The sequence below is a fragment of the Anaerobium acetethylicum genome, assembly GCF_900096945.1.
GTDB classification, from domain to species: domain Bacteria; phylum Bacillota; class Clostridia; order Lachnospirales; family Lachnospiraceae; genus Anaerobium; species Anaerobium acetethylicum.
The window spans coordinates 634,387-677,714 of the sequence record NZ_FMKA01000001.1; the positions used below are offsets into that span (position 1 = coordinate 634,387).

Genomic DNA, 43,328 nt, shown 5'->3' on the forward strand with positions numbered 1-43,328 from the left:
TTAAATGCTGTTTTCTTAATCGTCTCGCAGAGCACTTCGAAATTTTCCCCTCTTACTTTTTCAAGGGCTGTCTTGACGACGCCAGGACCGCTTACGCCGATGTTAAGGATGCATTCTGCTTCCGTCACGCCATGGAAAGCTCCCGCCATGAAAGGATTGTCGTCAGGCGCATTGCAGAATACGACCAGCTTTGCACATCCAAGAGAGTCTCTTTCTTTTGTCATCTCAGCCGTTTCAAGGACGATTTCACCAAGAAGCTTCACTGCATCCATATTGATTCCGCATTTTGTGGATCCTACATTTACCGAACTGCAGACTCTTTCTGTCGTTGCCAGCGCCTGTGGGATTGATTTGATCAGAAGCAGGTCGCTTTCCGTCATTCCTTTTGAAACCAATGCAGAATAGCCTCCGATGAAGTTTACTCCCACTTCTTTTGCCGCTTTGTCAAGGGTTTTCGCTATCGTCACATAATCCTCAGATGTTTTGCAGGCTGCGGCACCTACCAGTGCTATCGGGGTTATGGAAATCCTCTTATTGACGATTGGAATACCATACTCCATTTCTATCTCAGCGCCTGTCGACACAAGGTTCTTTGCCAGACGTGTAATTTTCTCATAAATTTTCCTGTTTACTTCCGAAAGATCCGAATCTGCACAGTCCAGAAGGCTGATGCCCATTGTGATTGTCCTGACATCCAGATTTTCCTGCTCTATCATTTTATTCGTCTCATTGACTTCAAACATATTTATCATAATATTCTGTTCTCCCTGATTATATTCTGTGCATCTTGTTGAATATATCTTCATGCTGGCATTTTATTTTAACACCGATTTCTTCACCAATCTGATCCAGTTCTTTTGAAACTTCGCCAAAAGGCTTAGGGGATTCGTTCATATCAACGATCATCATCATATTGAAGTAATCCTGTACGATAGTCTGAGAAATATCAAGAATATTGATATTGTTTTCCGCAAGATATGTACATACCTTTGCTATAATTCCAACTGTATCTTTACCTATAACCGTTATTATTGTTTTCTTCATACTTTTGTCTCCTCTTCTAAACTGCAATTAATTCTGATGCACAATCTCTTTTTGCCACTCTGATTGGAAAATCGCCCGGTTTATAAGGCGTGTTGCCCATTGTAATTTCCAGTCTCACTGTTTCATAAGCAAGTTCTTCATAATTATTTTCCCTGCTCAAATGCCCCAGCAGAATTGATTTCAGGTTATCATGCAGCAACTCGCATAACAGCCGTCCTGACAATTCGTTGGACAGATGGCCCCTGTCGCCCAATATCCTCTGCTTCAGATAATAAGGGTAACTGCCCACCTGCAGCATATTCACATCATGATTGGCTTCTAACAATAATACATCCAAACCTTTTAGTTTGTCTATAGTATAATCTGTATATTTTCCAAGGTCTGTCGCTACTCCCACTGATTTTGTCCCATGAGATACCCTGTATGCAACAGGTTCCGCCGCATCATGGGAAATTGTAAATGGGCTGATTACAAGATCATCTATACAGAAATCTACATCCGCCTCTATTTCCCTGAACAAGTCTTCAGGCACCTCTCCGACGGATTTTGAGGCTGCAATGCCTGCCAGCGTCCCTCTTGTTCCGTATATTGGAATTCCGTGTCTTCTGGCCAGAACTCCGATTCCGCTTATATGGTCCGAATGCTCATGGGTGACCAGGATGCCTTTCATCTCTGAAGTCTTAAGCCCTATTGAATTCAGACCGTTTTCTATCCTTTTTCCGCTGATGCCGGCATCTATAAGAATGTGGGTATTGTCGGATCCTGCATATATACAGTTCCCGCTGCTTCCGCTGGTTATACTACATAAATTCATTTTTATTTCCTTCTACTTTCATTTTTCTGCTGAGTTTCATCATTATCAAAAAACATGTTTCGATTCCGCTACCGCCTGCACTTCTCGTCAATCTGCCTGTAAGTCTCCTCGACAGTCCCGCTGTTATCAATTACAACCTGGCAGTGCTGTCTGAACATCTCCTCGCTGCACTGGTTCAGGAAAATATTGCTGATCTTTTCTTCGCTGTATCCCCGTGAAGCCTTCAGCCTGGCCCTTCTCGTTTCTTCATCGCTGTAGATATACCAGAGTTCATCACACAGAACTTCATAATGTTCCTCAATCAGCAGCGCAGCCTCGATGATCACCATCCTGTCCTTGCCGGATGCTCTTTCGCTCCTTATTTCTTCTGCGATGAATTCCTTAACCAGAGGATGCATGATTCCATTCAGTCTGTCAAGCTTCCCCTTATCTCCAAATACAATTTTCCCCAATTTTTCCCGGTTAATGGTCATGTCGTTATTCAGGATGCCGCTTCCAAAAAATTCAACAATTTCATAATACCCCCGTGTTCCCGGCTCCATCAGCTTATGGGACACCTGATCGGCAATGATTACTTTTGCACCGTATTTCTGCTGGAAATAATCCAGTATCAGGCTTTTTCCTGATCCGACTCCGCCTGTGATTCCTATTATTTTCATATACACTCAACCACCATTTTCAAGTATTTATTTGCAGCCATCCAGTCCTGTTCCCTGTTTCTGACATTACTAAAACGGCATCTTATTTTGCCTCATACCAGCTGTCACCCGTATGCATATCAATTTCCAGAGGCACCGCAAGGTCTGCCGCTCCGGACATTTCAGAAAGAAGGATTTCCCTGACCTGATCGACCTCGTCCTTATGGGCCTCCACAAGCAGTTCATCATGTACCTGAAGGATCAGCCTTGACTTCAGCTTCCGTTCCTTGATTTTTTTATTGACATTTACCATGGCAATCTTTATTATATCTGCCGCCGCTCCCTGTATCGGGGAATTCATGGCCACTCTTTCACCAAAAGAACGCTGTACGAAATTGCTGGATTTCAGTTCGGGAACAGGTCTCCTCCTGCCGAATATGGTTGTTACATATCCGGTTTCCTTGGCATTCTCAACTGCCTCATCGAGAAATTTCTTGACTCCCGGATAGGTCTCAAAGTACTGGTTGATATACTCGCCAGCTTCCTTCCTTGAAATGCTGAGGCCCTGGCTTAACCCAAAGGAGCTGATTCCATAAACGATTCCAAAATTAACTGCTTTCGCATTGCTTCTCTGCAGAGGCGTAACCTCATCAAGAGGAGTATGGAACACCTGGGAGGCCGTGATTCTGTGAATGTCCTTCGCATCACTGTAAGCTTTTATAAGCCTTTCATCATTTGACAGATGCGCCAGCACTCTGAGCTCGATCTGAGAATAATCTGCATCCACCATGACATAATCCTGTTCAGGAATGAACACCTTTCTGATAAGCCTTCCCAGCTCCATCTTTATAGGTATGTTCTGCAGGTTAGGTTCCGTGCTGCTGATCCTTCCCGTTGCAGTAATTGTCTGGTTGAATTTTCCGTGTATCCTTCCATCTTCGCTGATATAATTGGCAAGTCCGTCTGCATAGGTGGATTTGAGTTTCGTAATCTGCCTGTATTCCAGAATCATGGGGACTATGCTGTGCTCTGAAGCCAGCTTCTCAAGCACATCAGCAGCAGTCGAATAACCTGTTTTTGTCTTTTTTGCATGCGGCAGCTTCAGACGTTCAAAAAGGATTTCCCCCAGCTGCTTCGGAGAATTGATATTGAACTGTTCTCCTGCTGCTTCATAGATTTCCTTCTCGAGCTCCTCGATTCTGACCTGAAGCGCATCTCCATACTCCTTAAGCTGTTCCTTATCAACCCGGATTCCTGCTGTTTCCATATCGTAAATTGCCTGGACAAGAGGCATCTCTACAGTTCTGAACAGGGACTCCATTCCTGTCTCCTTCAGTTTTTCCTCCAGAATTCCAGCTGCGGCATAGGCGACATAGGCCATATAACATACACAGTTCAGGAATGCTTCCGGTTTTTCCTCCTCCGCCTTCTCATATGACAGCTTTCCAAGCATATCCTGTCTTGACGGAATCAGAAGCGAAAGGTATTCCTTGGCTAAATCTTCATATTCATAACTGTTTTTCAAAGGGTTAAGAAGATATGCGGCGATTCCCGCATCAAAAAGCGTCCCTTCATTAGCAGGACTGATATAAATCAAAGCTTCTTTCAGATTTATAAATGAAGCCCTTTTAACCGTATCAAGAATCTTCTGTATTTTATCTATAATATATTCTTTTGTCACAAATCCCTGTGCCTGTACAAAGCAGATATCTTTATCGCCGAAAGCAATGGCAGCACCAAAGAGTTCCCCCTGTTCAACAAACTGGAATCCTGCTGTTTCTGCCTCTAAAGCCTTTGCAAACAGCTCTTCTACTTCATTAAATCCTGTGATTTTATGGAAGTATCCTTCTACCCTGTTTGCCGGAATCTCCACCTCAAATCTGCTCATGAAATTTTTAAAGTCAAGTCTTTTGAACTGCCTGTAGGCTTCCTCCGTAAACAGGTTTCCGATTTCAGCCTCCTGGAAATCGTAGTCAATTTCACAGTCTGTCTTGATCGTGGCAAGCTTCTTGCTCATCTGTGCCATGTCATAATGGTTCTGAAGGGATTCCCTCGCTTTGTTTGGTTTTATATCTGCCACATTCCCAAAAGCATTCTCTATGCTTCCGTACTCGGCAATTATCCTTGTGGCTGTCTTTTCACCAATTCCCGGTACGCCCGGAATATTATCCGACTGGTCCCCCATAAGCGCTTTCAGTTCAATAATCTGTACAGGAGATACCTGATAAGCCTCCAGAACATCTTTTGCATAGTAATCCTCCACTTCCGTTCTGCCTTTTTTTGTTTTGGGAATTCTTATTTTGACTTTGTCCGTCGCCAGCTGCAGGAGATCCCTGTCGCCTGAAACGACGGATACTTGATACCCTTCTTCTTCGGCCCGCTTTGCCATGGTTCCAATCAGGTCATCTGCCTCGTAGCCGGCCTTTTCTATTACAGGCACGTTCATGGATTTCAGCACTTCCTTCATCACGGGAACCTGTTCTTTCAGCTCTTCAGGCATTTCTTTCCTTGTTCCTTTGTAATCCCCGAACATTTCATGACGGAAGGTCGGCTCCTTCCTGTCAAAGGCCACCGTAAGATGGTCTGCATGTTCCTCATCAAGCACCTTGAAAAGAATGCTGAGAAAACCGAACACTGCATTCGTATGGAGCCCCTCTGAATTTGTCAGATCCGGAAGACCGTAGAACGCCCTGTTCAATATGCTGTTTCCATCTATCAACACTATTTTTTTATCATTCATTCTTATCTCCACCTTCGATGTTATTCATGTCAGCAAACTCAAACAGAATATTTCTGCCGGATTCCAGGATTCCGTCCTCCGTCCACGCTGCTGCCTGAGCAAACAGCGTAAATGCAATAGCTGCTGCTGCCGTTATTTTTACAATACGTGATAATACATTTATTTTCCTGAGTCTTTTTATTCTTTTTTCAGTCAGCCGGAGCCTTTCAAGAAACATGTTTTTGATATCATAGCTGGCATTGGGATTATTGTCTAATTCCCATACTGCTGCAAAAAGCGTAAAATTGATTTCCAGTTCTTCATAGCAGGCACTGCAGGTTTTTATATGGTTCATGAATTCTTCCAGTTTTCTGCCGCTCAATTCATTATTAATATATGGTATAACCAGCTTTTCCGATTCTGTGCAGATCATCCAAATGCCTCCATCATCTTTTCATATGCTTCTCTTGTAATTCCAGAATTCCGTTCTGTCAGTAACTTATCATAGTAATACAAATGACGGCTGCACCGTCGCTTGTTTTTCTGCTGATAAGTTACATCTTACACTAATTCGGGGGATATTTAAACCTTTTTGAGGGGATAGGTACAAAAAACATTGGCAGCTGCCTCGTATCATAGTCCGGAAGAGGCTGAAGGCTGATTGAAGTAATAGGATACAAGCAGCTCCACCATTCTGTCATAGCTTGCAATTCCGTCAGCCTGGGAGTTTGCCTTCAAATAGCCGTCATTCATTTTCTCCGAGACTTCAGCCACAGTCCCTTCATATCTGTTCCAGAACAGGCTGTTTGCCTCAAGATCTGCTATGGCTGCCTCTTCAAGCAAACCATACACCTCGTCATATGCCGCAGGATCCGCTTTTTTGAGCTGGTTGCTGCTGTAAATCCAGGCCAAAAGCGCACCGCTATATTGGAACTCTGGATGATCTGCGGAGGTGCATGCAAGATATGCGATAAAATTAGCCTCATCCTCGCGCATAAAGCCCTTTGCATGGCTCAGCTCATGGCAGATCGTAAAAGGAATGTTGTAAGGCACCATATCAGCATTATAATTTGCCTCTATTGTAAACGGCGAAAAAATGCCGCTGACCTGCTGATAGGAAAGGACTTCAGAAAGCAGAAGACCTTTTGGCCTTGGGCAATAGCCTGCCAGTGCCGCATATTTCTCTCCGGCCGTATGCATTGCTTCAACTGCAGCCGTTTCGATATCGCAAGTGACTTCGCACACCCCCAGGCTGTCTCTGGCAACCTTACCCGACCAATGGTTTACGTCTTCAGCCAGTTCCCGGCACAGCAGCTCCAATTCTTCCGCTGTATACGCAGCTGCTGCTATTCCAGTCTCTTCCGATAATGTGTTCCGATTATAGTTAATGCCGCAATTAAGGATAAAAAGAAGGAACAGTACCGCTGCCGCCCGCAGCAGATTCAAACCTGCCTTAAAAATTCCCCGTCGCTTTTTCCCGCCAGGCTCTGTCCATCTTCCGCGACCGCGGCCTCCTCTTCTGATTGCTGCCAAAAGAGGCTGCCCGGCCAATCGGAATAAGGCATATCCCGTCACTCCCAAAATCAAAACCTCAATTGCCGAAAATGGGAAAAGCGAAAAAATCCGGCCTGTCGTATTGAGCCACAAAGGATATACCCTGTCCGTATACCATGGGGCAAATCCTTCTATATGCCTTGAAGCAAGGAGCAGCATTACCCCTGCGGCCAGGCATGATACAATGAATACCGCCTCCATCTTCAGGTTTTCATTCTGAAATTGAGTGCTGTTTGTGTTTCTTCTCGTATGTCTGTTTTTCATGTTTTTTCTGCTATCCAATTCTATTGTCCCGTCCTGTCATTCAAACTTTTTCACGATACTGTGAAACTCCGGCGAATAAGCAAAACCATCAAGAATCTCAGCCCTGCTTGTTCCGTCCTCCATCCTTTTCATATGGAAGTCCAGACCCGGCTGATCGAACTCCCTGTCCATAAATGCCCTGTACAATATTTTCACATACTCTGTATCTGGCACTTTTCTATTTTCGAATTCAGGCGAAAAGATGAAGTTTTTTGATGCCTCTACCAGAGTCATCCTTTTTGCGAGGATTTCTCCTGCATAATAATTAAGCCCTTCCTTCTCAGCATCTCTGCCCAAAATCTCCCGATACAAACTGCAGATAAACATTGTCAGTTCTGCATTCTGGTTTCCGGGCTCTGTAAGAATGATGTATCCTCTTACAATTCCACTGGCGCTGCATAAGGCCTCATATTCCTCCGATTCAACGGATTTTTTAAACACATATTCCCTGGAGACTCCATTATCCAGAAGGCCCGTCCAATATTCAATTCCTTCCATATCCGGCTGCCTGTTCAGAAAAGTCTCATAAAGCATGCCGACATAGCCGGCATTGTTCAGATTCCTGTTCCTGCATTCCGAACTGAAGACGAAGCCCCATCCGACCTCTGCACCAGTTCTGCTCCCATCCTTCAGCGTACTCCAGTAATAGGCAGTCTCATCACGTCCAGGTATTCGTTCCAGAACCTTCTCATACAGCCTCTCCACGAAACTTATGATCCTGTCATTCACAGATACTTCGCAGGCAGCTGTAAATCCGCCATCAACCGTGGTCACAGTGATTGTCGTCTTTCCATTTGCAGCCGCTGTAACCTTGCCCGTGTCATCAACCACCACAATTTCCAAATCTCCCGATGACCAGACAAGACGCCTGTCAGTAGCATCTGCCGGTGATATGGCAGCCGTCAGCTGTACTGATGTACCAATAGTCCCAATTGTCGTGCTTGTGATATCGAGCCCCACCCCGGTTGTCCTGACCGGAACAATCTGGAACTCCGCGCTTTTGGTTCCCATATAGCCTCTGATGCCTGTAAGGACTGCGGTTGCTGTTCCAACAGCAGTGTTGTTGCTATAAGAGATTGTATAATCGACATCTTTTATCAGCATATTTTTCCCATATCTTACCGTCACCTCTGGAGTAATCTGACTGCCGGTATAAAACCGGCTGCCAATAGGATCGACGGTTGCACCTGCAATATCGATTTTATCCGCAATCGCTGTAAATGCCTTTAGCCGGATGTTCGCTTTTCCGCCTGCACTTAAATCAGTCCATACCAATCCGCCATTGCTGCTGTAAAAGCTCTGGCCTTTCTCTGAATATGCATTGTAGTCGATCCACAGGTTTGTGCTGTTATCATAATCATAACAGAACGAGACTGTTCCTCCTGTCTTTTTCAATTCAATCACAACAGCAAATCTGTCGCCATAGCCAAGAATGACCGGCTTATGGAGCTTCACAGTATGGTAGCCCGCATACAGGGCAGTTCCAGTTTGCGGAATATCCAGCATCTTTGTTCCGCTCGCCGGGTTTGCCTCATCCATCGGGTTTTTATAAATCTGTATCCTGTATTCAGTATTGACGGACTTCAGCAGAAATGATACTGCCTGCAGACTCTCATCATTTCCACTGCTTCCATGCACGGAAAAGACATTTGAAATCATACATGTATCCGTAAACTCCATGTACGCAGTGCTCACTCCTCCGTCATACTGGTAATTGCAGTCATAATTATCCGCTTTCTCCGATTCAAATGAAAAAGCAGTTGAAGTCTTCATCACCGAATCCTCATAGGAAATCCAGAAAAAGCCCTGATCGCCGAAACTGCTGCCCCAGCTGTTCTTAATTAGCCAGGCTCCATTGCTTGCAGGCTGTACCGTAAAATTTGTCCTCGGATAGTTATCATCCCATCCCACAATCACAACCCCGTGGTTCGCATAGCCTATTGGGTCGAAACAATAATAGGAATTTGCTGCGCTGTTCAGATACTTATAATTGTGATAATAGGATACTGCGACCGCCCCTCTTGTCATAATCATCTGCTTTATAATATCTTTATCTTCCATCGATATCCAATAGGCATTCTGCATGTGTGCGGCATCTCTGTATGCAATCCCATTGTCAGGCTTCTGCGGCGTGCCTGCTGCATCTGGATATCTGGATATGGATTCCTCTGCAAATCCGATCCATTTTGCCAGGGTATAGGTCGCCGAAAAGTAATCCCCCCCTTTTGTGAGATACGGATACTTGTCAGCGCTCAGGAGAAGAACAAAATCCCCCGCAGTGCCGCCCAATGAATCTGTAACGGTGTTATAGTGGAAATAGGACAGATGATACTCTGACAGATCTATACTGCTGTCTTTCAGGCCTGTCTTGACCAGATTCGATTCTGCCGCTGCGATGACAGCAAAAGCCCAGCAAGTCCCATAAATGCCCTGGTCCTTCACCGGCGTCACATAACTGGCTCCGGCGGAATTCCTCAGGTCATAACCTGACGGCGTCGAAGAACGCAGCAGCCCATTGTTCTCCTCTACCCTGTCAATACGCAATCCATTATCTATATAGCCATAATTCTGTCCCGAACCAGATGCTTCCGCTGCATCTGGTTCTGTATGGTTTTCTGTCCCGCTGTCAGTAATAATGATATTGCCGGTTTCCTCATATCCAATACCGTTCCAAACATTTCCTGAGAACATCCGGATCATAGACACCATCAACAATACGCCTGTTATCAACGCCGTTTGAATTAGATGAGCTGATTTTTTCACATTCATGCACCTCCCGAAGGATTTCCTATGAAACATAAAAAAAGGACCCTGGAATTTTACGCCTGCTGAACTCTTGTTTTCATGCAAAACCAGCATAAAATATCTCGCAGGACAGGGATTCTAAATCGATATCTTTATAATCAGATTATACGCTTTCTCACTAATTAGTCAACAAACGCTTTCTGCGTCTTTAATCAGATAATTTGTATTTGCAAATATTGTTTTGAAAAAAAATGCCGGCAGCCTCTGTTGTTTACAGAAGCCGTCAGCATAAGTACAGTTTACTGTCCCGGGTAGGTGCTTAAAAACAGTTCCAGCTTGTCCATTGCCACTTTCAATTCATCGACTCTCGGCAGGTATACAATGCGGAAATGATCAGGCTGCTTCCAGTTGAATCCGCCGCCATGAACCATCAGGACGTGCTGCTCTTTGAGAAAATCCAGAACAAATTTCTCATCATTATGGATCCTGTATTTCTTGATATCAATTTTCGGAAAAATATAGAATGCCGCTTTAGGTTTCACCACGGAAATTCCCGGAATGCTGTTTAAACGTTCTGTAATAAATTCCCGCTGTTCGTATATCCTTCCTCCCGGAAGCAGCAGCTCATCTGAACTCTGATATCCTCCCAACGCAGTCTGAATAATATATTGTGCAGGCACATTCGAACAAAGGCGCATTGAGGATAACATGTTCAGCCCTTCGATGTACCCTTTGGCTTTTGACTTGTCTCCGCTCAGGCACATCCATCCAGCCCTGAATCCTGCGATTCTATGGGATTTCGACAGTCCATTAAAGGAAACTACGAACAGATCTGGCGCCAGAGAAGCGATAGCCGTATGTTCTGCGCCATCCATTACCAGGCGGTCATAAATCTCATCTGCAAAAATAATCAGGTCTTTTTCACGAGCCAGGTCTACTATCTGCTCCAGTATTTCTTTTGGATATAATGCACCGGTCGGATTATTCGGATTAATCACGACGATTCCTTTGGTGCGGCTGGTAATCTTCTTTCGCATATCTTCGATATCCGGATTCCATTCTGACTGCTCATCGCAGATGTAATGTACCGCCTTGCCTCCTGAAAGGGTCGCAGCAGCTGTCCATAGTGGATAATCCGGGGACGGAATCAGAATCTCATCTCCGTTGTTCAATAACCCCTGCATTGCCATAACAATCAATTCGCTGACGCCGTTCCCAGTATAAATATCGTTGATTCCTACATTTGGTATCTTTTTCAGCTGACAGTATTGCATAATTGCTTTTCTTGCAGCAAAAATACCTTTTGAGTCAGAATAGCCCTGTGCATTCCGTAAATTCGCTATCATATCATCTATGATTTCTGCCGGTGCATCAAATCCGAACGGAGCCGGATTGCCGATATTCAGCTTCAGGATATCCATTCCCTGTCCAATCATCCTGTCTGCTTCGTCAACGACAGGTCCCCTGACATCGTAGCATACATTCTCCAGTTTACTTGATTTTTCAAAAGTCCTCATATTCATTCTCCTGTTCTTTCACTTCATTTCTCATATAATATATCGATACAAATGGCTTCGCTTGCGAAACTCTCGCATGACGCGCAGTCGCTTCTGCGGCATATTCTTATTGCGCGTCATGCGCCTCCTCCCGGAGCGTTTTCAATTCACAGGAAATTCGTGGAATTTCTTATAAATTAAAAAACGCCCTAAACTAACTATGTTAGTTTAGGGCGAATGATTCATCCGTGTTACCACCTAAATTCAGAGAGAACTCTGCGCTCATTCAGTACGAAAATATGCCGATTCACATATCGTTTTATACTGTACCCGGGATAACGGTCGGATATCCGATGAAGTCTACTTGCCATACAATATATGACGTTCGGTCCATAGCTCGGAAGCTGCTTCCATACTTTTTTCACCAGGATTCACACCAGCCATCCCGTCTCTTTGCTTTCAAAAATATGTACTCCTCTTCTTCATTGCCTGTTAAATATGAGAATAACTTAAATGCGCACATTTGTCAAGAATCAAATAGTTTGAAGCACTTGCCATAAAAAAAATTAATTCTTTGCTTTTGTGTTTTGTAGATTCATTCCAGTGTTTATCTGCTCTTTTAGCAGCAAAAACATAAAAAGCAAGATATCTAATAAACCAAGCAACAATAGAATTGAAACACATCGGGCTGTAAAATATAATTGGAAATACGATTGAAAATATTATAAGCAGAAAGGAAATTGAAACAATGTCAAAAATTGGCGGCCGGCTTACTTTACCTACTGATATAGATATGATTGACGAAACACTGCGCCTCAAGGAACTTCTTGATGCGGATGCACTCCGCGACTGTGACGGCACAAATATGCCCGAAGAATTACTTGAATGTGACGGTAAGATCTACGCAACATACTATACTACAAGAAAAGACAATGAATGGGCAGAAAAAAATCCTGAGGAAATCCAGCAGGAATATGTAATGAGCGAACGGGTTACTGCGAAAGACACTGCTCTCCGAATCAAACCTATGAAAGGGTTCTATACCGAACAGCTGAAGATCAACTTACTCGACGATCCAAAACGCTGGTGGGAAGTTATGGACAGAACTACCGGCGAAATAGTTCCCACAGATAAATGGGAAGTGGATGCAGAAACCGAGGAAGTTGTCATCCAGTCCGTGAAATACCATGAATACACTGTATCCTTTTTAGCGTTCATCATCTGGGACCCTGTTCATATGTACAACTTCATCACTAACGACTGGACGGACGTACCTCATCAGCTTACATTTGATGTTCGTCAGCCTAAGACCCAGGTTTATGTAAAAGAAAAACTGAAACGCTGGTGTGAAGAGAATCCTAAAGTAAACGTAGTTCGTTTTACAACTTTCTTCCATCAGTTTACTCTTACCTTCGATGAACAGAAACGTGAAAAATACGTGGAATGGTTCGGTTACAGCGCAAGTGTAAGTCCATATATCCTTGAACAGTTCGAAAAATGGGCTGGATACAAATTCCGTCCTGAATTCATCGTTGACCAGGGATACCACAACTCTATCTTCCGTGTTCCTTCAAAAGAATTCAGGGATTTCATTGAATTCCAGCAGATCGAAGTATCCAAACTCGCAAAAGATCTGGTTGATATCGTACACAGCTACGGAAAAGAAGCAATGATGTTCCTTGGAGACCACTGGATTGGAACAGAACCCTTCGGAAAATACTTTGCAAATATCGGTCTTGATGCAGTGGTTGGATCAGTTGGTGACGGCGTTACCCTTCGTATGATCTCCGATATCAAAGGTGTTAAATATACTGAAGGACGTCTACTTCCATACTTCTTCCCGGATGTATTTACTGAAGGCGGAGACCCGATCGGTGAGGCTCAGGATAACTGGATGAAAGCAAGAAGGGCAATCTTAAGATCCCCTCTTGACCGTATCGGATATGGCGGATACTTAAGCCTTGCAACAAAATGGCCTGGTTTCATCGACCAGATCCAGAAGGTAGTTGGCGAATTCAGACAGATCCATGAAGAAGTCAATGGAACAAAATGCCACACTGCTCCTTTCAAAGTTGGAATCCTGAACTGCTGGGGCAACTTAAGAAGATGGATGGCAAACCAGGTCCACCACGCTATCTGGCACCGTGAAATCTACTCCTATGTCGGTGTTATCGAATGTCTCAGCGGTATGCCGATCGATGTTGAATTTATCGACTTCGACGAGGTAAGAAATGGTATCGATCCTGATATCAAAGTCATCATCAATGCAGGCGATGCAATGACTTCCTGGACCGGACATGAAAACTGGCTGGATGAAACTGTTGTAACAAAACTTCGTGAATTCGTAGACAACGGTGGCGGCTTTATCGGTGTAGGCGAACCTTCCGCAATCCAGCACCAGGGCAAGTTCTTCCAGTTAAGCGACATTCTTGGGGTTGACAGGGAATTAGGGTTTTCACTTATTACCGATAAGTACAACACCTTAGATCCGGAACACTTCATTCTGGAAGATATCGAAAATGAGATTGATTTCGGTGAAGGCAAGAGCAGCATCTATGCGCAGGGCGAAAACTATCAGGTTCTCAACATGGATCAGAAATACTGCCGCCTGGTTACAAATACATACGGAAAAGGGCGCAGCGTTTACTTTGCAGGCCTTCCCTATTCTCCTCAGAACTGCAGAATCCTTCTCAGGGCAATCTACTATGCAGCAGGCATGGAAGATGAAATGAAAAAATATTATGTGACCAACGTAGATACAGAAGTCGGTGCATTTGAAGACGCCGGCAAAGTTGTTGTAATCAACAATTCCAAAGACCCTCAGAAAACGGACCTTTATATCAAAGGCGAGTTAAAAGTAAGCCTCGATATGGAGCCAATGGAAATGCGCTGGGTCGAAATCTGATTTTATTATACAAAAAGACTTTATTTCCCATCGAGCAGGCAATGCGCCTGTTAACAACCACCTTTCAAAACAAGCCGGCAATCCCTTTCTGGGAATATGCCGGCTTTCTTCTTACACTTCTATAAAACGAACCCTGCAAAAGGAACGGTTATTTTACAACTGTCCTTTTGCAGGGTTCGTTCTTTGATCATTTCTGGGAAAAATAATTTATTCTAAACCGAATTCGCTCATTATGTCTTCAAATTCCGGCGAATAAGCAAATCCCAAAAGAATATCCTCCCGGCTGACGCCTTTCTCCATCCTGTCTACATGGTAGTTCAATCCTGCCTCATCATATTCTCTTCCCATAAAAGTCTGATAGAGGACTTTTACATACTGAGAATCGTCAAGCTTTTTGTCCTTGAATTCCTGAGAAAAGATGAAATTCTGTGCAGCCTGGACTGGTGTTACCCTGTCTTCGCTGATTTCCCGTGCATAGTATTCAAGTCCGCCTTCCTCCGGCGTCCTTCCCAGGGCCTTTGCATACAGCCTGTTCACAAACATGGTGAGTTCCGGCTTTTGATTCACATATCCAGGAAGTGCATAGTCTCCTCTTACAATTCCTGCATCGCTACAGATCTCCGTGTATTCCATCGATTCTACAAATCCCCGGAACACAAATTCTCTGGTCACGCCATTGTCCAGGTAGTTGAGCCAGTATTCCATTCCGTCCGTATCCGAGTCACGTCCCATAAGTGTCCTGTAGAGCACCTCTGTGTATGCTTCGTTGCTCAGATTTCTGTTCCTGAATTCATCACTGAAGAAGAATCCTTTTGCTGTGTCTGCACCTGTCAGTTTGCCGCTTGTCAGAAGTCCGTCATAATACTGCATTCCTTCTTCTTCTGCATCTCTTCCCAATACTTCTGTATAGAGCCTGGATACAAAGCTTTGAATTTTAGTCATTTCCGGAGCCTCACTTAAACCTGCTCCCTCATAAGCGCCTATATTTACTGTAGTTCCAAGTGTGTTTCCAAAGAAATCCCTGCCTCCGTTATCCGCCTGGACTTTACCGGCACCAAGAGCTGGCGAACCTGCCAGGAGCTTATAACCGGAGAAGCTGGAGCCTGAATGAACAAGCCCTCCTGTCAAAGGCTGTGTTGGTCCTGAACCTGGATTTACAAATTTAGGATCTGCTGTGATTGCTGCAGCATCCACAGGTGTATTGTTGTAATTATAGTAAATATTGTTGCTGTAGGTCATTTTACAGTTCTTAATCCAGTCCTCGGTCTTTTTGGCACCTGCATTGTAGATAATATTATTTTCAACAGTTGCAGTACCGCCGGTCATGCCATTCCTGATAAACGGTGTACCTTCGCCTATATAGAATACATTGTTATAGATTTTGGCAAGTGGATGGCTTGGAAGATTCAAAGTTCCTCCAAGGTCATTCTGGCTGATGTTATAACGGAATACAGACTGATAAGCCTGTCCGACACAGAACATGACGCATCCGCCGCCATTATTATGGCTGTAGTTGTACTGGTAGATGGTTCCGTCTCCGGAATCGGCATCCCATGCCTGGCCATCCTGGTTCGTATAAGTGTCATATGCCTCATTGTACTGGAATACCGCATCCTTGCATTTCCATGGCCAGATTGCCGCTGCGACCCTGCCTGAGCCGGTTGCACTGTAGATCGTGGTATTTATTTCTTTTGCTGCTCCATCTGATACATTGTATTCAATTAGTGGTCTGTGGCAGTACATTGTGGTAATGGCATCGCCACCAACTTCACTTACAAAGTTGTTCCTGATTACAACATTTGTGGAGCCATAAGTCTCACTTACAGAATCAGGGATTGCAGTAGCGCTGAATTTGTCATAATAAGAAGTATAGCCAACCGCAATTCCCCATCGGCTGACATTTTCCACATGACAGTTCTCAATCTTAACGTCATTGTATTTTGCAACACCGGTTACAGTATCGTTGTCCGGCTTAAATACGGTAAAGTAAATTCCGCCGTTATTCATATGCTTGTCATAAACATTTCCGTCAACGTCATGTATATAAAGATTGTTCAGGTAAATATGGTCCAGTGTTCCGTTATCCTTTGCTACAGCCGCTACACCTGTACGGTTCATTTTCGTCAGTTCGCTGTAGTTGACGCCCGAAAACACATCATCATTTGTAATTTCAATATCACTGATTTCAATGTATTCTACATCATAGAGAAGAATTGATGAGGATACATAGCCTTTATATCTGTGGCTTGAGGAATCCAGGGATTTTTTGTAGTTCTGGTACCATACTCCCTGTCCATTGGCCGCAATGACAGGATCATTTCCTGTTCCATACTTTCCAATCTGGATAGGTGCTTCTTCAGAACCGCTTCCCTTAATGTGAAGATAGCCGTTTGTAAATACGGAGCCTGCCTGAAGCAAAACCTTGTCCCCTGGTTGAAGTGTTATGTCATTGATTTTCTGAAGACTGTAGAATGGCTGATCTTCATCTGTGCCGCTGTTACGGTCAGAACCGTTTAATGTACTTACATAATAAGTCGTTCCTGTTGCTGTTTCAGCTGCTTTTGCTGTAATGCTGTTAGTTGCCATAGGTGACAGCGCACAGATAAGCATTGCCACTGACATTATAGTAGAAATAATCTTTTTCATCATTTTTTGCGCTCCCTCCTATTCTGTATATCCCAAACGTATTTCTGCAGCACTTGCAAAAATTTTACCTGCTTCTAATGTGGCGGTCTCTGCACCAAATAATTTTACATATCTGGCATTCACAGCATCAAACTCAGCATACTTGACCTGATTGTCATCAGCCCAGATATTATTCTTTGTTGATACCTTTGTAAAATTCGTTCCATCTGTGCTGACATAGATTTCATACTTTGTGATAAGCCCATTTTTGCTGCTTGTACGAGGAACATATTTTAACATGGATACCGTCTGCTCTTTTCCCATATCAATGGTAATCCAGCAGTCTTGTCTTTGACATCCTGCCCATGCAGTATGCCACATGGTTCCCAGATTATCATCCAGAGTAAGGTTTCCATTTCCTTCTGTTGCACTTCCCGTCTGTGCACTTCCTACTGTTGCAGTCATTCCGGCAACCGGATACTCTACCCTTGCAGGAGTTACATTGATTGTGTAATTGACAACCGAACCGTTTTCAGACACCTTCAGCACCATACCAGTGGTTACAGCTGCTGAACCAGTTACCTGTTCAGTTCCGTTATAAACGCTTAAGGCAACTCCATCTTCACAAGTGAAATTTGCCAGGAAGTTTTCAACAGTTGTATTTTTCACGACATCTGATACAGAATTTTTGCTCATGATTTCGCTTGTTGTAATTGTATATACATCAGAGGAAACACCCAGAACAACCGGATCTTCTGTATAACCAAGACGGATTTCTGCAGCACTTGCATAATCACCTGATGTGGACGTTGCTTTAAGCTTCACATATCTTGATACTGTTTCATCAAAGTATGTATATTTCTCTGTATTATCAAGAGCCCATGTACTGTTTGCAGTTGTAACTTTAGTAAAGTTAGTTCCATCTGTACTTACATAGATTTCATAACCTGTAATCACACCATTAAGCTGGGTCGTTCTAGGTACATATTTCAGCATGGATACCTTCTTTGCACTTCCCATATCTATCGTGATCCAGCGTTGATCCATTGTACAGCCATTCCAGTTGGTATGCCATAAGCTTCCTGCATTCTGATCCAATGCTTTTGCTGCTTCTGCATCAGGTTGTATACTTCCAGCTGTGGCAGTCATTCCGGTAACCGGATATTCAACCCTTACTGGAATTACGCTGATTGTATAATCAGCCACTGAACCATTTCCTGATACCTTCAATACCATACCTGAGGTCACAGATACAGAGCCGGTTACCTGTTCGGTTCCGTTATACACGCTTAAGGTAACGCCATCCGCATGTTCAAATGCTGATAAGAAGTTGTCAACAGTCGTATTTTTCACAACACCTGAAACAGAATTGCTGCCCATTGTATAGGTATAGGTAGTTGCTCCTGCATCAAACCTGATCGTATACTCTTTTACAGTTCCGCTTTCATTTACTCTCAGTACCATTCCATGAGTGACAAGATCAGTACCGGCAATTTCAGTTCCATTGCTTAATACATTTAAAGATACTCCGGCCGAATGTTTGAACCCTGCCTTGAAAGCATCAGCAGTTACAGATTTTCTGACTCCTGTGATTTCATTTGTCCCAATTGTATATACATCCGAGAAAACACCTGCAACAGCAGGATCAGCTACTGTCGTTTCATGTACCCCGATATCTGGAACCAAGCCGACAGCGTTGCCAAAAAAGTCTTTTGAACCACTGTTTGCAATATATTTTCCTTTGTTGATTGCTGGTGAATCATTCTGGATTTTGTATCCGCTGAATGCTGAAGCTGAATCAACAAGTCCAGTAGTGTCAACAGGCGCTTTTCCCGGATCCACAAATTTAGGATCTGCTTTTACAGCTGCTGCATCCCCTGAAGGTGTGGACGTATATCCAAAGTAAAGGTTGTTGGAATATACTTTTGTACCGCCAGAACCAGCCCATGCATCATTAGGGTTTGCTGTACTAGTGTTATAGAAGATATTGTTATAGAGTTCGCCTGAGCCGCTGCTCTTTCCAGCATCAGGATGATTGATCCTGGTCGCCCTGTCCCCGTCTACATAAAATACATTGTTATATATTTTAGCATTCGGATTTCCCTGGAATGTTATAAGCGCTTTCAGGTCATTCTGGCTAATGTTATAGCGGAATGTACCCCTGTAAGCCTCATTCAGACAGATCAGGAAAGCTCCGCCTCCGTTATTGTGGCTATAGTTGTACTGGAATATGGTACCATCTGACCAGTCGACATCCCAGGCCTGTCCGTCTCCATTGCCAGTTCCCACGGTATCAAATGCCTCATTATACTGGAATATGGCATCCTTACATTTCCATGGCCAGATCGTAGCACTAAAGGACTGCCAGTAACCTGCATAATTATCATCCAGATCAGATCCTGCTGCGTCTGATACATTTCTCTGCACCATCGGTCTGAGGGAATACATTACAACAAGGGCATCATTACCAGGATTCTGAATATAGTTATCTTCAAACAGAATGTTGGTATGTCCATATTTTCCTACCACCTCATCGGCAAGTACTGAACCATTGAATTTTGCATGGTTATAAGTATATCCGAGGCATACGCCTGCTCTGGACACATCTTTCACGTAGCATCCCTTCATTTTGAAGTCATTAAATCTTGCAATTCCTGTAGCCGACTCATCATCCGGTTTCAAAGCATTGAACTGCACCCCGCCATTGTTCATATGCTTGTCTTCCAGATTACCATCGACGTCATGAATATAAAGATTTTCCAGGTAGATATGGTCCATGGTTCCGCCATTTTTAGCAATACCGGCTACACCTGTCCTGTCCATTCTTTCATCAGTCTTGTCGTCAAATCTGTTCCATTCCTGGGCTGGATCTGTGATTTCATTGGTGATTTCCAGATTACGGATTTCAACAAAGTCGCAGTCATACAGAAGAATTGCAGAAGAGACATAGCCTTTTGAACGATGGCCTGAATTGTCCATTGCCTGGACATAATCCTGATACCAGATCCCCTGTCCCTTTGCATTGATTACCGGTTTTGCCCCCGTACCGTACTGGTCGATCATAATGGGAGCAGATGCTGTACCGCTTACATTTTTCATGTGAATGAAACCATTAAAGACAGAACCTGACTCAAGCAATACCTTATCCCCCGATTTGAGCACTACTTTTCCCAGCATGTCTAAAGTTTCCCAGGCACTATTCTCGCTGGTACCTGAATTCTGATTGTTCCCGTCAATACTGCTTATATAATAAGTAGTACCTGTGGAAACTGTTTCCTGTGCATAAACAGGGTCCGCTACTGTTGAAAAAACATTCAACGAACAGAGCATGGAAACTGCACAGATCATGGATAATATCCTTTTTTTCATTTTTTTCCTCCTCCTATTTTACTACTTGTTTCAAGGTAAACTGATATACATCTTCAATTTTACCTTCTACTACTGAGGTCTCGGCTTTTTCCCGGATAATTCCGTCATAATGCTCTTCCCTCAGATTTTTATTTATAACATCAGTCACTTCTGAAATTGACTGATAGTCATAATCTACTCGATCCTTGCAGAAAATCAGATACAGTGTTCCATATTCATCAATAACCTGAGAATACTCTCCTTTTTTCAGTTCCCCCGCCAATTCCAGTACATCTCCGATCAGGTTGTCATAACCAGAACGCTCGCCAGACAAAATCTTCTGGCTGGCAAAATAACTTCTTAAATTCTCATAGGAACCTAAAAGGGATTCTAATCCGGTTTCAGACGTTGCTTCCTTATACATGGCTGTCATAGCCTGTTTGAGTTCTTCTGTTTCCTGGTCAGAAAGTCCATCCTGTTCATACGGGATTCTGACAAACTCAAGTTCAATATCATCGTCCTTTATAAAGATGCTGTTTTTGTTCTCTTCATAATATGTCTGGCGCTCTTCCTCTGTAATCTGCATTCCTGGATTTTCCAGATTGTCGCAGTAATTCTTCTGGATTACATCCATTTCATATTCAATGAAAAGCGGAAGTGTAAACTCGGAAAGACCGTATACAGCCTCACCCTTGCTTATTTTTTCTTTTCTTGCCGCATTCTCATTTTCAAATCTTTTCACAAGATCTCTGTACTGCATGGAATCCACATAGCCCTTTTCCCTGGCATTTTCATAGACTCCCCGAAAATACTTCAAATCTTCAATTGTCTTGTCCGCCAGCATTCTGGAAGGGACTTCGCCCCCAAACTCTTTTCCCCAGAATGCCTTGTCAACTCCCGCATGATACTTTTCCGTAAAATACTGAGTGACTTCATAGATATTCTCATCCATGATCCGAAGATATTCATCTTTTTCGACCAATGTATCATTGATCTTAAGGTTAAGCCTGCTGCCGTCTAAAGAAACAATCAGGGCGATAACAGCTGCAAAAACGGCCACCAGCGAAAAGACGGCAATGTATGCTGTCCTTTTTGATTGCCTCTTCTTTTTACTGTTATGATGTCTTATACTTTTTTGCATTTGCTTTCTTCCAGCCATTAAACTGCATCCATTCCTTTCATCTGTAATTATCAGGTACGCAGGACCTCATTGGATCTATGTGCAAAAAAAAAGCAATACCCTGCTACTATTACTATTCTGTAATCTTGCTAATGTTCACTCAGGTTCAATTCGCATATTTCAAAATAACATTTCAGATCAGGTATTGCTTATTCAGAGACATAAGTCCATTCGTACATGCACAATAATTGTACCAAATAACCACATAAATACACATAAACAATCATGCATTTTTTTTGCACTATCTAACTATTCAGGACCAGATTCTTCATAGTCACAGATAATGCACACAAATTACAACTATTGCACTTTTTCTATTGATATTTTCGATTATAGAAATATAACTGTGCAAGAATCCCAGCCAGTGCTGCTACCATAACGGCAAGACCAACCTGGCTGATATCCGGCGTCTTGAAAATACCGTAAAGCCATTTTACAGGCCCGATATTTTTCTGTCCCACTATGATCAGATAAACAAAGAACATAAGCAACAGGGCATTCAAGCCTGTTTTCAATTTAGCTGCTTTTTCTTCCATATATGTATCCTCCTCCAATTCCGTTGTGCATTCCAAAAGAATTATCCTTTCAGTCCTCCAAGGCTCATGCCTTCTGTTAAACGTTTCTGTACCAAGATATATAATATCAGTGTCGGCAGCATTACTAATACAAGGCCTGCATAGAGCTGTCCATAGTTGGCTGCTGCCTGCTGTGCCTGCATCAGCTGCATAAGTCCTACTGACAATGTTTTCGCTTCTTTAGTCAACAGGGTAAGTGAAATGATGTATTCATTCCAGAATGCCAGGAAGTTGAACAGGATGACCGTAATGATGCTTGGTCTAGCCATTGGCATCATAATGCTGATCATAGTCCTGAAATAACCGCTTCCGTCTACATATGCAGCTTCTTCATAATCCTTAGGGATTGTAATAAAGAAACTGGAAAGCAGATAAATTGTAAATGGAAGTGCTGTTGACGCATATACCAGTGCAAGTATAAATTTATTATTCAGTAAAAATGCAAATCCAAAATTTTGATTCAGGAACTTGTCTCCGTCCAGAAGCATAAGGAAGATCGGAACTACAATATAGTTTACGTTGATAAATAATCCGCCCATGAACATATTGTTGAAAAATTTGCTTCCGAAAAATTTATATCTGGCAAGTACATAAGACGCCGGAAGTGCCACAACGAGAAGAAGCAGAATTGCAAAGGCTGTGACAATAACAGAGTTTCCCATGTAGCTTCCCATTTTTGCCGTTTCAAAAGCATCTATAAAGTTCTGCATGTAAATCCCTTTTGGAAGAGACCATGGATTTCCATAGAATTCAGAGTTTTCTTTTATAGAAGCCATAAAAACCCATGCTACGGGTACTACAATGCTTATGGCAAGCAAAACAAGTGCCGCATAAACAAATAGTTTAAACAATTTTTCCTTTATATTGCTGTGTTCGTTCTTATTCATTCTCGTCTCCTCCTAAAATTCTAATGGTTCACGTTTAGTTACAAGATTAACAATTGCAGCCAAAGCAAAGGAGAATACGAAAACTACAACGCCGATCGCCATACCATATCCATAGGAGGAGTTGGTATAAGCCTGTTTATACATATAGCTTAAGAATACTTCTGTAGCTCCGTCCGGTCCGCCGTTCGTCAGGATCTTTACAAGAAGGAAACTTAAGTTTATGGTGCTGATAATAAAGAAAGTCAGTGTCGTCCTGATATTAGTCCAGATCAGCGGTAATGTAATCTGAAAAAACATCGTGATTTCATTAGCGCCGTCAAGTCCTGCTGATTCATACAGACTTTCCGGTACTCCTGCCATACTTGCCATATACATGACCATGTAATAGCCGATCGCCTGCCATACAAGGGCTATTACGATACTGAAGATTACGATTTTCTGGTCGCCTAACCAGAGAATCTGCGCTGCCTTCCCGCCTTTAAATACCCCTATAAGGCTGTTCAGGATTCCCATCGAGGGATCATAAATAGCTGAGAATATGGCTGCGATTACAACGATCGATAAAATATTTGGTATGTAAAAAACGATTCTGAAAAAATTCTGTCCTCTGAACTTGTATCTGGATAGAATTCCTGCAAATAGCAGTGCCAATGCAATTGTCGGTATTGTGATCAGAACAATCATCAGAATGGAGTTCTGGAAGGATCCATAAAAGTTGATATCCTTAAACAGAGTTCTGTAGTTGTCAAAACCGACAAATGTTTTCGTGTTAGAAAATCCGCCCCACTTATACAGCGAGATTCTGAACACGTTAATCGTAGGTATAATCATGAATAATGTAAATAATATAATGGCAGGAGCAACGCATGCCGTTATGTATAAATGTTTCTTTAATTTATGGTTCATTGATGCAATCCCCCACTTGAATTCAAAATTGACAAAAAAAATGGAGGCTTTCGGAAGCATTTCCGCTTCGATGAAGCCCCCATCTTAATTAGCATTTAATTATTACTGTACTGCGTCTCTTAATTTATCACTTACTTCTTCTACTGCTTTCTGCCAGTCAGCAACAGTTTTGTCACCGCTTACTACAGAGTCTACAGTTCCGAATAAAGTATCTTTCATGCTTACGCCTTCTACAGGAGCAGTTGCCTGGAATCCACCCATAACAGCAGTTGCACCATTGTCATATACGCTGTAGAACATTTTGTTGTCGCCTTCAAGATTTTCGCTTACACCAGCGATTGGCTGAACAGCGTTTGATTTAGCAAAGATCGCTGCCGCTTCATCTGAATACATATAAGCGATGAATTCTTTAGCCATATCTTTGTTTTCAGCAGCTGCTGGAATCCACATCTGTTCAAACCAGCAGAATGAGCTGCCTGCTCCACCATTGTTGACTGCTGGAAGTGCTGTGAATCCCCATTCAAAGCCATCAGCTCTTGGAGCATCTTTCATTTCGCCTGGTAACCAGGTACCATTTGGACAGAAGATTGCTTTGTTGTCTAAGATTAACTGCTGATTTTTTGTAAAGTTCTGGTCATTTGCATTTGCAACTGTTGTAGATTCAGTAAATGCAGCAAGTTTTCCACAGATGTCAAATACTTTTGTCAGGTCAGCGCTTTCCCAGATTCCATCATCATAGCTCATTGCTTTGTCAAATGTTTCTGATCCGCCTGCTGAAGAGATCAAAGCGAACATAAATGCATCAAAGTATCCAGTTGTAGGATATGTAAATAATGCGATTCCTTCTGCTTTAGCTTTTTCTCCTAATTCCCACATACCGTCCCAGGTAGTAGGTACTTCCCAGCCTTTTTCTTTCAGAAGACCAGCGTTATAAAATAAACCACATGGGCTGTAGAACATTGGTGCGTAGTAAGTTACGCCATCGCCGTATGGGTTAGTTGCTAACGTATCAACAAATCCTGGAACAATTTTATCTTTAACCTTTACATCTTCACCCGGTACAGTCATATCAAGTACATCTGTTAAAGGTTCTAACCCATTTTCTTTTGTTAAAGTTTCAGTTAAAGCCGCTTCACGTCCTGTTGCAAGATGAATAACATCTGGGTACTCTCCAGCTTTCATGCTTGGTGAAATTACATCTTCAATTTTTTTGTCGATCTGAAGTTCGATTTTCACACCTTCATGTGATGCTTCAAATGCTTTGCAGACTTCCGCCCACATGTCTGCACCATATCCGCCTTCAAATGCTGCCACCTTCAATACCTGTTCTTCTGCTGTGTCACCTTTTGCTGTCTCTTCTTTTGCTGTTTTTTCAGTATTCGTTTCTGCCGTATTTCCACAGCCAACTAACATTGAAGAAACCATGCTAACTGCTAAAATTACTGATAAAGCCTTTTTCATAATAACCTCCTCCAAAAATGTGTGTTTTCTTTTTTTAACATATTCTAATTATAGAATTCTGGTGCCATATCATCAATCTGATTATTGCGTATTTTTTTATATTTGTTGCTATTATGTATAATAAGCAATTAATATAGCATCGTTTTTTATCACATTTTACCATTCATATTATTGAGCAAATTCCGGCAATCTTCTTTTATTTGTTTTCCTGCCTTTTTTTCTTTTTGTATTCATTGGGAGAAATTCCAATCTTCTTTCGAAACGCCTGAGAAAAATATGATTGAGAGGAAAATCCAATCATACTTGAAATCTCCGCTATAGAATGATCCGTTGTTTCAAGCAATGCTTTGCTCTCTTCAATTCTCCTGTTGTTCAGGTAGTTGATCGGAGACATCCCTGTATACTTGGTAAATGCATGGATCAGATAGTACTTGTTCATATTTGTGATGCTGCTCAGGTTTTCGAGTGAAATGTTTTCTGAATAGTTGCTGTCGAAGTACCTTTTTACCTTGCTGCATTCCTTGCTGATATTCTTTGAAATTATGCCGTTGCTATCTTCAATGCTGAACTTATTATGCCTTGTAATCTGGATCAGAAGCACTTCCAACAGATTCTGGCATACAGCCTCATACTCTGTCTTCTTCCCTTCCATTTCCTTTACCATGGTCATCAGGTGAAACTGGAGCCGTTCTCTGTCATGTCCAAAGTTGCACATATTATAATGTATATAATTTTCTGCCTGGTTGAAGTTGAACATTAATCCGTCAATCCCCACCACAACGTATTCCATCGGCTGAGATACAATGGATTTTTCTGTATGCTCCACATTCGGATTGATAATCACAAGGTCTCCTTCTTTAACCGAAAACTCCTGATTCTCTACGATAAAACTTCCATTCCCCTTAAATACATAGAATAATTCTGCACAGTAATGGGAGTGTCTGGTACTGGGCCAGTCCTCTTCATATTTTGAAGTTGTCAAATACAATAGTTTTGTATTGAGTTTTCGGCTCGTTTTCTGGCTGTCAATTATATGTCTGTTATTTCCCATTCTCTTCACCTCATATAGACTGTCTTTTATTTCATCATAGCAATTCTGTCCTCTCTAAACCCTGCTGTTTTCACAAAAAAAGCCTTGCTGATCCTGCTTTCTTTATATTTCGGATAAATACAGCAAAAGATTAATGGAGGATATTTTTTTTATGTGTTTTGGTTTTATTGATATTCAAAAAAAAATCTTCTTTTACAAAATTATATACTGCCTGTGAATAATAAGCAATTCATACTTGTCAAATTCTACTTGCGCGTCATGCACATCCGCCATCTGCAGCACAGTGATACAAAACATGATATCAAAAAAAGACCCGGGAGATTATGTTTTCTACTCAAACATAATCTCCCGGGTCTCATTCGTTTTCCGGGTTTCTAAAACCGCTGAACCCCTGCTATAATGCGGATAAAGGGACTCGAACCCTTACGCCCTCGCGAGCGGCAGATTTTGAGTCTGCTGCGTCTGCCATTCCGCCACATCCGCTTAACTGGAACGAATTACATTTTATCATAATAATCCCAACATTGCAATAGTTTTTTTCATTTTCTATCATGTCCTAAAAAAATGCTCATCAATCCTGCGGATTGATGAGCATTTTCAATATTCTTTAGTATTCGATTTTAGAAAGGATATCAGAAAAATCAAATGTTGCAAAATAATCCTTTGGAGTTTCAGCCCTTCTGATCAGCTGTGTAGTTCCATCTTCCTTAAGGAGAATTTCGGCAGACTTCAGTTTTCCGTTGTAGTTGTATCCCATAGCAAATCCATGTGCACCCGTATCGTGGATTACAAGAAGGTCTCCCATGTCTATTTTAGGAAGCATACGGTCAATTGCAAATTTATCATTGTTTTCACAAAGAGATCCTGTAATGTCATATTTATGGTCGCAGGGTTCATTTTCTTTTCCCATGACTGTAATATGGTGGTATGCGCCGTACATTGCCGGTCTCATAAGATTTACCGCAGACGCATCGCAGCCGATGTATTCTTTGTATATATGTTTTTCATGTACAGCGGTTGTTACAAGGCATCCGTAAGGTCCCATCATGAATCTTCCGAGCTCCGTATAAATTGCAATATCACCCATTCCTGCCGGAACAAGTATTTCTTCAAATGCCTTTCTTACGCCTTCTCCGATCGCATAGATATCATTCGGTTCCTGTTCAGGCCTGTAAGGGATTCCGATTCCTCCTGAAAGGTTGATGAACTTGATATCTGCGCCTGTTTCTTTTTCGATTTCCACGGCAGTTTCAAAAAGGATTTTTGCAAGTGTCGGATAATATTCGTTTGTTACCGTGTTGCTTGCAAGGAAAGCATGTATTCCGAAATTCTTAACACCTTTTGATTTCAGGATCTTAAATCCCTCGAAAAGCTGCTCTTTCGTGAATCCGTATTTTGCATCTCCAGGATTGTCCATGATATCAGTGCTGATTTTGAACAGCCCGCCAGGGTTGAAGCGGCAGCTGATGGTTTCAGGAATTCCTGCTGTCTTTTCAAGGAAGTCTATATGGGTAAAATCGTCCAGATTGATTACTGCATCCATTTCTCTCGCATAAACGAACTCTTCTGCCGGAGTCGCATTTGAGGAGAACATGATGTCCTCTCCTTTAAAGCCAAGAGCCTGTGCCATCATAAGTTCTGTCATTGATGAGCAGTCGCAGCCGCAGCCATATTCCTTGAGAATATTGATCAGATAAGGATTTGGGGTCGCCTTTACTGCAAAATATTCCTTGAATCCCTTGTTCCAGGAAAAAGCCTCTTTCAACCTCTTTACATTTTCCCTGATTCCTTTTTCATCGTAAAGATGGAATGGGGTAGGATATTCTTTCGTAATTTCTTTCAACTGCTCAAGTGTAACAAATGTTTCTTTTTTCATATTTAAAAATCTCCTTTCGTAAGTTCAATTAGTTTTATCTCATTTCTCAGAGCCTCTTTCAGTACATCCACAAAATTCTGTTTTGATGCATAAAGGCAGGTTGACTGGTGTCCTTTTCCAAGCTCGCCTGTAAGCGCATAGCTTGAATCTGTAATGAGGCGTACCTGGCTTTCTTTTTTATCTCCCAGGTAGACTTTAGCACCTTCCAGTGAGTATTCTGTATCGGTCAAAATGACGACCTTGATATTTCTTCCAAGGAGCCTTTTCAGTTCCGGCGCAACAAGTTCAATCAGACTGACTGGCATCGATAGATAAATCCTCTGCTCGGTCCTGTCCAGCATATTCCTGATCTTGTCCAGGATGTGCCTGTCGCCTTCTATAGTGGCATAGCATTCCGGCTCTCTTTTATTCTCTGTCATATTGGCAGCAAGGTACTCTTTCATTTCTCCAAGCCTGCGTATTTTGTTTTCACAGAATTCAGTGACTGCCACCGCTGTATATTTAGTCGCAGAACCTTCGATTATATAGGCAGCCCCTTTTTCCACAAGACCCGCAAGGGCATTATATGCATTGGAGCGCGAGATCCCTGTGATTTTTGCAGCTTCATATCCCGTCATCTCTCCCTGCTCAGACATAGCAGCATATATGGTAGCTTCCTGCCGTGTCAGTCCGAACTGCGCAAGCCTGTCGACTATATGGTTGTCTTCCATCCATGCTCCTTTCCTCTGTCGATATTATGCAGCTGTTAAAAACGGCTTTCTCATATCATTCCAGAATGTCTCGATAGAATCTTCAGCATTTCTGCTTTGGTAAATAAATAGTGTTTCTATTTAGTAACACTATAATTCAAGATATTCCGTTTGTCAATATCCAAAAGAAAATCTCCGCAATGAATATAAAATTTTGAACACTTTTATATTGAATTTATGCTGAAAAAATGGTACTCTATCTCAGGTGTATATCACACAATTTATTATTTGGAGGACATTATGTCAACAGAATCAAACAAATCAACGATTGCCAATCCGGCTCCATTAGGACTGCTTGGATTCGGAATGACAACCTGTTTACTCAATCTGCATAACGCCGGAATCATTCCGCTTTCCATCGTTATCGTTGCAATGGGCTTTGCCCTGGGTGGAGCAGCACAGATTATCGCCGGTATTATGGAATTCAAGAAAAACAACACCTTCGGAGCTACAGCCTTTACGGCTTATGGATTCTTCTGGTGGTCGCTTATCCTGATCTGGATCAAGCCTTTCGGGAGCATCGACGCTGCAGACAGCAAGAGCATGGGCTTCTACTTAGGCCTCTGGTGCCTGTTTACCGCTTTCATGTTCGTTGGAACATTGAAGCACAACCGCGCTTCACAGGTGGTATTCGGCTCACTTACTATTCTCTTCCTTCTGCTTTCAGCAGCTAATTTCACAGGATCAGAAGCTATCCATACTGTTGCAGGATATGTTGGAATTTTCTGTGGACTCTCAGCAATCTACAATGCAATGGGACAGATCATCAACCAGGAATTTGGCAGAACAGTTATGCCTCTTTAATTTATTAATTCTGGTTTCAAAAAAACCTCCGTACTGATTACTCAGCCGGAGGTTTTTTGTTTATTCTTTTTCTGATTATTCTATCACGATAACTTTCATGTTGTTAGTAATTCCCGCTCTGCAGTCTGTAATATCATCAGCTGGCACACCTGAAGTCAGGACAATAATATCTCCCGCTTCCACAAATTTCTGCTTTTTAATGATATCAACTGACTCGTCAACTATGTTTTCTGCAGTTCCGCCCTTGCTGTCGACTCCGACAGATTTCAAAGGTGTAACACCCCAGTAGAGCTGCATTCTTCTTACCACTGAATCGTTAGGCGATACGCCAATGATATCAGTTTTTGGCTTTATTTTCGAAATAAGTCTCGGTGTAAGGCCTGAAATACTTGCAGCAACAATATATTTAGCATTCAGCTGCATTGCTGTCGCCACTGAAGAGTATCCTACTGCACCTGAAATCTCCATATCATTATAATTCTTCTTTTCATTCATAAGTGCATCATAATCAAGAGAAGGTTCTGTCGTCTCCGCAATATGCACCATCATCCTGAGTGCCTCAACAGGATATTTTCCCATTGCTGTTTCTCCTGAAAGCATGATTGCATCGGTTCCATCGTAAATAGCATTCGCAACATCGGTAACTTCCGCTCTTGTAGGGCGGGGGTTACGGATCATGGAATCCAGCATCTGCGTTGCTGTGATAACAGGCGTGTAATTTTCATTACATTTCTTGATTATCATTTTCTGCACTTTAGGAAGCTGTTCTACAGGAATTTCAACACCAAGATCGCCTCTTGCTACCATGATTCCATCGCTGCATCTGATGATCTCATCAATATTTTCGATTCCTTCTGCATTTTCGATTTTGGCTATGATCGCCATAGTTGAATTGTGCTCTTTCAGGATTTTTCTGATTTCTTTGATTGCATCCGCTGAACGCACGAAAGAAGCTGCAATGAAATCCATTCCCTGTTCAATACCAAAAATGATGTCGTCCTTATCCTTCTGGGTAAGGGCAGGAAGATTTATGCTTACATTAGGAACGTTTACACCCTTTTTACCGCCAAGCTCTCCGCCATTGATAATCGTACATACAACATTCTTATCGCTGACTTCCGTTACTTCAAGTTCGATCAGGCCGTCATCAATCAGAATTCTGTTTCCCGGAACAACATCATTCACAATTCCCGAATAGTTGATATGACCTGTCTTTTCATCTCCGACAATATCCTCAATCGTAAGTATATAAGTTTCTCCCTCTTTCAGGGTCACTTTCTTGTCATCCTTAAGAACACCCGTCCTGATTTCCGGACCTTTTGTATCTAAGAGCATTGCCACTGGAATTCCCAACTCTTCCCTAACACTCTTGAGAATGCTGATTCTGCCAAGCTGTTCTTCATGATCGCCATGAGAAAAATTAAACCTTGCCATATCCATTCCATTCTGTGCCAGCTGTAACATAGTTTCCCTGTTGTTTGTGTTCGGACCCATGGTGCAGATAATCTTTGTTTTCTTCATATACATTCCTCCAATTTTATAAATGAAGCCCCTTATGCATTGTATGAAACCAGATACAAAAGAGGCCTGTTTCTAATTTTATGATTTATACAGTTCCGGTTACTTTTTTATGTGGGTATGGGTAAACAAATGATCCTGGCAATACTCATAATTGCCGTCACATTTCGAACAGAAGCGGAACTCCAGATGATCCCCGTCATTTTCAGTTCTTCCGCATATTGCACATTTATGTTTTGTTACACCTGCATGTTTGACAGTCTGCTGCCTGTATGCATGCTGTCTGCGCCTGTTGGCTGCCGAAAAAACCTTAGCCTGCTTCCTTGTCGCATAAAAGAATATCAAAAAGTTGAGTATCGATAAAATAGCACTTACCGGCGTGATTAGATATAAAGGATTCTGATTCTGTACAGACGCATAGATGCCTGTCAATATTTCAAAAACGAAAAATGCCCCATTAAGCCATGCCAGATACTTTACTTTTACCGGTATTACGAAAAACAGCAGAAACTGTATGTCCGGATATACCGCCGCAAAGGCAAAGAAAAGCGACAGGTTCAGATAAGCAGTGTCAAAGCTGAAATTGTAGCCTGTTGCCAAAAACAGGATAATTGAAGTAACCACATGCATCAGCACCCCCGTGAAGAAATAGAGGTTGAACCTGAATGCTCCCCACTGGCGTTCCAGCTGGGTTCCAATCATATAGTAGAGATAAAGTGCGAATATCACAAATATATAGCTGCCTTCAGGCGGCTGTACCAGGAATGTCACTATCCTCCATACCTGGCCATGCAGAATCGCTTCCGCGTTCAGGGACAGATATTTTACGTACACCTCCGGTGCCAGCAGATTCACTGCCACGCCTATGCCGTAAAGAATAATGATGTAGTACATCAGATTGTGAACAGCATATTTTCCAAATTTTCTTTCCAGTTTATTAATAAAATTCATTGCTGCGCCTTTCTTAATTAAGGAAGTCCAAACCGTGTCTGTTTAAAACAATTTCTTTTTTGCCATAAAGAATGCTACTGCAAGGCTTACTATAAGTGAGAATATTATGACATATAAAAAACCGTAGGGATTTGACGCCCCCGGAACTCCCGCCGCATTGACATTCATTCCATAAAAGCTTGCTATCATAGTTGGAATTGACATTACGATCGTAACCGTAGCCAAAAACTTCATAACAATATTCAGGTTGTTTGAAATTACCGATGCGAAAGCATCCATGGTTCCGCTTAATATGCCGCTGTATATGTTAGCCATCTCGATGGCCTGCTTATTTTCAATGATTACATCCTCAAGAAGTTCCGTATCTTCAGGATACTGTTTGATTCTCTCTATTTTCAGAAGTTTTTCAAGAACCACTTCATTGGAACGAAGGGATGTCGTAAAATACACAAGGCTCTTTTCAAGTTCCAGCAGTTCGATCAGTTCCTGGTTCTTCGTCGATGCATGAAGCTTACGCTCGATTACTTCGCTCTTTTTATCTATTACCCTCAGGTAATTCAGAAACATAGTAGCATTCTTATACAGAATCTGAAGGATAAACCTTGTCTTCTTATATGTGTAGAAATTCCTTACCCTGCCGTCCATGAATGCACTGAGTACCGGCGTGTCTTCCAGGCACACTGTAAAAATCAGTTCATCCGTAATGATGATGCCAAGCGGAATTGTAACATACCAGTCCTTGTTGTTTCTTTCTTCGATAACAGGTATATCCACCAAAACCAGCGTATAATCTTCTTCGACCTCAATTCTCGACCGTTCTTCCTCATCAAGAGGCGCCCTGAGGTGGTTGATGTCAACCTTATACTCATTCGATATCTCCAGAATTTCGGCAGATGTAGGGTTTGTCAATGCCACCCAGCATCCTTCCTGTATTTCGCTGACCTGGTGCATTCCATTATCAATGGTTCTAAAGATTTTTATCATAAATCTGTAACCCCTTTCGATTGTCATTCCATAAGACAATCGAAGCTAACCTTGTCCTATGAATGTTATTTTATTTTGTTTTTTCTATATAAAATATACGTTTCCGGACTCGGCCCGCTTTCCATGGCGTTACACATCCTTTCTTTGTCCATATTAAAAGCTTTCACCATGAGCGAAAGCTTTCATCAACCTGACTAATTTTCATCAAACCCTATTATAGTTTCTCGCTTTCTATTTGTCAATCTATCCTTCTCCGCAATTCCAAGTTTCTGTTAATTTAATTTTAATTTGTATTTTGCTTTTCCCTGTCGTATAATGTTACGTGGTGCCAATTTTTACGTGGCACATTTAATAAGTAGAAACATTGAAATATCCATACGTGAGGAGGAGCAGTATTACTGCGATAACTATGAAGCAATCGAAATTATATACGTTAGGAATCGATATCGGTTCAACCACTGTTAAGATCGCTGTCTTAAATGACAGCCATGATATATTGTTTTCTGATTACGAGAGACATTATGCGAATATCCAGGATGTGCTCGCGAAATTATTATCCAGAGCCAGAGAAGAGCTCGGCAACCTTGAACTCTCACCGGTCATCACAGGCTCAGGCGGGCTTACTCTTGCCAAGCACCTTGGCATCCCTTTTGTTCAGGAGGTGATTGCCGTATCGACCGCACTTCAGCATGAAGCGCCCAAAACCGATGTTGCGATTGAACTTGGCGGCGAAGATGCGAAAATCATCTATTTTTCAGGTACCAGCATTGATCAGAGAATGAACGGAATCTGTGCCGGCGGTACAGGTTCCTTCATCGACCAGATGGCATCGCTTCTACAGACCGATGCGTCAGGCCTGAATGAATACGCAAAAAACTACAAGGAAATATATCCAATCGCTGCCCGCTGCGGTGTATTCGCGAAGTCGGATATCCAGCCCCTTATCAACGAGGGGGCTACAAAAGAGGATCTTGCCGCTTCCATATTCCAGGCTGTCGTAAACCAGACAATCAGCGGACTTGCATGCGGAAAGCCCATCAGAGGGCATATCGCATTCCTGGGCGGACCGCTCCATTTCCTTTCCAGCCTGAAGGAAACCTTTATCCGCACGCTGAAGCTTGACGATGAACATATTATTGCCCCGGAACATTCCCATCTTTTCGCAGCCATGGGATCTGCACTGAATGCGGACCTTTCTGTCAAAGCAGAACTGTCTTCGATCATTGACAGACTCTCTGCAAGCATAAAGATGGATTTTGAAGTTGCCAGGATGGAACCGCTTTTTAAAAACAAGGCGGAATATGCTGAATTTGAGGAGCGCCATAATGGCAATTCTGTAGTAACTGCTGATTTAGCTTCCTATGAAGGCAACTGCTTTCTTGGCATCGATGCCGGTTCCACAACGACAAAAGTCGCGCTGGTAGGCGAAGACGGCTCCCTGCTCTACTCCTTCTACAGCAGCAACAACGGAAGCCCTCTGGCAACAACAATTAAATCCATAAAGGAAATCTATAAAACGATTCCTTCGAGCGCATCTGTCGCCTATTCCTGTTCTACCGGATACGGTGAAGCCCTGATAAAGGCCGCCCTGATGCTTGATGAAGGAGAGGTCGAAACTGTAGCCCACTACTATGCTGCTGCTTTCTTCGATCCGGAAGTAGACTGCATTCTCGATATCGGCGGTCAGGATATGAAATGCATCAAGATTAAGAACAGTACCGTCGACAGTGTTCAGCTCAACGAAGCCTGTTCAGCAGGCTGTGGATCGTTCATTGAAACCTTTGCAAAATCCCTTAACTATTCTGTCGAAGATTTCGCAAAGACGGCTCTCTTCGCAGAGCATCCAATCGATCTCGGTACCAGATGCACCGTTTTCATGAACTCTAAAGTTAAGCAGGCCCAGAAGGAAGGCGCAAGCGTTTCCGATATTTCTGCCGGTCTGGCCTATTCAGTCATCAAGAATGCGCTGTTCAAGGTAATAAAGCTTACAAACACTAAGGAACTTGGAAAAAGGATCGTTGTTCAGGGCGGTACCTTCTACAATGACGCCGTACTCAGAAGCTTTGAAAAAATTTCAGGCTGCGAGGCCGTACGTCCTGACATTGCCGGCATAATGGGAGCCTTCGGTGCCGCCCTCATCGCAAGAGAACGGTATTCCGAGGACAAGGAAACCACCATGCTTTCAATGGAGAAAATCACCTCACTCCAATTCGGTACAAATATGGCAAGATGCAAGGGCTGTACAAACAGCTGTATGCTTACGATCAACAGATTTACAGGCGGACGCCAGTTCGTGACCGGCAACCGCTGTGAACGGGGTATCGGCAAGGAGAAGAACAGTGAAAACATTCCAAACCTCTTTGAATACAAGAACAAAAGGCTTTTTTCATATGCTCCCATAGAAGCAGATGAAGCCATAAGGGGAACCGTCGGCATTCCAAGAGTCCTCAATATGTTTGAGAATTACCCTTACTGGTTCACCTTCTTCAATGCTCTGAAATTCAAGGTTGTTCTCTCTCCGGAATCTAACAGGAAGATCTACGAGCTCGGCATTGACTCAATTCCAAGTGAATCGGAATGCTATCCGGCCAAGCTGGCTCACGGGCATGTTTCATGGCTGATCAAACAAGGGATCAATTTTATATTCTACCCTTGCATTCCTTATGAAAGAAATGAAATACCTGATGCAAACAACCACTACAACTGCCCTATCGTCACTTCCTATGCTGAAAACATCAAAAACAACATAGATGAAATCAAGACCGAGAAAATCAATTTCAAGAATCCGTTTATGAGTTTTGCAGACAAAGATCACCTTGCAAAACGTCTTTTTGAAGAACTTGGAGCAGAATTCTCAATATCCGAATCGGAAATCATGGCTGCCGCTGACCTGGCATGGAATGAAATGGAGCAGGCTCGTAAGGATGTGATGGCAAAAGGCGAAGAAACCCTGGCCTACCTTAAGGAAACAGGAAGAAGGGGCATTGTCCTTGCCGGCAGACCGTACCATATCGATCCGGAAATCAACCACGGAATTCCCGAACTCATAAACTCCTATGGAATTGCCGTACTTACGGAAGATTCCATTTCACACCTTTCTGAGGTCGAGCGTCCTCTGATTGTAATGGACCAGTGGATGTACCATTCCAGGCTGTATGCGGCTGCAAACCATGTCAAGACTGCAGACAACCTTGATCTGGTGCAGCTGAACTCATTCGGCTGCGGACTCGATGCAGTAACAACTGACAGTGTAAGCGATATACTGACAAATTCAGGAAAAATATATACTGTCCTTAAAATCGATGAAGTAAACAACTTAGGCGCTGCCAGAATCAGAATCCGTTCCCTGCTTTCGGCAATCCGCGTTCGTGAGCAGAAAAAGATCCAGCGTAAAGTCGTTTCTGCAGCATATGAACGAGTTGTATTTACCGAGCAGATGCGAAAGGAATACACCATTTTATGTCCTCAGATGTCACCAATCCATTTTGACCTGATCCAGCCTGCACTACAGTCCAGCGGGTATAATGTCGAGATTCTCGGAAATGACAACAAAGCAGCCGTAGACATAGGACTTCAGTATGTAAACAATGATGCGTGCTATCCTTCCCTGATGGTCGTAGGACAGATCATGGATGCCGTTCTTTCAGGAAAATATGATCTTGACAAGACAGCGGTAATCATTTCACAAACGGGCGGCGGCTGCAGGGCATCCAACTACATCGGTTTTATCAGAAGAGCTCTTGAAAAAGTCGGCTGTCCTCAGATTCCAGTAATATCACTTAATCTAAGCGGTCTGGAGTCGAATCCCGGATTTAAGTTTACGATGCCGATGCTGTTAAAAGCAATGTATGCATTGGAATTCGGTGATATATTCATGAGGGTCCTTTATCGAGTGCGTCCATACGAGGCAGTTCCTGGTTCAGCAAATGCCCTTCATGAAAAGTGGAAGAAGATCTGCATCAAATTCGTATCGAAAAAGATGCCTTCTTATTTTGAATACCAGAAGATCTGCCGCGACATCATAAGGGATTTCGATACGCTTCCGATTCTGGACATCAAGAAACCAAAAGTCGGAATCGTCGGCGAAATACTTGTAAAATTCCTTCCTGCGGCAAACAACTACCTCGTAGACCTTCTTGAGTCTGAAGGCGCTGAAGCCGTAGTGCCTGACCTTATGGACTTCCTGATGTACAGTTTCAAAAACAGCGAGTTCAAGCACAGGTATCTCGGTATGAGCAAATCTGCCGCAATGAAAACAAGGCTTGGAATCAATTTCATGGAGATGTTCAGGAACACTGCCAAAAAGGAATTCGAAAGAAGCATCCATTTCACGCCTCCGACTCATATAGACAAAATAGCCGACATGGCTTCACCGATTGTATCTCTCGGTAATCAGACAGGCGAAGGATGGTTCCTTACAGGCGAAATGCTTGAGCTTATCCACAACGGAACCGGCAACATAGTATGCGCCCAGCCATTCGGCTGCCTTCCAAATCATGTCGTAGGAAAAGGCGTCATAAAGGAACTGCATCATCAATATCCTCTTGCTAATATCGTTGCGATCGACTACGATCCCGGTGCTAGCGAGGTTAACCAGCTTAACCGTATCAAGCTTATGCTTTCGACGGCTCATAAAAATCTGGCTTAAGGAATAGTATCACAGTATGAATTTACATGCTGTTCCTGAATTTCATAAAGAAAAGCGTGAAAATCCATGGATTTTCACGCTTTTCTTTCTTTCTTTCTTTCTTTCTTTCTTTCTTTCTTTTTTCTTTCAGCCACTCAAATCAGGTACACCCGAAATGTACCCTATAGACTAGACACTTTGAGTTTTCAAAACCCTTTCCATACGACTACAGATTTTATACCGTTCTAAACAGCCGCCCGTAATCTCAAAGTCAGATATCCTCTATCTGCCAGTCAACCGGCTCAACTCCATTTTCTTCAAGAAATGTATTCGTTCTGCTAAATACCCTGCTTCCGAAAAATCCCCTGTATGCCGAAAGCGGACTGGGGTGTGCTGACTCCAGTACAAGATGTTTTGGATTTGTCAGCATCGTTTTTTTCTTCTGCGCCGGCTTCCCCCAAAGGATGATTACAATTGGTCTGTCCACTGCATCAACTGCCCTTATTACGGCATCCGTAAACTGCTCCCATCCTTTCCCCTGGTGGGAATTTGCCTGGTGTGCCCTTACAGTAAGCACAGTATTCAGAAGAAGAACTCCCTGGTCAGCCCATTTTTTCAGATAGCCATTATTCGGTATATAGCATCCAAGATCATCTTGAAGTTCCTTATATACATTTTTCAGGGATGGCGGAATCGTCTTCTGGTCTTCAGGCACTGAGAAGCTTAATCCGTGAGCCTGATTATCATTATGATACGGATCCTGCCCCAGGATCAGAACCTTCACCCTGCTCAGGGGCGTAAGGTGAAAAGCATTGAAAACATCGTCTGCCGGAGGGAAAATGAGTTCCGATTCATATTCTCTCTTCACAAAATCATCTAATTCCAAATAGTATGGTTTCTTAAGCTCGTCTCCAATTGCATCAAGCCAGTCATTCTGAATCATTTCCATCCGTATTTCTCCTCACCAAACTCAAAAGCCGCCCTTAAAAGGCGGCCCTGTTATTATTATTCATCGAATCCACATGAAACGCATTGTAGTCCATGTATAGCTTCCTACAGCCTGACAGGGACTCCCTTGCCATCAAGGTATGTCTTTACATCTTTGATCTCAAGTTCTTTGTAATGGAACAAGGACGCAGCAAGTGCTGCATCAGCCTTACCCTCTGTTAGCGCTTCATAGAAGTGTTCCATATTTCCTGCTCCGCCTGAAGCAATTACAGGGACCGAAACATTTTCGGAAATCAGGCGGGTCAGTTCCAGGTCGTAGCCTGCCTTTGTACCGTCGCAGTCCATGCTTGTAAGAAGTATCTCTCCTGCGCCCAGACTGTCGACTTTTCGAGCCCATTCAATGGCATCAATCCCTGTGTCGATCCTTCCGCCATTTTTATAGATATTCCAGCCCGAACCATCTGCTCTTCGCCTTGCATCTATAGCGACTACAACGCACTGACTTCCAAATTTCTCGGCTGCCTCGCTGATAAGAGCAGGATTGTTGATTGCTGATGAATTGATTGAAATCTTATCAGCGCCTTCTCTGAGCAATGCTTTAAAATCATCGACTGTACGGATTCCGCCGCCTACCGTAAACGGTATAAACACCTTTTCAGCGACCTTCCTTACCATTTCTATAACCGTTTCCCTTGCATCGGAAGATGCTGTTATATCCAAGAATACGATTTCATCGGCTCCAGCCTTGTCATAAGCTGCCGCGATTTCCACCGGATCACCGGCATCTCTCAGATTTACAAAGTTAACGCCTTTGACAACTCTGCCGTTATGTACATCAAGGCAGGGAATTATTCTCTTCGTATGCATATATCTTCATGGCAATCCAGGACTGCCTTTCCTCCTCTTACAGATTTGCAAAATTTTTAAGTATAGTCAGCCCTATTTCACCGCTCTTCTCCGGATGGAACTGGCATGCAAAAACATTCCCTTTTTCAACCGATGCATGTATGAGGGTGCTGTATTCCGTCGTTGCCTTTACTATTTCCAGCTCTGCCGCTTTTAGGTAATAGGAATGCACAAAATACACATAAGAACTTTTTGGTATTCCTTTGAAAAGCCTTCCATCACCCGAAAACTCAAGCGAATTCCATCCCATATGCGGGATTTTCAGCCCTTCTTTTTCCGGTATTCTGAGTATTTCTCCTTTCAGGATTCCGAGTCCCTCAATGCCAGGGCTTTCATCGCTTCTCTCAAAAAGAAGCTGGAGACCAAGGCAGATGCCTAAAAATGGCTTTCCAATTCTGGCCACTTCTTTAATTACTTCTACAAGATTGTATTCCTTGAGTTTACCCATCGCATCGCCAAAAGACCCTACACCCGGCAGTATCACCTTATCTGCGGCCAAAATCGTATTTCTGTCTCTTGTAACTATCACTTCTTCGCCAAGAAAAACGAGAGCTTTTTCGACGCTCTTCAAATTCCCTGCATCATAATCGATTATAGCTATCATCTGTTCACTTCCTTAATAAATTGTTTTCCCATCATTATTCCGTCGACGTGACTTTTATCCTGCTGTTCATGGCCTTTGCCTGGTCAAATCCTATTCCAAAATCCTCCACAAGAGCTTTTTCTATCTGAATCCTTATATCTTCGAATTCCGATGCCACTCCCGCTTCCGCTGCAAGAACTGCATAATCGTCATATTTTCCAACTCCCTTGATCAGGGAATCCAGAGCTTCTGTATTATACCCCAGCCTCTTGTAATTCACATACGAATCAAACTGCTTGTCCAGCTTCATGATTATCCTGATCCGGTCGTAAAGCACCCTGTCCTCTTCCTTAATCTCCATCCCAGCCAAATGTTCATAGGCTTCATTGTACTTCTGTCGTAAAAAATAACTTTCTGCCGTATCTATGCGGTTTGAATAGGAAACAACAGATGTCCCCAGAATAATAAGAACCAGCAGTGAGAAGCACATCAACAGAGGGAGTACGATATGCATGACCGGAAGCGGTTTTAAGGGTTCCTCACAGACCACCGGCTTAGGCAGCCTTTCCCTTTTTTTCCTTTTTGATTTCTTATCTTCCAGCGATTTTACTTTTTTCGTCTTTTTCTTTCGTTCTTTTTCAGTTCTTTCAAATTCTTTAAGGATTGCTTCATTTTCATCCGGATCTTCGCTAACCATATCTGCACGCACGACCCGTTTCTGTTTTTTCTTAAAGAGTTTTGCAAAAAGGCTTTCTTCCTTGATTTTACCTTTTTTGCTATCATCTTTAACCTCTTTTGGAATCTGTTCAATATTCTCTTCATTTCCGATCAGGTCTCCTATAAAGGAGAGATCCTCGTCATCCGGCATTGTTCCAAGCATTTCCAGTAGATCCATCTCGGATTCTTGCGAACTCCAAACAGAATCATCCTGTCCATCCTTTCCAAATCCTCCTGCCGTAGAAATAATTGCATCAAGTTCCTCCAAAAGACTCATATCATCCTTATCTGTATACTCTTCATGCTTCACTTATAACACCTCCGTATGTATGGATTCATGAAATATTCCGTCTTAGTTTATCATAAAATTGCAGGTTATACAATTCACAAATTACGTATAAATTCTACCGGATCAGCCGCAATGCTTACTCCTTTTTCAGCCAATTCTTCCGTCAGCTGAGGCAGTCTGCTATTAACCCTAAAAAAGTGAGCTTTCTGATTTATAAATGCTATTTTTTCAAATGGCCATCTGATTACTGTGGGAAATGCGAATCCTACCCCAAGTTCCAGAATACAAAGCTCTCTGTTGATCGTATTTTGAAGCCATTTTGTATATTTCTCCCATTGTGGAAGATATGCGTCCTCAAAATAATTCTCATTTTTCACTGTATGCATTACAGCTTCTCCGCCACAATAAGGACATCCAGGCTTCTTTAAGCTGCTGATTAAAGTGCCCTCTGCCCTTACAGCATCTATAATTCTATCTTCCTCCGAATCTGCATCCCATACCTTATTGCAGCATTTGTCCCTGCACTGGAGCAGTTCCCGGTTACCACATGGCGATACAACTCTGCCCGGATCAAATCCCCCATGTAGTATCAGCCCGTCCGAATTAGTCGTTACAACAAAATAATCTTTAGCTTTTACTTTTTCAAAAAGAACCTGGTATGCATCCAGCTGTCTGATGTCTCTCGCACCAGATCTATATTTTTCTTTTAAATAATAATTTCTAAGAAATGCAGCTATCCAATCAGTTTCCGCACCAGCTTTTTCATTTTCTTTCTTTTCAATAAATTTTTTATATAAATCATATTCTTCAATATCAGCATTTTCAGCACTGAATTCCTCACCAATTCCTATTAGCACGTACCTGGATTTGTCTATGGCTTCAAGTATTTCAGTAATTCCCTTTTCCATTTTTGCTTTCCTTTCCTTTTGAATATTTATACAGCGTATGCCTGTTATTCTACTGTCTCATTAACATCGCTAATATATAATAACACAATATCTCCTGAAGGTAAAAAGAAAGCTGAAAATCTTATACCTGTTCCCGAACAGGCAATATCGAATCGATTACCTGGATCTGATTCCCTGGATCTAATTCCCTGTTTCAGGATTTATATCTGATACGATTTTTTCAAAATCTAAAATCGTTATTTTCCGCTCTTCAATTTGGACTATACCAGTTATTGAACATTCCTGAATATCGTCGGTTATCTGATCAGGTTTTATTATGTCGGCCCAGGAAACTCTGTTAATTCCCAAAACTGCATCAACATGAAATGCTATATTTAGTTTGTTCAAATTTGTAATTACAAACATGCCTGACTCATTTCCGCAACTCAAAGAAAGTGACTTTCTTAGATTTATAACCGATATGATCGTATCCCTAAGTACAAAGATTCCTTCTATGCATGGGTGCGAATTCGGAATCGGCGTAACATTGCAAAAGGGTAGAATCTCCATTGTTTTTGCCACATTAATTCCATAATGGCCATCTTCCAAAGTAAACTCTAATATCTCGACTTCATTTGTTCCATTTTCCAGCAATATATTAGTATCCATATTTATTACCCTCCCTGGCAGCTTATGCAAACTTTACTGCATTAATTTATTATCTTAAAACAAAACATACTAACCGGTTATTTAATTGTTTTGGCAATCAAACTTTACGCAACCATCCTGTCATCATATATATCGGCTCAAATTTCCAAATTCTAACCACTTGACGAATTATTATAAACGGAAGTAATCTTATTATAACCTTTTATTTATATGAAATTCTTCGAATTTCATATAAATAAAAAAACAGCCTCTAAAGGCCGTCTTTATAATTCTACTGATATATCATATGTATCTTCAAAACTACACACTCAAACTATTCAATCATCCATTTTTTGTTCTATCCTATGAACCACTGCACACCTAAGTGCTTATGGTCAAGCCCTCGACCTATTAGTAACAGTCAGCTCCACATGTTGCCATGCTTCCACCTCTGTCCTATCCACCTCGTCGTCTTCAAGGGGTCTTACTAGCTTATGCTATGAGATATCTCATCTTGAGGGGGGCTTCACGCTTAGATGCCTTCAGCGTTTATCCCTGCCGAACTTGGCTACTCTGCCATGCCATTGGTA

Annotated in this window: 31 protein-coding genes, 1 tRNA gene, 1 rRNA gene and 1 other annotated feature (1 of these 34 running past the window's edge); of the genes, 3 read left to right on the plus strand and 30 right to left on the minus strand. The window is 42.5% G+C overall.

The genetic code is table 11. The annotated features are described in order from the left end of the window. From BJR36_RS02855 to BJR36_RS02895, 9 genes are all read right to left on the minus strand, one after another. Nucleotides 1–752: the 5' portion of a PFL family protein gene (locus BJR36_RS02855; RefSeq protein ID WP_091229759.1), read on the minus strand. Its footprint begins 613 nt before the window's first position; 752 of the gene's 1,365 nt are visible here — the first part of the coding sequence; the start codon lies at nucleotides 750–752; the stop codon falls past the left edge of the window. Nucleotides 753–771: 19 nt separating this feature from the next. After that, nucleotides 772–1,044 carry an ACT domain-containing protein gene (locus BJR36_RS02860; protein WP_091229762.1) on the minus strand — a complete coding sequence of 91 codons (273 nt, stop codon included), beginning with the start codon at nucleotides 1,042–1,044 and terminating at the stop codon, nucleotides 772–774. Nucleotides 1,045–1,060: 16 nt separating this feature from the next. Next, a complete protein-coding gene (locus tag BJR36_RS02865) occupies nucleotides 1,061–1,858 on the minus strand; it encodes an MBL fold metallo-hydrolase (protein WP_091229763.1) in 798 nt (265 codons plus the stop codon). 68 nt (nucleotides 1,859–1,926) lie between these two features. Then, entirely contained in the window at nucleotides 1,927–2,517 is a 591-nt protein-coding gene (coaE, locus tag BJR36_RS02870) for a dephospho-CoA kinase (RefSeq protein ID WP_091229765.1), read from the minus strand. Between the two features lie 82 nt (nucleotides 2,518–2,599). Next, nucleotides 2,600–5,236, minus strand: a complete 2,637-nt coding sequence (polA, locus tag BJR36_RS02875; protein WP_091229767.1) for a DNA polymerase I — start codon at nucleotides 5,234–5,236, stop codon at nucleotides 2,600–2,602. Then, nucleotides 5,229–5,648 carry a zf-HC2 domain-containing protein gene (locus tag BJR36_RS02880; RefSeq protein ID WP_091229769.1) on the minus strand — a complete coding sequence of 140 codons (420 nt, stop codon included), beginning with the start codon at nucleotides 5,646–5,648 and terminating at the stop codon, nucleotides 5,229–5,231. The genes polA and BJR36_RS02880 overlap by 8 nt, the downstream gene beginning before the upstream one ends. 200 nt (nucleotides 5,649–5,848) lie before the next feature. Beyond that, complete coding sequence (locus BJR36_RS02885) at nucleotides 5,849–7,033, minus strand: DUF3810 domain-containing protein (RefSeq protein WP_091229771.1); 1,185 nt, start codon at nucleotides 7,031–7,033, stop codon at nucleotides 5,849–5,851. A 36-nt stretch (nucleotides 7,034–7,069) separates the two neighbouring features. Further along, the gene (locus BJR36_RS02890; RefSeq protein ID WP_169823571.1) at nucleotides 7,070–9,835 is read right to left on the minus strand and encodes a DUF4214 domain-containing protein; all 2,766 of its coding nucleotides are present in this window, start codon (nucleotides 9,833–9,835) and stop codon (nucleotides 7,070–7,072) included. A 281-nt stretch (nucleotides 9,836–10,116) separates the two neighbouring features. After that, nucleotides 10,117–11,334, minus strand: a complete 1,218-nt coding sequence (locus tag BJR36_RS02895; RefSeq protein WP_091229776.1) for a pyridoxal phosphate-dependent aminotransferase — start codon at nucleotides 11,332–11,334, stop codon at nucleotides 10,117–10,119. A 205-nt stretch (nucleotides 11,335–11,539) separates the two neighbouring features. Beyond that, nucleotides 11,540–11,808: a binding site (T-box leader), on the minus strand. Between the two features lie 253 nt (nucleotides 11,809–12,061). On the opposite strand from BJR36_RS02895, the gene gnpA reads away from it, so the two are divergent. Then, nucleotides 12,062–14,218 (plus strand): 1,3-beta-galactosyl-N-acetylhexosamine phosphorylase, encoded by a 2,157-nt coding sequence (gene gnpA, locus BJR36_RS02900; protein ID WP_091229778.1) that lies wholly within the window; start codon nucleotides 12,062–12,064, stop codon nucleotides 14,216–14,218. Between the two features lie 207 nt (nucleotides 14,219–14,425). On the opposite strand, the gene BJR36_RS02905 is transcribed toward gnpA, so the two are convergent. The 11 genes from BJR36_RS02905 to BJR36_RS02955 form a co-directional block, all read right to left on the minus strand. Then, the gene (locus tag BJR36_RS02905; RefSeq protein ID WP_091229780.1) at nucleotides 14,426–16,867 is read right to left on the minus strand and encodes a DUF4214 domain-containing protein; all 2,442 of its coding nucleotides are present in this window, start codon (nucleotides 16,865–16,867) and stop codon (nucleotides 14,426–14,428) included. Between the two features lie 15 nt (nucleotides 16,868–16,882). Continuing rightward, a complete protein-coding gene (locus BJR36_RS02910) occupies nucleotides 16,883–20,212 on the minus strand; it encodes a discoidin domain-containing protein (RefSeq protein WP_091229782.1) in 3,330 nt (1,109 codons plus the stop codon). Between the two features lie 13 nt (nucleotides 20,213–20,225). After that, nucleotides 20,226–21,332 carry a peptidyl-prolyl cis-trans isomerase gene (locus BJR36_RS02915; RefSeq protein WP_169823572.1) on the minus strand — a complete coding sequence of 369 codons (1,107 nt, stop codon included), beginning with the start codon at nucleotides 21,330–21,332 and terminating at the stop codon, nucleotides 20,226–20,228. A gap of 353 nt (nucleotides 21,333–21,685) precedes the next feature. Then, entirely contained in the window at nucleotides 21,686–21,907 is a 222-nt protein-coding gene (locus BJR36_RS02920; RefSeq protein ID WP_091229786.1) for a DUF6903 family protein, read from the minus strand. A 41-nt stretch (nucleotides 21,908–21,948) separates the two neighbouring features. Beyond that, nucleotides 21,949–22,833, minus strand: coding sequence for a carbohydrate ABC transporter permease (locus BJR36_RS02925; protein WP_091229788.1), 885 nt, complete (start codon nucleotides 22,831–22,833; stop codon nucleotides 21,949–21,951). A 12-nt stretch (nucleotides 22,834–22,845) separates the two neighbouring features. Beyond that, the gene (locus BJR36_RS02930; RefSeq protein ID WP_091229953.1) at nucleotides 22,846–23,739 is read right to left on the minus strand and encodes a carbohydrate ABC transporter permease; all 894 of its coding nucleotides are present in this window, start codon (nucleotides 23,737–23,739) and stop codon (nucleotides 22,846–22,848) included. Nucleotides 23,740–23,841: 102 nt separating this feature from the next. Then, nucleotides 23,842–25,200, minus strand: coding sequence for a carbohydrate ABC transporter substrate-binding protein (locus BJR36_RS02935; RefSeq protein ID WP_091229790.1), 1,359 nt, complete (start codon nucleotides 25,198–25,200; stop codon nucleotides 23,842–23,844). Between the two features lie 196 nt (nucleotides 25,201–25,396). Then, on the minus strand, nucleotides 25,397–26,251 hold the full coding sequence (locus BJR36_RS02940) for an AraC family transcriptional regulator (RefSeq protein WP_091229793.1): 855 nt from the start codon (nucleotides 26,249–26,251) through the stop codon (nucleotides 25,397–25,399). A 400-nt stretch (nucleotides 26,252–26,651) separates the two neighbouring features. Beyond that, nucleotides 26,652–26,734, minus strand: a tRNA-Leu gene (locus BJR36_RS02945). A 124-nt stretch (nucleotides 26,735–26,858) separates the two neighbouring features. Beyond that, the gene (locus BJR36_RS02950) at nucleotides 26,859–28,127 is read right to left on the minus strand and encodes a diaminopimelate decarboxylase (protein ID WP_091229795.1); all 1,269 of its coding nucleotides are present in this window, start codon (nucleotides 28,125–28,127) and stop codon (nucleotides 26,859–26,861) included. Nucleotides 28,128–28,129: 2 nt separating this feature from the next. Next, nucleotides 28,130–28,837, minus strand: coding sequence for a TrmB family transcriptional regulator (locus BJR36_RS02955; RefSeq protein WP_091229798.1), 708 nt, complete (start codon nucleotides 28,835–28,837; stop codon nucleotides 28,130–28,132). A 279-nt stretch (nucleotides 28,838–29,116) separates the two neighbouring features. Between BJR36_RS02955 and BJR36_RS02960 the strand changes: the two genes are divergently transcribed. Then, nucleotides 29,117–29,680 carry an acetate uptake transporter gene (locus BJR36_RS02960; RefSeq protein WP_091229800.1) on the plus strand — a complete coding sequence of 188 codons (564 nt, stop codon included), beginning with the start codon at nucleotides 29,117–29,119 and terminating at the stop codon, nucleotides 29,678–29,680. 75 nt (nucleotides 29,681–29,755) lie between these two features. Here BJR36_RS02960 and pyk read toward each other — a convergent pair whose 3' ends face one another. The 3 genes from pyk to BJR36_RS02975 form a co-directional block, all read right to left on the minus strand. Then, nucleotides 29,756–31,201, minus strand: coding sequence for a pyruvate kinase (gene pyk, locus BJR36_RS02965; RefSeq protein WP_091229802.1), 1,446 nt, complete (start codon nucleotides 31,199–31,201; stop codon nucleotides 29,756–29,758). 99 nt (nucleotides 31,202–31,300) lie between these two features. Then, nucleotides 31,301–32,149: a rhomboid family protein gene (locus BJR36_RS02970; RefSeq protein ID WP_091229804.1), complete on the minus strand. Its 849-nt coding sequence runs from the start codon at nucleotides 32,147–32,149 to the stop codon at nucleotides 31,301–31,303. Nucleotides 32,150–32,191: 42 nt separating this feature from the next. Beyond that, nucleotides 32,192–33,133 carry a magnesium transporter CorA family protein gene (locus BJR36_RS02975; protein ID WP_091229806.1) on the minus strand — a complete coding sequence of 314 codons (942 nt, stop codon included), beginning with the start codon at nucleotides 33,131–33,133 and terminating at the stop codon, nucleotides 32,192–32,194. Between the two features lie 409 nt (nucleotides 33,134–33,542). Here BJR36_RS02975 and BJR36_RS02980 point away from each other — a divergent pair, with 409 nt between their 5' ends. Further along, the gene (locus tag BJR36_RS02980) at nucleotides 33,543–37,781 is read left to right on the plus strand and encodes a 2-hydroxyacyl-CoA dehydratase (RefSeq protein WP_091229809.1); all 4,239 of its coding nucleotides are present in this window, start codon (nucleotides 33,543–33,545) and stop codon (nucleotides 37,779–37,781) included. Between the two features lie 250 nt (nucleotides 37,782–38,031). On the opposite strand, the gene BJR36_RS02985 is transcribed toward BJR36_RS02980, so the two are convergent. From BJR36_RS02985 to BJR36_RS03015, 7 genes are all read right to left on the minus strand, one after another. After that, nucleotides 38,032–38,709 carry a uracil-DNA glycosylase gene (locus BJR36_RS02985; RefSeq protein WP_091229812.1) on the minus strand — a complete coding sequence of 226 codons (678 nt, stop codon included), beginning with the start codon at nucleotides 38,707–38,709 and terminating at the stop codon, nucleotides 38,032–38,034. A gap of 104 nt (nucleotides 38,710–38,813) precedes the next feature. Further along, nucleotides 38,814–39,575: an imidazole glycerol phosphate synthase subunit HisF gene (gene hisF / locus BJR36_RS02990; protein ID WP_091229813.1), complete on the minus strand. Its 762-nt coding sequence runs from the start codon at nucleotides 39,573–39,575 to the stop codon at nucleotides 38,814–38,816. A gap of 37 nt (nucleotides 39,576–39,612) precedes the next feature. Then, nucleotides 39,613–40,218, minus strand: coding sequence for an imidazole glycerol phosphate synthase subunit HisH (gene hisH / locus BJR36_RS02995; protein WP_091229816.1), 606 nt, complete (start codon nucleotides 40,216–40,218; stop codon nucleotides 39,613–39,615). 34 nt (nucleotides 40,219–40,252) lie between these two features. Next, a complete protein-coding gene (locus BJR36_RS03000; RefSeq protein WP_091229818.1) occupies nucleotides 40,253–41,224 on the minus strand; it encodes a hypothetical protein in 972 nt (323 codons plus the stop codon). 74 nt (nucleotides 41,225–41,298) lie between these two features. Then, nucleotides 41,299–42,111 (minus strand): SIR2 family NAD-dependent protein deacylase, encoded by an 813-nt coding sequence (locus BJR36_RS03005; protein WP_091229821.1) that lies wholly within the window; start codon nucleotides 42,109–42,111, stop codon nucleotides 41,299–41,301. A 180-nt stretch (nucleotides 42,112–42,291) separates the two neighbouring features. After that, on the minus strand, nucleotides 42,292–42,759 hold the full coding sequence (locus tag BJR36_RS03010; RefSeq protein ID WP_091229825.1) for a chemotaxis protein CheW: 468 nt from the start codon (nucleotides 42,757–42,759) through the stop codon (nucleotides 42,292–42,294). 370 nt (nucleotides 42,760–43,129) lie between these two features. Continuing rightward, nucleotides 43,130–43,328 (minus strand): 23S ribosomal RNA (locus BJR36_RS03015); the annotation flags it as partial.

What these genes read in the sequence shown, in the direction of transcription:
- BJR36_RS02860 (WP_091229762.1), bottom strand. Translation starts at nt 1,044, where the DNA reads ATGAAGAAAACAATAATAACGGTTATAGGTAAAGATACAGTTGGAATT.
- BJR36_RS02865 (WP_091229763.1), bottom strand. Translation starts at nt 1,858, where the DNA reads ATGAATTTATGTAGTATAACCAGCGGAAGCAGCGGGAACTGTATATAT.
- coaE (WP_091229765.1), bottom strand. Translation starts at nt 2,517, where the DNA reads ATGAAAATAATAGGAATCACAGGCGGAGTCGGATCAGGAAAAAGCCTG.
- polA (WP_091229767.1), bottom strand. Translation starts at nt 5,236, where the DNA reads ATGAATGATAAAAAAATAGTGTTGATAGATGGAAACAGCATATTGAAC.
- BJR36_RS02880 (WP_091229769.1), bottom strand. Translation starts at nt 5,648, where the DNA reads ATGATCTGCACAGAATCGGAAAAGCTGGTTATACCATATATTAATAAT.
- BJR36_RS02885 (WP_091229771.1), bottom strand. Translation starts at nt 7,033, where the DNA reads ATGAAAAACAGACATACGAGAAGAAACACAAACAGCACTCAATTTCAG.
- BJR36_RS02895 (WP_091229776.1), bottom strand. Translation starts at nt 11,334, where the DNA reads ATGAGGACTTTTGAAAAATCAAGTAAACTGGAGAATGTATGCTACGAT.
- gnpA (WP_091229778.1), top strand. Translation starts at nt 12,062, where the DNA reads ATGTCAAAAATTGGCGGCCGGCTTACTTTACCTACTGATATAGATATG.
- BJR36_RS02905 (WP_091229780.1), bottom strand. Translation starts at nt 16,867, where the DNA reads ATGATGAAAAAGATTATTTCTACTATAATGTCAGTGGCAATGCTTATC.
- BJR36_RS02910 (WP_091229782.1), bottom strand. Translation starts at nt 20,212, where the DNA reads ATGAAAAAAAGGATATTATCCATGATCTGTGCAGTTTCCATGCTCTGT.
- BJR36_RS02915 (WP_169823572.1), bottom strand. Translation starts at nt 21,332, where the DNA reads ATGCAAAAAAGTATAAGACATCATAACAGTAAAAAGAAGAGGCAATCA.
- BJR36_RS02920 (WP_091229786.1), bottom strand. Translation starts at nt 21,907, where the DNA reads ATGGAAGAAAAAGCAGCTAAATTGAAAACAGGCTTGAATGCCCTGTTG.
- BJR36_RS02925 (WP_091229788.1), bottom strand. Translation starts at nt 22,833, where the DNA reads ATGAATAAGAACGAACACAGCAATATAAAGGAAAAATTGTTTAAACTA.
- BJR36_RS02930 (WP_091229953.1), bottom strand. Translation starts at nt 23,739, where the DNA reads ATGAACCATAAATTAAAGAAACATTTATACATAACGGCATGCGTTGCT.
- BJR36_RS02935 (WP_091229790.1), bottom strand. Translation starts at nt 25,200, where the DNA reads ATGAAAAAGGCTTTATCAGTAATTTTAGCAGTTAGCATGGTTTCTTCA.
- BJR36_RS02940 (WP_091229793.1), bottom strand. Translation starts at nt 26,251, where the DNA reads ATGGGAAATAACAGACATATAATTGACAGCCAGAAAACGAGCCGAAAA.
- BJR36_RS02950 (WP_091229795.1), bottom strand. Translation starts at nt 28,127, where the DNA reads ATGAAAAAAGAAACATTTGTTACACTTGAGCAGTTGAAAGAAATTACG.
- BJR36_RS02955 (WP_091229798.1), bottom strand. Translation starts at nt 28,837, where the DNA reads ATGGAAGACAACCATATAGTCGACAGGCTTGCGCAGTTCGGACTGACA.
- BJR36_RS02960 (WP_091229800.1), top strand. Translation starts at nt 29,117, where the DNA reads ATGTCAACAGAATCAAACAAATCAACGATTGCCAATCCGGCTCCATTA.
- pyk (WP_091229802.1), bottom strand. Translation starts at nt 31,201, where the DNA reads ATGAAGAAAACAAAGATTATCTGCACCATGGGTCCGAACACAAACAAC.
- BJR36_RS02970 (WP_091229804.1), bottom strand. Translation starts at nt 32,149, where the DNA reads ATGAATTTTATTAATAAACTGGAAAGAAAATTTGGAAAATATGCTGTT.
- BJR36_RS02975 (WP_091229806.1), bottom strand. Translation starts at nt 33,133, where the DNA reads ATGATAAAAATCTTTAGAACCATTGATAATGGAATGCACCAGGTCAGC.
- BJR36_RS02980 (WP_091229809.1), top strand. Translation starts at nt 33,543, where the DNA reads ATGAAGCAATCGAAATTATATACGTTAGGAATCGATATCGGTTCAACC.
- BJR36_RS02985 (WP_091229812.1), bottom strand. Translation starts at nt 38,709, where the DNA reads ATGGAAATGATTCAGAATGACTGGCTTGATGCAATTGGAGACGAGCTT.
- hisF (WP_091229813.1), bottom strand. Translation starts at nt 39,575, where the DNA reads ATGCATACGAAGAGAATAATTCCCTGCCTTGATGTACATAACGGCAGA.
- hisH (WP_091229816.1), bottom strand. Translation starts at nt 40,218, where the DNA reads ATGATAGCTATAATCGATTATGATGCAGGGAATTTGAAGAGCGTCGAA.
- BJR36_RS03005 (WP_091229821.1), bottom strand. Translation starts at nt 42,111, where the DNA reads ATGGAAAAGGGAATTACTGAAATACTTGAAGCCATAGACAAATCCAGG.
- BJR36_RS03010 (WP_091229825.1), bottom strand. Translation starts at nt 42,759, where the DNA reads ATGGATACTAATATATTGCTGGAAAATGGAACAAATGAAGTCGAGATA.